A 57671-nucleotide genomic window follows, 5' to 3' on the forward strand; every position below is an offset into this window, starting at 1 on the left:
ATAGCAGCGTAACTTAAACCAAACGGCCTCCGGCAAACCCGGGGCGGTTCACCAGTGCAGAAGTTCCCCGAGGCGGGTCTGCGGCCAATCGGCGATGCAGGCAAGGACGTCGGCGAGCCACGCCTGCGGGTCGATGTCGTTGAGCTTCGCCGTGGCGATCAGCGTCAACATGAAGGCGCAGCGGTCGGCGCCGCGATCGGAGCCGGCGAAGAGCCACGACTTGCGGCCGAGGGCCAGGCCGCGGATCGCCCGCTCCGCCGCGTTGTTGCTGAGGCAGATCCGGCCGTCGGTGGTGAAGCGGGCAAAGCTCTCCCAGCGCGTCAGCATGTAATCCATGGCCTTGGCGACCGGAGCATGGCGCGACAGGCGCGCCCGCTCGGTGCGCATCCAGTCCTCCAGGTCGGCGAGAACGGGCACGCTCCGCTCCTGCCGGGCGGCAAGACGCTCCTCGGCCGAGCGGCCGTTCACCTCACGCTCGATGTCGAACAGGAGTAATCCTGCGGTGCCTGACCAGCCGCATCGTAGCGGACGAATCATACGCACATTTTTCGTCTACCAGCCATACCTTAATCGTACATAATGTACTTGACAGCTATCGTACATAAGGTACGCTCTCTCATATGTCGATCCCGTGGGAGCCTCCTAGTGTCCGAATTTGTTGTCGCCAATCGTAAGCCGATGATCCGATCACCTCTTATGTCGATCTCCTCTCGGCCTAGAGTGGCTGCGGTCTTCGCAGCGATCCAGCCTCCGCAGCACAATGAGCCACGAGGGGGAGGCCTTAATGTCCCCCTCGATCGCATTGGCGGCAGCGTTGGGCGCCGAGGCCAAGACCGTCCGGTGGCGCATCGCCGAGGCCGGTTCGGTCTCGTCACCCTCTGTCTCTTCGCCTTCGGCATGGCCGCCGGCGTCATGATCGGCATGGGCCTCGGCGCCCTTGCCACGACGGTGGGAGGCTGAGGCGATGATCCAGTTCCGCACCCTCACCCCCGCCGAGCGCGCCGCGATGATCGAGGCGCATTGCCAGGCCATTGCCGGCCTGCCGACCCGCCCGCTCGCCGCCGAGAAGATGTTCCCGGATACGGCGGTGAGCGCCCGGGCCATGGCTGCCCGGATGATCGAGATCGCCGCCCTCAGCGGCCATTGCACCGACGCCGACCTGATCGAGGCCGGCTACACGCCCGACGATCTCGCCCGCGACGGCCAGGCCGCCCGCCAGTTGGCCTACGGCCTCAGCGAAAAGCAGCTTTCCTGATCATCGAGGCCCCGGCCTGTCATCCATCGTCGCCCGCCCCTTGCGGCCGGGCGCAATCCTCACGGAGACGCCGCATGAAGCTCCTTCGCGAAATCCCCGCCCTCATCGCCTGGCTCGAAGGCGGCGAGCTGTCCGAAAAGATGCGCGACGAGCTGCGCGACACCGTCAACGCCCTCAACAAGGCTGCCGGGCCGAAGGGCAAGAGGCGAGGAAGAAAGCCCCGCCCGTGAAGACCTTTCTCGTCGCCGCCGTCTTCACGGTCGAGACGCCCGAGGCCGACCAGGCCGCCGCCCAGCGCGTCGCCGACTGGCTGCACGACGCCGCCAGAGCCGCACGCCTCGGCACCGAGGCGCTGCAGGTCTCTTGCTACGACACCCCGGCCCGCCCGGATCATTCCGTTACGGAGCTGGTGCCCGCCTTCCCGAGTTCAGCAGAGGAACGAAGCTGATGGGCGCCAAGCCGCTTTCCGCCACGCAGCGGCAGGTGACGGCGATCCTGAAGGGCGCCGCCGCCGCCGGCGTGCATGTCGAGATCATCGCGGAGAACGGTCGCGTCCGCTTCGTGCCGTCCGACGAGCCGCCGAAGGGCTCTCGCGAGGTTGACAAGAGCGAGCAAGGCTATCTCTGATGCAGGAGATGCCCCGCCCCCGCCCGCCCTTCGTCCAGAAAGAGACCACCCGCCACGGGAAGACGGTATGGTATTTCCGCAAGGGCGACGGCCGCAGGACGCGGCTGAAGGGCGACTTCGGATCGGCCGAATGGTGGGCCTCCTACAACGCCGCCCTGACCGGCGCCCCCGCCGCCGATGCGGCGCCGACGGTGGCGAAGGGCACGCTGCAATGGCTCGTCGATCGCTACCAGCAGAGCGCGCCCTTCATGACCCTCGCCCCGTCGACGCAAGCGATGCGCAGGAACGTGCTGAACGCCGTCTGCAGGACCGGCGGCAAGATGAAGATCGCCGGCATCGACCGGCAGACCATCGCCGCGGGCCGGGATCGCCGCGCCGCGACGCCCTTCGCCGCTATCACCTTTCTGAAGACGATGTCGCAGCTGTTCGACTGGGCGATCGATGCCGGCTACATGACGGAGAATCCGGCCAAGGGCGTGAAACGTCCGAACGCCCGCACCGAGGGATTCACCCCCTGGAGCGACGAGCACATCCTCGCCTTTTGCCGGCACTATCCGACGGGCACGCGCGAGCGCCTGGCGATGGACCTGATGCTGTTCACCGGCCTCGCCCGCGCCGACGCCATCAAGATCGGCCGCCAGCACCTCCGCGACGGCGTCATCGAGTATCGACGCACCAAGACATCCGCCCCGGTCTACATCGCCATCCTGCCGCCCCTGCAGGCCTCGATCGACGCCTCGCCGACCGGCGACATGGCGTTCCTGGTCACCAGCCGCGGCCAGCCCTGGGGCAGCGCGGCGAGCTTCGGCAACACCTTCTCGGATTGGTGCCGCGAGGCCGGCCTCCCCGTCCGGGCCCACGGCCTGCGCAAGCGCATCGCCACCATCATGGCCGAAGGCGGCGCCAGCAACCGCCTCCTCGACGCCTTCTTCGGCTGGTCCTCGCCCGCCATGGCGTCCCACTACACCCGCCGCGCCGACGCCCGCACCATGGCCCTGAAGGCCGCGGAAGGACTGAACGTGAACAGCCTTTCCCCGCACCCTGAATTCGGTGCGGGGCTGAGCGCCAAAAACTCAGCAAAATCAAGGCACGAAAAGTAGAATGGTGACCCCGGCAGGATTCGAACCTGCGACCATCGGCTTAGAAGGCCGGTGCTCTATCCACTGAGCTACGGGGCCGGAACTGGCCTCAATGGGTCCAGGGCTGGCGGCGGTCGTATTTGAAGTTGTCGGAATAGGCGACGCGGACGCGCTTGGGCGTCTGTTCCTCTTCCACCCGGTAGAGGATGTCGTTGCGCTCGGCGTAGTCGATCGCCTGCTCCTTCGTCTCGAAGGTCAGGCGGACCTGCGAGCGCATGTCGCGCGAGGAGGTGTAGCCCATCAGCGGCTCGACTGCCTTCGGCGCCTCGGGCTCGAATTCCAGAATCCAGTGATGCGTCTTGGCCTTGCCGGACTGCATGGCGGTACGAGATGGCCGAAAGATGCGTGCAACCATGTGCGCCCTCGCTTCGTCGCTGTCACTCGCGATCGGAACCCGGATGGTCGGAGCGGCAGGATTCGAACCTGCGACCCTCTGGTCCCAAACCAGATGCGCTACCAGGCTGCGCTACGCTCCGCACACGGGTGACCCGTCTCGCCCCAGCGGTCTGCCGGGCTTTGCCGGTCAAGTCAAGCGGCATCGACGGAGCCGGCGCCGATCCGGGGCGACGGGTTCGATGCCGGCCGCCGCCAGACTGGAAGACGGCGCGCGAGACCGACGGCGATCATCCCGCGGGGGACCATCGGGCGGCTCGCCGGATCGCTCTCCGGCAGCCTCCGGCCAGCGTGCGCAGAGGCGGCCGGACGCGGATCATTCAGGAACAACGACCGGGAGGCGCCTCAGCCACGCGCAAGCCGCGCCGGAGCCTGCAAAGGAACCAGGCGGACGCGGTCGCCTCCGTCCGCCTCACTGCGCCGGGATGATCTCGCTCTCGAGCCGGTCGCCGATCGCCACGTCGTAGCGGGCCGCCGCCCCGCCGTTCAACTCGAGGACGTAGCGGACGGGCTGGCCGGAGGGGATGACGTCGAGCGACAGGGGCTGGGCGTTGGTCTTGATCGTCACCACCTTGCCGGCGTCGTCGATGAACAGCATATCGAGCGGAATCAGCGTGTTCTTCATCCACATGGCGACGATGCGGGTCTCGTCGAAGCGAAACAGCATGCCCTGGTCCGCCGGCATCTCCGGCCGGTTCATCAGGCCGACCTCGCGATCCTTCGGCGTCAGCGCCAGCTCGACCATGACGGGATGCTCGCCGCTCTTCGTATGCAAGACGGCCCGCGACAAATCGCCGGCAGCCATGGCGAAATAGCCGGCGGCCAGAACCGCCGCGACGGCGACCCCGAGGCCGGCGAGAAGCTTCCTGGTATTCATGCGACCTCGTCACGCGCCGTGCGCGCTCCCCGGTTGGCGATGGTCCCCGGCAGCGTCGCCGACCGGGGAAGATGACCGGAAGATGCAACGTTTTGCCGCCGCGCACCAGCCGCCGGCGCGCCCGAACCCCGTTTCGACGGGCTCCGGCCTGGAGCATTCCTTCTGCCTCCTCTCGGACGCATGGGGCTCCGGCAGCGCCTCGCAGACCGCACCCGGCCGCGCATGCCGCCCCCTCGGCCGTGCGTCAGTGGACCGCCGGGCCGACACCGTCGGGCGTCTGGATCTCCGCCGCCATCAGCCCCTTGTCCCCGGCCCCGAAGCGCACGAGAACCTCCTGGCCAGGCCGGAGCTCGGAGAGGCCGTGACGGCGCAGGGTCTCCATGTGGACGAAGATGTCGGGCGTGCCGTCGCCGCAGGTGAGGAAGCCGTAGCCCCGCGTCCGGTTGAACCATTTGACCACCGCGCGCACGAGGTCGCTGCTCGGGACGACGCTGACATGGGTTCGCGACGGCGGGAGCTGGGCGGGATGGACGGCGGTCGACTGGTCCATGGACAGGATCCGAAAGGCCTGCAGGCCCCGCTCGCCCCGCTGCACCTCGCAGACGAGCCTCGCGCCCTCCGGTGCGGAAGAATAGCCGTCCCGCCGCAAGCAGGTCACGTGGAGGAGAATGTCCGGCCCTTGATCGTCCGGAACGATGAAGCCGAACCCTTTGGAGGCATCGAACCACTTGATGTGCCCGGACACGACGCTGAGATCGACCTCGCCGCTCGTTGCCTGGTCACTGACGGTACGGATCCGTGTCGATAGTCTATCCGGCATTCGGGGGTTCCGCCTTTTACGCCAACCGAATCACGAGACTGAAACTTAGCATTAACTGTCCCATGCCCCGCAAGAGGCAGTAGAGGAAATTGCCATGTTTCGACACAAAATCACCAAATCGCCGGACATGGCCGAAAATTCCGGCACCCGTGCAAGTAAATGCGAAGCCAAGGTGACGGGAGGGCATGACTTGGCGGATGCGGTTGCCATTCCGATACCGTGCCGGAACCAGCCCAACGCGAACGCGCCCGGCCATCCGCTTGCCCGCAGCACGGCAGAGCGGCCGATGCCGGTGCCACAGCTATCTCGAAGGCGCCCTGCCCGCGCCTCGGCATGATGAAACCCCGACCGCCGCCGCCGCACCGAAGGCCTGGCCCGAGGGCTTGGCGACAAGCCCGCCGGCCCTAGACTTCCGGCCGTCCGATCGGCGCTCCCGCGGCGCCGGACGGAAGACGGATTGCGCCCGGCCCGGATGGTCCCGTCCCTTGGGCCGGTCTGGGGAGAACCGGCCGGGTGCCGACAGGCAACCGACAGACCCGACCTCTGAGGATCGGCCCCCACGATGGTCGGCCAAGAGAAGACGGGGCGATGGGCCGGACGATCCGGCCGGCGATGGGACGGCGATACAACGGCGAGGGCAAATGCCCGGCGGGAAAGATCTGCTGGCGCTGCTCGAGGAAATCGATCAAACGGCAGTCGCGGCGGCTCAGATCGTGCCCGCCGTGGACACGTCACTTCAGGAGACGATGATGCGCTACCTCCACACCATGGTCCGGATCACCGACATCGACCAGTCGCTGGACTTCTACTGCACCAAGTTCGGCCTCGTCGAAACGCGGCGCATCGACAGCGAGAACGGCCGCTACACGCTGATCTTCCTCGCCGCGCCCGCCGACATGCCGGAAGCCGCCGAGACCAAGGCGCCGCTCCTCGAGCTCACCTACAACTGGGACCCGGAGGAATATTCCGGCGGCCGCAATTTCGGCCACCTCGCCTTCGAGGTCGACGACATCTACGAGACCTGCCAGCGGCTGATGGATGCCGGCGTGACGATCAACCGCCCGCCGCGCGACGGCCGCATGGCGTTCGTCAAGTCGCCGGACGACATCTCCTTCGAACTTCTGCAGAAAGGCGATGCGAAGGAGCCGGCGGAACCTTGGAGCTCGATGCAGAACACCGGCTCCTGGTGAATCGACTCGCCCCGGCTGCCGAAAGGTTGTAAACGTCCTTTCGCCACATTGTGGACATACAAACTAATGACGCGTCGTTCAGCTTGATGACGACAGGGGTTTCCCTTGCGGCTCTCGATGGGGATCGAGGCGGCGACGCGACAGGTTGCAAACGGGGAACCGGGATCGGGCGCAAGGCCCGCCCGGGCAAACGAACGGCGCGTTCGACGCCGGGAAACGACGGGCAGCGAGCCCGTCGCGGAGAGGGGAAAACCTTGACGACCCAATCCTTGACGACCCAATCATCGGTCGCCACGGGCCACGCGCTCGTCAGGGCCGTTTTTGCGAGCGCGATGCTCGTGGCTGCACCGCTGCTCAGCTCCTGCGTCTCGGCGGTCGACGATACGTCCGCCTTCGGTTTCGCCAGCGCCACGCCGAAGCCGGAAGCCGCCGGGGAAGGCGCCGCCAGCGGCACTGACTCCGGCTCGGGCTCGGGCTCGGGCGACACGCAGACGGCGATCGCTGCCGCGGCGGCGGACACCCCCGCCGCAGCCGATGCCGAGGCACAGGTGGCGGCCGCGGCAGAGAGCCCGGCGGCTGCGGCGACCGCCGCTGCCGGCGAGAGCGGCGGCGCAGAGACGGCGCCGACGCTGCGCGAGCAGATGACCACGGCCCGCCCGGTCGCCGCCTATGCGGGCGGCACTGTCACCGAAGGGAACGCCGGCGACGGCGCCCGCAGCGGATCCGGCGGCGAGGAGAAGTCGCTCTTCGCCTCGCTGTTCGCGAAGGAAAAGGCGAAGACGCCGATCGGCAACGTCGACAAGACCAAGAGCCGCCGCATCGTCCTGAGGCGGGACGCGCCGGCCGAGACCTCCGGCGGCCTCGCCGATCTTCCCGGCGTCGATCCGTCCTCGCTGTTCGAGATCGGCCAGCGGGCTTCGGCCGACGAGGCCGATGCGATCGACGACGTGATGTCGTCCTACCGCGTCGCCTCCCTCGGCGGCTTCGCCCGGATGGCTCCGAACGGGCTCAGCGTCGCGCGGGACGACGTGCAGACCTCGTGCTTCCCCGGCGCCCTGGTGTCCCAGATCCGCGCCATCGAGCGGCGGTTCGGCGCCAAGGCCGTGATCACCTCCGGCTATCGCAGTCCGAGCCACAACGCCCGCGTCAAGGGCGCGAAGCGGTCGCAGCACATGGGCTGCAAGGCCGCCGACCTCGTGGTGCCGGGCGCCGATTCGCTGAAGGTCGCCGCCTTCGTGCGGGCCCTGCCCGGCCGCGGCGGCGTCGGCACCTACTGTCACACCGACGCGATCCACATCGACCTCGGGCCGAAGCGCGACTGGAACTGGCGCTGCCGGCGCCGTTGAGACAGGCCCTGCATCTGCCTGTTCGCACATGGTCTTCGCCGGTCCAGGCCGGCCCACGCCGTCGCCGTTCCCCGGCGGCCGCACCTCGATCCGATCGCCTTTCCGGCATTCACGGAAAAATCGCGACGGCGCCTTGCGATCCAAAAGAATCATCCGTATACAGCGCCTCGCTGCGCCCATCGTCTATCGGTTAGGACGCCACCCTTTCACGGTGGAGAGAGGGGTTCGATTCCCCTTGGGCGTACCATTTCCTTCAAATGGCATGCCGGCCCTCTTGTAGATCGACCACCTACCGCCATGCTGCTCGTCTTGCTGATCAGGCCGCTGCATAACATGCAGGTGCAACATGGCGGTGGCGATCTCGGTTGATCCGACAGAACGCAATGGCGTCTGGCAGTCCGTCCGGCGCGCGTGCCTGCAGATCTGCCCGGCAGCTACCCGTTCGCACGGGTTGGGAAGTCCCGTCGCACATCGCTCGAGCGATAGGCTCGCGAGGCGGCGCTCTTCGCCTGTCGGGAGTTCCGTCGGTTGCCATGGCGTCGTGCCACCACCCATTGACCATGCGGTTGGATCGGACGATGCTTCGATGGAGACGTCGCGGGACTGTTGGTGATGGATAGATGCGGCTGGTGAATAGCAGCCCCGCCAGGCATGTCCCCTCGATTGCCAGGCGGAGGGTGCTTGAGGGACTTGCCACGGCAGCGCTGGCATCGGCGTTGCCCCGCCCGACGATCGCGGCGACGCGCCCGGGACTGGCTTTCGGTCTGACACCGGTCTTTCGCAATTCCGACCTCGATCTCCTCGACCGGCTTCGCGCCTATCTCGAGGCGGCGACGGGTCTGCCGGTCGAACTGGTGAGCCGCAGGACCTATCAGGAGATCACCGCGCTGGTCGTGTCCGGCCAGGTCGATGCGGCCTGGATCTGCGGCTATCCCTTCGTCCAGTACCAAGCCGACCTGTCGCTCGTGGCCGTGCCCCTCTGGCGCGGGCAACCGCGCTACCGGTCCTATCTGATCGTCGACAGGAACCGCCCCGGCGACGACTGGCGGATGCTGCGCGGCGACGTCCATGCCCTGTCGGATCCGGATTCCAACTCGGGCTATCTCGTGACGGCCGCGCTTCTGGCCGGCGCCGGCGAGCGCATCGGCAGCTTCTTTCGCAGCAGCTTCTACACCTATGGCCATCGCAACGTGGTGCGCGCGGTGGCCTCGGGCCTTGCCGGATCGGGCAGCGTCGACGGCTATGTCTGGGAGGTGATGCAGGAACTGGAGCCGGAACTCACCGGCCAGACGCGGGTGCTGCGGGCCTCGGAATGGCTCGGCTTTCCGCCGATCGCCAGCGCGAAAGCCGCGGCAGGAAGCCCGGCGACGGTCCTGTTGCGGGACGCGCTCCTCGCCATGGGCTCCGATCCCTCGGGACGACAGGTGCTGTCGATGCTGAGGCTGGACGGCTTCGCGGCTGCGGAAGCGGGCCTCTATGACGGCATTGCCGGCATGGTCGAACAGCTTCGGCGGGCGAGCTGATGGCCCGGTTCGCCGCGTCCTCCTGGCCACTCACCGTGAAGGTCCCGACGCTCGTCGCGTTGCTGATGGTGGCGGTCAGCATCCTCGTCTCGCAGCAGGTGCTCGGACGCCTCCAGGCGACGCAGGAAAAGCATCTGCGCGAGCTGGGAAACGCCTATCTCGACGGCCTCTCCTCGTCGCTGATCCCGGCTCTGCTGCGCCACGACGTCTGGGAGACCTTCGACACGATCGACCGTGCGAAGGGCATGTATCGCGGGCTCGCTCCCGACGGCACCATCGTCCTCGACGCGCAAGCGCGTGTCCTGGCGGCCTCCGATCCGCGCGCCGTACCGACGGGAATAGCCTTGCCGGCGGATGTGGCCGCCCGCTTCCCTGCCGGTGGCGGCTTTCTGGCGAACGAGGACGGTTCGCGAGCCTATCTCAGCCGCGATCTCGTCTATCAGGATCGCACCGTCGGGAGCGTCTATGCGAGCTTCGATACCGCGCATCTGGCGGCGGAGCGCCGCGAGGTGCTGCTGGCGCTGATCGCATCCAATGCCGTCATCACCCTCGTCCTCGCCATACTGGGCTATCTGGTGGTCACGCGCATGGTCCGGCCGATGCGCATTCTCGGCGACCACCTGCAGAGAAGCGCCGTTTCGGACATGTCGCCGGTTGCCCCCGAACTGCTCGCCGCGCGCGGCGAGACGGGACGACTGCTGAGGTCCTACGGCCGGCTCGTCGACGCGGTCCGCGAGCGCGAGGAACTGGCCCGCCGGCTCGCCGAGGAGCAGCGTCTGGCAAGCCTCGGCCGGCTGGCTTCGGGCATGGCGCACGAGATCAACAATCCGCTCGGCGGCCTGTTCAACAGTCTCGACACGCTGAAGCGGCACGGCGACAAGCCGCTGGTCCGCAAGGCGACCATCGCGCTTCTGGAGCGCGGGCTCGGCGGCATCCGCGACGTGGTGAAGACGGCCCTCGTCAGCTACCGGGCCGGCGGGGAATGTCGAGCGCTGCTGCCTGCCGATCTCGACGACCTGCGGCTGTTGATGCGCTCCGAAACGCAGCGCCGCGCGATCACCCTCGGGTGGACGAGCGAATTGGCCGCCAGTGTCCCGGTCGATGCGACGAAGATCCGGCAGGCCCTCCTGAACCTGCTTCTGAACGCCTGCGCGGCATCGCCGAACGGATCCGTCGTTCTGTTCGCCGCCCGTCGGGCAGGCACCGTGCTGGTGGCATCGATCGACGACAGCGGAGACGGCCTGCCGCCGGAGGCTGCGCAGTTCCTGACGTCGCCCGACGAGCCGCGCTCGCCTCGTGAGCCGCAGGCGGGGCTGGGGCTGTGGCTGGTGCGGCGGCTCGTGGCCGAGATGCGCGGCGAGATAGCGATCGAGACCAGCACCCTGGGGGGAACGCGGATCGTGCTCCGCGTCCCCCTGCAGCAGCAGGAGGCCTTGCCCCATGTTGCTTGAACGTCGCCGCATCGCCGTCGTCGAGGACGATCCGATCATGGGCGAGTCGCTTCTCCAACGCCTGACACTGGAGGGCGGCACGGTCAAATGGTGGCGCGACGGCGCCCGTGCCGCCCGGGAAGTGGCCGGTTTCAGGCCGGACATCGTCGTCTGCGACCTGCGCCTGCCGCACATCACCGGCGAGGAGGTCTTTCGCCAGACGAGCGACAAGACGGCGGCGCCGTTCCTGTTCATCACCGGCTATGGCGACGTCGACCAGGCGGTGCGGCTGATGCGGGCGGGGGCCGGCGACTACCTGACGAAGCCCTTCGCGATGGACGTGTTCCTCAGCCGGCTCGACGGCCTGCTCCGCCCCATCGAGACGCCTTCGAGCGGCATTCTGGGACCGTCGCCGGGGATGCAGGCGATCGAAACCCTGCTATTGCGCCTCACCGATCGGCCGGCTCCGGTGCTCCTCACCGGTGAAACGGGTGTCGGCAAGGAGGTCTGCGCCCATTTCCTGCATGCCCAATCCGCCAATGGCGATGCGCCCTTCGTGGCGGTGAACTGCGCGGCCATCCCGGACGATCTTCTGGAAAGCGAGATCTTCGGCCATGAGCGCGGGGCGTTCTCCGGGGCGCTTGCCAGACATCTCGGCTATGCCGAGCGAGCCGGCGCGGGAACGCTCTTCCTGGACGAGATCGGCGAGATGCCGTTGAAGCTGCAGGGCAAGCTGCTGCGGCTCCTGGAAAACCGCGAGATCGACCGGGTCGGCGGGACGGCCCCGGTGCCGTTCCGCGCCCGCGTGGTGACGGCGACCAACCAGTCGCTGCCGAAGGCCGTGGCCGAGGGCCGGTTCCGCGAAGACCTCCTCTACCGCATCAACGTCGTTTCCATCGAGGTGCCGCCCCTGCGCGACCGGCTGGAGGACATTGGCTGGCTGATGCAGCGTTTCTTCGACGCCATGACACGGAATGGCACGTCGCTGCGCGGCATCAGCTCGCTCGCCGAAGAGGCCGCGATCGCGCATTCCTGGCCGGGGAATGTCAGGGAATTGCGCAATCGGATGGAGCGCGCCGTCGCCCTCGCCGATGGCGAGTTGATCGCGACCGTCGATCTGTTTCCGGAGCATCAGGCAGCGGTCGCCGAACCAGCCGCTTTCGTCGCATCGCTGGCAACGGCGAGGGACGCCGCCGAGCGCCGCGAGATCCTGAGGGCCCTCGACGCGACCCGTGGCCAGATCGGCGATGCGGCCAGACTTTTGTCCGTCTCCCGGACGACCCTTTGGGAGAAGATGCGCCGGTTCGGCCTCGGCTCGTGACAATCCGACGACCGGGCCGGTGCCGTTCGGATTTCCGGACGCACGGCACTGCAGCATGTTCGTGATTCCGGACGGATTCCACTTGGCCAACGGGATCATCTGCCAAGTTTAGGTTGCCTCTAAACTGGCACGCGGCATGCAGAGACCTCCCTCGAGATCAGGGAGGATTTCATGCAACGATGTGACAAGAAGGTCGATATCGGCCGCCGCCAGTTCCTGCGGGGCAGTGCCGCCGCTGCGGCGGGTGTCGCCGCGAGCGCAGCAATGCCGGCGCAGGCCCAGACCGCGGCCCCCGCGCAACTCGCCCGGGTGTCGTATCCGTCGAACCGTCTCGGCAATGTCAGCGAGCTGACCGCCGATGGCCCGCTCTATGTCGCCTATCCCGACGACGATGCGCCGGGCGTGCTCTTGAAGCTCGGCAAGGCCGTGCCCGGCGGGGTCGGGCCGGACGGCGACATCGTCGGCTTCACAACGACCTGCCCGCATCAGGGCTTCCCGCTCTCCTACACGTCCGCTTCCCGCACCCTCAACTGCCCCGGCCACTACTCGGTCTTCGATCCCGAACAGGGCGGCATGCAGGTCTGGGGACAGGCGACCCAGAACCTGCCGCAATACGTGCTGCGCGTCGACGACAAGGGCGACATCTACGCCGAGGGCGTCGACGAGCTGCTCTACGGTCGTCTGTCGAACGTTCTCTAGAGGGAGGGTCACATGGCTTACAAGAGACAGATCGACCGCCTGCCGATCATCCCTGCCGATGCCAAGGTGCAGACCGTGGTCTGCCACTATTGCATCGTTGGCTGCGGCTACAAAGCCTATAGCTGGGACATCAACCGCCAGGGCGGCGTCGGCGCGGCGGACAACGCCTTTGGCGAGGATCTCTCGGTCCAGCAGCCGCCGCAGACGGCGGCTTGGTATTCGCCCTCGATGTACAATGTCGTCAAGCAGGATGGCCGCGACGTCCATCTGGTGGTCAAGCCCGACCATGAGTGCGTCGTCAATTCCGGCCTCGCCTCGCCGCGCGGCGCCCGCATCGCCGAGATGAGCTACAGCCGCGCCCGCCAGACGCAGTTGCAGCGCCTCACCGACCCGCTGGTCTGGCGCTATGGGCAATTGCAGCCGACGAGCTGGGACGACGCGCTCGACCTCGTCGCCCGCGTCACCGCGCGGGTCGTCAAGAACCGCGGCGAGGACGCGCTCGTCGTCTCGGCTGCCGACCATGGCGGCGCCGGCGGCGGTTACGAGTTCACCTGGGGGACGGGCAAGCTCTATTTCGAGGCGATGAAAGTGCGCAACATCCGCATCCACAATCGCCCGGCCTACAATTCCGAGGTCCATGCGACCCGCGACATGGGCGTCGGCGAGCTCAACAACTGCTATCAGGACGCCGAACTCGCCGACACGATCTTCGTCGTCGGGGCCAATCCGCTCGAGGCGCAGACCAACTACTTCCTCAACCACTGGATCCCGAACCTGCGCGGCACCTCCGCCGGTCTCAAGGACAGCGAACTGCCGGGCGAAGAGCATCCCCAGGCGCGCATCGTCTTCGTCGACCCGCGACGCACCGTCAGCGTCAATGCCTGCGAGGTCGAGGCCGGGGCGGACAACGTCCTGCATCTTCCGGTGAAGCCGGGCACCGACATGGTGCTGCTCAATGCGATGTTCACCCACATCGCCGACCAGGGCTGGGTGGACCGGGACTTCATCGACAACCATACCGCCGTGGCGGGGACGCAGACCGGCAGCGACCAGTCCCAGATGCTGCCGCGCAAACCCTCCACCAAGGGCCAGCCGGCGCCGCTCACCACCTTCGCCGACGCAGTGGAACGCAACCGCACCAGCCTCGAGCAGGCCGCGGAGATCACCGGGCTTTCCGTGGAGAACATCCGCAAGGCGGCCGAATGGATCGCCCAGCCCAAGGGCGACGGATCACGTCGGCGCACGATGTTCGCCTATGAGAAGGGGCTGATCTGGGGCAACGACAACTACCGCACCAATGGCGCGCTGGTGAACCTCGCGCTGGCGACCGGCAATGTCGGCCGGCCCGGCGGCGGCGTCGTTCGCCTCGGCGGCCACCAGGAAGGCTATGTCCGCCCGAGCGACGGCTTCATCGGCCGGCCGGCGCCCTATGTCGACCAGGTTCTGATCAACGGCGAAGGCGCGGTTCACCACATCTGGGGTTGCGACAACTACAAGACGACGCTCAACGCCATGCAGTTCAAGCGCACCTACAAGGAGCGCAGCGACAAGGTGAAGGACGCGATCAACTCGGTCCCCTATGGCGACCGCGAAGGGCTGGTGAACGCCATCGTCGCGGCCATCGACGACGGCGGACTGTTCGTGGTGGACGTCGACATCGTACCGACCAGCATCGGCGAGGCGGCGCATGTCATCCTGCCGGCCGCCACTGCCGGCGAGATCAACCTGACCTCGATGAACGGCGAGCGGCGCATGCGCATCACCGAGCGCTACATCGACCCTCCGGGCCAGGCCATGGGCGACGCGATCATCGCCGCCCGGATCGCCAACAACATGGAGCGGGTGCTGCGCGAGATGGGCGATGCGGCCTATGCCGACAAGTTCCAGGGCTTCGACTGGCAGACCGAGGAGGACGTCTTCGAGGACGGCTACCGCAAGAACGCGGCCGGCGGCGAACATGTCACCTACGAAAGGCTGCGGGCCATGGGCACCAACGGCTTCCAGGAGCCGGCGACCGGCTTCGAGGACGGCAAGATCGTCGGCACCAAGCGGCTCTACGCGGACGGCAAGTTCGGCACGGAGGACGGCCGCGCGCTGTTCCTCGTCGCCGAATGGACCGGATTGCAGGCCGAGGGCAAGGAGGCGCAGCGCGAGCGCTATCCCTATCTGATCAACAACGGCCGGGCCAATCTGGTCTGGCAGTCGGCCTATCTCGACAAGGACAACGAGCTGGTCATGGATCGCTGGCCCTACCCCTTCATCGAGATGCATCCCGACGACATGGCGAAGCTGTCCGTCGGCGAGGGTGATCTGGTCGAGATCTGGAACGATGTCGGATCGACCCAGGCGATGGTCTATCCGACGCCGTCGGCCCGTCCCGGCGAAACCTTCATGCTGTTCGGCTATCCGAGCGGCGTGCAGGGCAATGTCGTCAATGCCGGCGTCAACGAACTGGTCATCCCGAACTACAAGAACACCTGGGCCGACATCCGCAAGCTGGCGGACAAGCCGGCTGCGGTCGACCACCTCTCCTTCAAGTCGAAGGAATATCGGGTCTGACGAAAAACAGAAAACGGGCGGCGCAGGCCGCCCTTTTTCCGCGACGGCACCGCAATCGGATGGCGAGAGTGGTGCGAACTGACGACGCCGATCCCTCTTCGGATGCCAGGCGGCTGCTGACCCCCAGGGATGCGGCCGCCAGGGTGCTGGCGACGCTGGTGCCGATCGCCGGCGCCGAGGTGGTCGTCCTCGCTCGGGCCCGTGGCCGCATCCTGCGCGGTGCGATCGCGGCGCCGCGCAGCCTGCCGCCCTTCGACCATTCGGCGGTCGATGGCTATGCGCTCGCCCTGCGGGCCGTAGCCGACGGCCAAGCCGGCTAGAGCGGGATGAGATCAGCTTCGATCGACATCCCGCTCCATCTTATTGTTGCCGCATGATCTTCCCCGAAAACCGGTTCCCACTTTTCGGGATCATGCTCTAGTGGATGCGACGCGGTGGTGATGCTGGAGCATGCCGATGTCGTGGAGGGCGTCGTCATGCCTCGCCGAAGCTGCCGGGCGGGCGACAACATCCGGCTCGAGGGCGAGAAGGACATCCCGGCCGGCGCGGCACGCTGTGGGTCTTCGTGCCGTGCCGTTGCCTGTCGTCACACCTCCTGCAGCACCGCCCCGCAAGGCCGCGTCCCCTCCCCGACATCGGCTCCCGACAATGCGCCGCGGCGGGCGACGCAGGGCCGGCCTCCGGTTCGTATCAGCAATGCGGCCGTTCGGTGCGGCTCGGCGCGGCGGAGACCGGACGATCTCCCCCGACGAAGATGTGCCTGCGCCCCGTCTCGGATGAACCGCCTACGGCTCGTCGCCCGCCTCCTCCCTGTCGATCCGCCGCCGGCCCGACAGCGGCAGCGCGATCGTGCAGCGGACGCCGTCGTCCGTCAGTTCGTAGGTGGTGCGGGCACCGAGAGCATAGGGCAGCGCCTTCTCGATCAGTTCCTGGCCATAGCCCTTTTGAACCGGCCTGCCCTCGTCCGGAGGCGCAGGCTTGCGGCCGGTCTCGGTCCAGTCGATGACCACATGCGGCGCATCCTCGACGCTGTCCTCGTGCCAGCGGATCGCCAGATGCCCGTCGTCATTGGACAGCGCGCCATATTTGCGGGCGTTCGTCGCCAGCTCGTGCAGGCCGAGAGCAAGGGTCTGGACGGCGGTGTTGCGCAACGAGATCCGCGGCCCGTCGACGGTGACCCGCTTCTGCAGTTCCGCCGCGCCGAGCGCGTCGAGCTCGGCAGTGACGAGGGAGCGGATGGTGATCGGCTCCTCGCCGGAACGCGACAGCAGCCCCTGGACCCGCGACAGGGCCGCCAGGCGGTCGTTCAGCTTGTCCCGGAACATTTCCAGGGTGCCGCTGCCCTTGATGGTCTGGCCGACGATGGAGCGCACGAGGGCGAGGAGGTTGCGCGTGCGATGCTGCAGCTCGGCGACCATGACCCGCTGGCGCTCGGCCCATTCCCGCCGCTCCGTCGTCTCCTCGACGACGCCGATCATCCGCACAGGCTGGCCGTCGACACCGTAGTGGAAGCGGCCGCGCGCAAAGCACCAGCGGGTGGATCCGTCCGGGTGGATGACGCGGTATTCGTGCTCGAAGACATGGCGCTCCTCGCGTGAGGCCTCCAGCGCCCTCTCCAGCTCTTCCCGGTCCTCGGGATGGACGCGGCGCAGCCACGCCTCATCGCCCGGTTGGACCTCGCCGACGGCATAGCCGAGGACGCGGTACTGGTTGTCCGACCATGTCGTCTCACCGGTCTCCAGATTGCTGTCCCACGTGCCGAGACCGCCCACCTCCAGGGCCAGCCGCAGGCGCTCCTCGCTGCCGCGCAGCGCCTCCGCGGCTTCCTTGCCTGCCGTCACGTCGCTCGCCGCGCCGAACCATTCCTCGATCGCGCCATCCTTGCCGAGCATCGGCACGGCCCGCGACTGCGTCCAGCCGATGGTGCCATCGACGCGCCTGACACGATGCTCGAGGTCGAAGGGCTTCTTCTCCCGGATCGCCTCGTCGATCACCGACTGCACCCGTGGCCGATCCTCGGGCAGGATGTAGTTCTCCTGCCAGCGGGCATCTGCATCGTGCGTATCGGACAGGAAGCCGCCGCCGGTGAGCTGGCGCATCTGCTCCCATCCGGGGCTCATCCGATAGAGCACCTGCGAACTCGCCTGGACCAGCGCCCGGAAACTGCGTTCGGAATCCCGCAAGCCCATCTCCGCCTCGACCCAGTCGGTGATCTCGACGAAGGTCAGCACGGTGCCGCTGATGCGGTCCTCGATCGTCCGGTAGGGCCGCAGCCGCATCATGTACCAGCGGCCGTCCGTGCTGCCGATCTCGCTTTCCACCGGCGTGAGGTCGCGCAACACCCGCTCGACGTCGGCCTCGATATTCTCGTAGGTCAGGCGGTGCGTGAAGTCGGTGATGGCGCGGCCGATGTCGCTCTCGGTGATGTTGAAGAGGTCGACCACCGGCGGCGTGAACATCCGGATCCGCAGCTTGGCGTCGAGGAACAGGGTGCCGATCTCGGTCGCCGCGGTCAGGTTCTTGAGGTCGCTGTGAGCCGCCGAGATGCTCTCGAGCTTGCCCTTGAGCTCGGCATTGACGGTCTGCAGCTCCTCGTTCATCGACTGCAGTTCCTCCTTCGAGGTCTCGAGTTCCTCGGCGGTCGAGCGGTACTCCTCGTTGATCGACTGCAGTTCCTCGTTCGCTGCCCGCAGGTCCTGGATCGAGACTTCCTGCTCGTTGCGGCTGGCGACCAGCGCTTCCCGGGCGCTCTTCAAATCGGCCTGCAGCCGCCGTGTCTCGGCTGGTACAGCCTCCGACCCGGAATCCGGCTCCTCGGCCGGCCCGCCGTCGAGGAAGAAGACCATCGCCTGCGCCGCCGGCTGGCCTTCCGCGGCGACCGGCGTCACATGCATCGAGACCCGGCGCCCTTCGCCGTCGAAAGAGACGGTCACCGGGTGGGTGAGGCTCGGCAGCTTCAGGTCGAAGGCGCGGTCGAGGGCCAGCTTCAGGTCGAGACGCAGCTCGGGACGCGCGACCGCCGAGAGGCGCGCGTTGAAGGGCCCGGCCGAGTGCTGGATGAAGCGCCCGGCCGTCGGTGACAGGTGAACGATGTTGTGACCTTCGTCGACGATGACGCTCGGTGGCGCGGCCTGTTCGAGCGCTGCCAGGTGGGACGCGGAGGAAGCGTCCTCGCGCCGGTCGCGTTGCGATGGCTCCTCGGCGCGCGAGCGGAAGGAGCCCGGCTGCGAGGGCAGTTGCGGCAGCAGCGGCAACCTGTGGGCGGCCCGCGGGCGGCTGCGGTAGAGCCGCGCCTCGCGGTCGACGGGAGTGAACATGTCCGTCGCCGCGTCCACCGTCTCGGCCGATCCGAGAAACAGGTAGCGGCCCGACTTCAGCCCGAAGTGGAACAGCGAGCAGAGCTGCTGCTGCAACGAGCGCTCCAGATAGATCAGGAGATTGCGGCAGACGATCAGGTCGAGCCGCATGAAGGGCGGGTCCTTCAAGACGCTGTGCGAGGCGAACAGAACGGTGTCGCGCACCTCCCTGTGCACCCGGTAGTGCGTGCCCTCGTCGATGAAGAAGCGCTTCAGGCGCTCCTCGTGGACGTCTGCCTCGATCGAGCGCGGGTAGCGGCCCTCCCGCGCCGTCGCCAGCGCTCCTTCGTCAAGATCGGTGGCGACGATCTGGATCGGCACGTGCAGGCGGCGCCTCGCCGCCTCCTCCATGAGCAGGATGGCGATGCTGAACGCCTCCTCGCCGGTCGCGCAGCCGACCGACCAGACCCGCAGTCCGTCCTCGGGTACATCCTCGAACAGCCGCGCCATCGCCTGTTGCCGCAACACTTCGAAAGCCGGTGGGTCGCGGAAGAACCGGGTGACCGAGATCAACAGATCGGCAAAAAGCTGCTGCGCCTCTTCGGGCGTCTCGCGCAGGTGGGCGGCATATGCGTCGAGGCTGTCGACCCGGCAGACATGCATGCGGCGCAGGACCCGCCGCAGGACGGTGGCGCGCTTGTAGCTGCCGAAGTCGTGGCCGGTGTGGGCCCGCAGGTGGCCGACGACGCGCCTCAGGTCGTTGGCGGCACCGTCGAGATTCAGCGAGCGCACCGCCTCCTTGCTGCGGGCAACCTCGCCGATCCGCTCCACCAGCCGCGCGATCGGAGCGACGAAGTCGGCGACTCCGGTGGCGATGGCGTTGTGCGGCATCGAGGGGAACTCGGCCTCGGCGGGCTCCTGGACGAAGACGACGCCGCCCGCCTCCTTGATCGCGCGCACGCCCGTCGTCCCATCCGACCCGGCCCCGGTCAGGATCACCGCCATGCCGTCCCCGCGCGCCGCGGCGATCGAGCGAAAGAACATGTCGATCGGCGCCCGGCGCCCGCGCGGCACGCTGAACGGCCGTGCGGTGACGTTGTCGCCCTCGATCGCCAGCTCGCGGTCGGGCGGGATGACGTACACGCAATCGGGCCGCAGCGCCGGCCCATCCTCCACCTGGTGCACCGGCATGGTGGTGCAGATCGAGAGGATCTCGCTCATGGCGCTCGGCTGGTCGGGCGCCAAGTGCAGGATGACCACATAGGCAAGGCCGAGATCCGTCGGCAGTTGGCGGAACAGGCTGCGCAGCGCGGCGACCCCGCCGGCCGATGCGCCGATCGCGCAGACCGGCGTCAGCTGGTCCGCGCGCCCCGGCGGCGATGTGTCGACGTCAGCCAAGGGGGAAACTCCTCGGAATAATATCTGGCGCCAGCGGCCCTCGCGCACTGTCGAGGGCACCGGCGGCACACGGGATCTGTGGCCGAGAGGCTCTGCCGGCCCCGGATGCGCATCGCAAGGCGGCGGCGACCCTATCCGTCCTGCGGGGCGGGCAAACACACCCCGCCTGGCGGCGGCGTGCGCCTCGGCCCGGCGGGACCCGACCGCAGCAGCTCAGTTCATCAGGATCCCTCCTTCGATGCGGCCATCGATTCCACGAGTTCCCCGGCGAGTTCGTCCGGATCGAACGGCTTCTGCCAACGCGGTCGGTCCCGATAGGCTTCGGGGATCGCCGTCGGATCGTAGCCCGTTGCGAACACGTAGGGAATCGCTCGCCGCGACAGTTCGTCGGCGACGGAATAGATCGCTTCCCCATGCAGGTTGATGTCGAGCACCGCCAGGTCGACCACCTCGGTCTCCCGCAGCCGCTCCATGGCTTCCTCCTTCGTGCCGACCGGCCCGATCACGCGGGCGCCCAGCTTTTCCAGAGCGTCAGTGATGTCCTTGGCGATGTAGTATTCGTCCTCGACGACGAGCACCCTCTTGCCAAGCAGTCCCTTCTCCCCGCCGTCCACGTATCACCCCTCCATACGACGACAAGCGCCCACTACTCTCCGATACAACCGAAAAATGGCGGCGCCGTTTGAAATTCTTCCGGTCGTCTCAACATTACATTTCAACATGGTGCAATTTCTCAGGACATGGAAGCGAATGCGACGTGAAAAACTCTCGCCTGGTCCGTAAACTCGGGCACTTCACCCGGCTTTCGCAAGATGACAAGGAAGTGCTCGAGGCTCTCTGCCGCTCCCGTCCTCGCCGCTTCGGCCCGCGCGACACGATCATCGGCGAGGGTGAGCGCCCCCAGACGGTCAGCCTGTTTCTGGACGGCTGGGCTTGCCGGCACAAGGGTCTGGAGGACGGCCGACGCCAGATCATATCGCTGTTTCTTCCGGGTGATCTCTGCGACATCAACATCTTCATCCTGAAGCAGATGGACCATTCGATCTCGGCCGTCACGCCGGTCACGGTGGCGGAGGTCACCCGCGAGATGTTCGAAGCGATCGTCGAAGGCCATCCGAGGATTGCCCAGGCCCTGTGGTGGGAGAGCCTCGTCAGCGCGGCGATCCAGCGGGAGTGGACGACAAGCCTCGGCCAGCGGGACGCCAAGGAGCGCATCAGTCACCTCCTGTGCGAACTCTATGTGCGCCTCGATTGCGTCGGGCTGGTCGAGCGGTGCAGCTGCCAGCTCCCGCTCTCGCAAGCTGAGATCGGCGAGATGACCGGGCTGACGGCCGTCAGCGTCAACCGCGTGCTGCAGGATCTCCGGCATGCCGGCCTGATCGATCTGAAGAGCAGGGTCCTCACCATCCACGATCTCCCGGCGCTCGAACGGATCGCACTGTTCAACGCGAACTACCTGCATCTCGAAGGCGAAGGCAAGCATCTGGCGGCCAATCAATAGACGCGCACGCAAGTCTTTGCCTCAATTGTCGAACAATCCAACGGCCGTTCCGTTGCCGCTCGAGCAAGGAGAAACTGCGAGTTTGACGACTTGGAACGACGACGAGCGGCGGGCCAGACGCGACCGGGAGAATGACATGCCGGGCATCAGCCCAGATTTCGATTGGTCGAGCACGCCGCTCGGGCCGATCGAGTCCTGGCCGGGAGCGCTAGTCGAGGCCGTGCGACAGCAGCTTGACAGCAGGAGCGGGACCGACCGCCCCGCGAGCGTCCGCGCGCGCCATGACGCCCTGTGCAGGGCGATCGAGCAGGGTTTCTGCGTCATCCAGATGATCGTCGACGAACAGGGCGAACCGGTCGACTACCGCTTCCTGGAAATCAACGAGGCATTCGGCCGCCAGGCGGGCGTTGCCGACATCGTCGGGCGGACGAGGCGCTCGCTCGGCTCGGAACCGGCAGCCATCCAGTTCGAGACCCTCGCCCGTGTCGCCCGAACCGGCGTGCCCGAACCTGTGGACTGCCCTCTGGCTGAGACCCGGCCACATCTGGAGGCACGAGCCTTCCGGATCGAAGGACCCAGGGACGATACGCTCGGGATCCTGTCCAGAGACATCACCCATCAGAGGCGCGCCGACGATGAACTGACGGAAAGCGCCGAGAGTCTGCGCCTGATCGTGGAGAACGCGCGCAACTACGCGATCTTCACCACCGACCCGCGAGGGCTGGTGACCGCGTGGTATGCCAGCGCCGCGGCGATCTTCGGCTACAGCGCCGACGAGATCCTCGGACGCGATTCGCAGATTCTCTTCACCCCGGACGATCAGGAGGCGGGCGAGCCAGGAGCGGATTTGGTGCGAGCCGGGGAAGAGGGTCGTGCCCTCAACGTGCGCTGGCACGTGCGCGCCGACGGCAGCCGGGTCTTCATCGAAGGGATGGTTGCTCCCCTTCGGGGTGCCGGCGGCGAGCTGCGGGGCTTTCTGAAGATCGGCCAAGACGTGACCGAGCGGGAACGGGGACAGGCGGAACTGCGCGAGAGCCGTCGCCGGCTCAGCACTCTCATGGAGGGCATCCCGCAGCTGGTCTGGCGCGGCAAGGACGACGGCGAATGGACCTGGGCGAGCCCGCAATGGGTCGATTTCACGGGCCTGTCCGTCGAGGCGAGCCGCGGCCGCGGCTGGCTGGAGGCCGTCCACCCGGCCGACCGCGGGGCTGCCATCGCCGCCTGGAGCGTGGCTCGCGATCAGCTCGGCTTCCGTGCCGACTACCGCATCCGTGAGGCTGCGACCGGCCGCTATCGCTGGTTCAAGACCCGCGCCACGCCTTCGATGGAGGAGGACGGAACGACGCTGGAGTGGCTCGGAACCTCCACCGACGTCGACGATCTCCGTCGCCTGCGCGAACACGAACGGCTGCTCCTCGCCGAACTCCAGCACCGCGTCCGCAACACCCTGTCGGTGATCCGTTCGATCGCCCGCCGAACCGCCGAGACGAGCGAGAGCGTCGAGGACTACGCCATGCATCTCGACGGGCGGATCGACGCCTTTGCGCGGGTGCAGACGGCGGTGACACGGGATCCTTCCATCGGCGTCTCGCTGCTCAACCTCGTCGCCGAGGAACTCGTCGCCGCCACCGCCCGCGAAGGCGAGAACGTCACGATCGCAGGCCCGGGCGTGCGCCTGCCGGCGAAGGAAGCCGAAACCTTCGGCCTGGCGGTGCACGAACTGACGACCAACGCGATCAAGTTCGGCGCGCTGTCGCAGCCCGAAGGGCACATCGACATTCGCTGGGAGGTCAGCGATCTCGAGGAAGCCGATGCTTGCGTCCTGCGCTTCATCTGGAAGGAGAGCGGCGTCGACCTCGATCCGGACTCGCCCCGGCGCCGGGGCTTCGGCACCGAGCTTCTGGAACGGACGCTGAGCTATCAGCTGCGGGCCCGCGCCGAGCAGGTCTTCGAGCCGGACGGCGTGCGCTGCACCATCATCATGCCGCTGCCGGGAGCGGGCGAGATCAACGGCTGAAGCGCCGGGGCAGCCCCCCGCGGCGAGAGGTCCGGCAGGGGTCCGGAGCCATCGCCCCTACACTTGCAAGCCGCCCGGCGATGTCACTTGCGCTTCTTTGCGGCCGCGAGCGCCGCGCCGAGCGCGCCCTGGGAAGGCGGCTCCGCCTTTCGCGGCGGCACAACCTCCCGCCCCTTCGCCGCATGGGCAGGCCCCGCCGGCCGCTCCGCCGCCGGGGCGGGCATCTCGCTGCGCATCGTCAGCGAGATCCGCTTGCGCTTCACGTCGACATCGACGACCCGCACCCGTACCACCTGCCCGGTCTTCACCACCTCGGCGGGATCCTTCACGAAGCGATCGGCGAGTTGCGAGACGTGGACGAGCCCGTCCTGGTGGACGCCGACATCGACGAAGGCGCCGAAAGCCGCGACGTTGGTGACCGTTCCCTCCAGCGACATGCCGGGCTTCAGGTCGGAGATCTCGTTCACCCCTTCGGCGAAGGCCGCCGTGCGGAACGCCGGACGCGGATCGCGGCCCGGCTTTTCCAGCTCGCCGATGATGTCGCGAACCGTCGGCAGGCCGAAGCCCTCGCCGACGAAGCGCTGAGGGTCGAGCGACTTCAGCGCCGAGGGATCGCGCATCACCGACGAAACGTCGGTGCCGAGCGCGGCGACGATGCGGCGCGCCACCGGATAGGCCTCGGGATGGACGGCCGACCCGTCGAGGGGTTCCGGCCCGCCGGCGATGCGAAGGAATCCGGCGCATTGCTCGAAGGCCTTCGGGCCGAGGCGCGGCACGTCGAGCAGCCTGCGGCGAACGGCGAACGGCCCTTCGCGGTCGCGGTGCGCGACGATCGCCTCGGCCAGGGACGGCCCGAGCCCCGCGACGCGCGAGAGCAGCGCGGCGGAGGCGGTGTTCAGATCGACGCCGACGGCATTCACCGCGTCCTCGACGACCGTGTCGAGGGCCTTCGACAGCCGTGACTGGTCGACATCGTGCTGATATTGGCCGACGCCGATCGCCTTGGGGTCGACCTTGATCAGTTCGGAGAGCGGATCCTGCAGGCGCCGCGCGATCGACACCGCGCCGCGGATCGACACGTCGACATCCGGCATCTCCTTCGACGCCAGTTCCGAGGCGGAATAGACGGAGGCGCCCGCCTCGCTGACCACCGTCTTGATCGGCTTGCGGCCAGGCAGTCCCTTGATGACGTCCGCCACCAGTTGCTCGGTCTCGCGGCTGGCGGTGCCGTTGCCGATGGCGATCAACTCGATGCCGTGCCTGGCGACGAGCTCGGCGAGCCTGGCGGAGGCGCCGGCGACGTCGTTGCGCGGCTGGAAGGGGTAGATCGTCGCGCTGTCCACGTGCCGGCCGGTCGCGTCGATGACAGCGACCTTGACGCCGGTGCGGATGCCGGGATCGAGACCCATGGTCGCCTTGGCGCCCGCCGGCGCGGCGAGAAGGAGATCCTTCAGGTTGCGCGCGAAGACGCGGATCGCCTCGCCGTCCGCGCCCTCCTTCATCATCGACATCATCTGTGCGGTCAGGTTCGGCCGGATCTTCACCCGCCAGGCCCAGCGCACCACCCCGAGCAGCCACTCGTCGGCGGCGCGTCCGCCGGCCGTCGGAATGGCGTTGTGGCGGGCGACCATCGCCTCGACCGGCTTGATGCTGGAGGGATCGTCGGCATCGACCTCGATGTCGACGGTGACGACGCCTTCGTTCTGGGCGCGCAGCAGCGCCAGGACGCGGTGGCTGGGCGCGCTCGCCCACTTTTCCGTATGATCGAAGTAATCGGCGAACTTGGCGCCTTCGTCTTCCTTGCCCTTCACCACGCGTGCGCGAAGCTGCGCCCTGGCGACCAGATGGTTGCGGATCTCGCCGACCAGCGCCGGGTTCTCGGCCATGGTCTCGCCGAGGATGTCGCGCGCGCCCTCGAGCGCCGCCTTGACGTCCGGCACGTCGGCCGTGACGAAGGAAGCGGCCAGCCGCGCCGGATCGACGGAACGATCCGCCAGGATACGCTCGGCGAGCGGTCCGAGGCCCTTTTCGCGCGCGGCATCGGCCCGGTTGCGACGCTTGGGCCGGTAGGGAAGATAGACGTCCTCCAGCTCGACCCGGCTGGCAGCGTTCATCACCGCAGCGGTCAGCGCCTCGTCCAGCTTGCCCTGCTCGCGAATGGATTTCAGCACCGCCTGCCGCCGCGCCTCGAGCTCCCGCAGATAGGTCAGCCGCGTCTCGAGGGTGCGCAGCTGGACGTCGTCGAGCCCGCCGGTCGCCTCCTTGCGGTAGCGGGCGATGAAGGGAACCGTCGCCCCGCCGTCGAGAAGCCCGACCGCCGCCGCGACCTGTTCTATGCGCGCGCCGATCTCGCGGGCGATGGTCGTCTCGAGCGATGGTCGCGTTCCGGTCATGGTGATCCTCTCGTGGAAAGCCGCAAGGCTTCTGATCGAACGCCCGAGGCCGGACGCCGGTTCTTACGGCTACCATTCGTGCCTTTCGAAGGCACCATCAATCCGCCGCCGGTGGCGAATGGGATCGGTCGAGAGTGGCCATCCGAGGGGCGGCGGTTCGACGGCCAGCGTGCGGGACGCAACAGTCCTTCGCCGCCACGACCGCTCGATGGTCTTCCGGCAGCCGGGCGCGAAGGGGCACGGCAAGCGTATAGCGAAACTAACACACGCTTCAGATATCCGGCATTTTGCTTCGGATCAGCCCCTCTTACCATCCGAGCCATCACAACGTTCGCGAGAATGACGATGGTCGAGGAAGCAAGCCAATCGTTCCGTCCCTCTCGGTCGGAGCCTTTTCCCGAAACTCCCAATTGCATCGCGTCCGGACGCGTCTGCCCGCATTCGGCGAGCTGCCGGACGGTGCAGCGCTGGCGCGAGACGACACAGGCCGCGCGGCCGGCCGCACCGGCGATGGCGGAGGCATGTTGACGATGACGGTTCCCTGTCTGCCCACCGACATCGCGTCGAGCACGATGCCCTCGCCGGCTCGCCTCGTCATCTTCGATTGCGACGGCGTGCTGGTCGACAGCGAGCCCCTGACGATGACGGCGCTCGCCGCGCTTCTGCGGGAATCGGGCGTCGACATTTCCTCCCGAAGCCTGCTGGAGCGCTTTCGCGGTCGCCGGATCGCCGATTGCCTTTCGGAACTGGCAGAGCAGCACCGCCTTTGCCTGCCGGAGGATTTCGAGCCGAGACTGCGCGAAAGCGCTGCGCGGCTCTATCGCCAGGAACTTGCAGCCGTTCCCCATGTGCGGGACGTCGTCCAGCATCTCGTCGAGCCTCACTGCGTCGTCACCAGCGCGCCACGGGCGAAGGTCGCGCTGATGCTCGCCATCACCGGGCTTTCGCAGGCCTTCGGCCGGAACATCTTCTCGGCTTACGGTTACGGAATCTGGAAACCGGATCCAGGCCTGTTCCTGGCCGCAGCGGAGGCGTTCGCGGTCAAGCCCCAACATTGCCTCGTGATCGAGGACAGCGACGTCGGCGTCGCCGCGGCAACGGCCGCAGGCATGGCCGTTCTCCGGTTCGACCCGTCGGCCGATCGAACGCGAGCACCCGCCACACCGAGGGTCGGCGCCGTCATCATCCTTCCCGACATGCGCGAACTTCCCGACCGCCTGTCGCGCTGGCGGCGCCACCTCAACGCCGATGCGCCCGGCCGTATCGACCCCGCCCTGGTTTGAAAGGAGCGACCAGCATGTCCATCGCCATCACTGCATCTCCGTTCGAACGGCTTCAGGCTGCCTGCCCTGACGCCGAGATATGGTGGGATGCCCCGCCGCAGATCTTCGACGCCGTGGCCCGGGAGATCCTAGCCAAGGCGCCCGATTCCGGAAGCCGCATGCGCTGGCAGAAGCAGCTCGAGCGCCTCTTCGATCCCGCCAATCCCGAAAGCAGCCTGGTTCGGGGCGTCACGACCAATCCGTCGATCATCTCCGAATGGATCCGTACCAATCCCGGCTTCTGGCGCGGGATCATTCAGCAGACCCACGCCGGCCAGATCCTGCCGAGCGTCGAGACCACGACCCAGCTCGTCTATCAGAAGGCGATCGCCATGGTGGCGGAAACCATGATGCCCCTTTGGCAGGCCAGCGCCGGCCGTCATGGTTGGGTCTCGGGGCAAACCGATCCGCGATTGATGTTCGACGTCCCGGCCATGGAGAACCAGGCCCGGCGCATTGCCGAACTCGGTCCCAACGTCATGCTGAAGATCCCCGGCACCCGCGAGGGTTACGAGGTCATCAAGCGCCTGACGGCCGAAGGCATTTCGACCAATTCGACCCTGTCCTTCACCGTCCCGCAGTTCGTGGCATGCATGGACGCCGTCGAGGAAGGGCTCGCCCTTGCCCATATGCGCGGGGTCGATCTCACCCGGTGGCGCAGCGTCATCACCCATATGATCGGCCGCTTCGGCGCAATGAACGACCTGCACGAGGAGGCCGCCGATCGCGGCATCGTCCTCAGCCAGGGGGACATCCGCTTCGCCGAAGTCGAGATCGCGAAGAAGGCCTGCCGGCTTCTTCGCGAGCGCCGCCATCCCTCCAAGATGCTCCTGTCTTCGCTGCTCTGTGACACCGCGGCGACGGAATCGGACGTCGCCTCCGAGGCGTCGTCGATGTCGGTGCATCTGGAACACACCGCAGGCGCGCCGATCGCCTACACCTGCAAGCCGAGCTTCGTGAGCGACGTGATCCGGCGGCAGCAGGAGTTCCCCCGCCTCGATCCGGGCGCCTGGCAGCGCTCCATCCCCGCGGCCGCCGCCGAAAGGCTCTCCCACCTGCCGACCTTCCGCCATGCCCTGAGCGAGAAGGGCATCGCGCCCGAACGCTTCTCCTCCACGGGCGCCTTTCTCGGCACCTTCAAGGAGGTCAACGACAACATCCGCAAGCTGATCCGGTTCGTCGAACTGCAGCTCGAGGCGCGAGACGTGCCGGCACGCCTCCCCGAAACCTCCATCGAGAAGGTCGCCTGACATGTCGAACCGCATCGAGACACCGACGCCCGGCAAGGTCATCGCCCTTTGGACGCATCCACGCGCCATGTCCACGGCACTGGAGCGTTACTTCATCGAACGCGCGGACTTTCAGGTTTTCCACGAGGCGTTCTCCTACGTCTACATGCAACGCGGAGCCTTGCCCCACGCCCGCCTCGAGTCCGGACATCCGCGCGACTATCGCGGCGTTCGCGAACTGATCGAGAACGCCCGCCGATCCGGATCGGTCTTTCACAAGGACATGTGCTACCACGTGCCGGGCGACCTGCTCGAAGATGCCGCCTTCCTGCGCGATCGCGTGCATGTCTTTCTGGTGAGGAACCCCGAGGACGCGATCCTCTCGCTCGCGACCGTTCATCCTCATGTCGGGTTCGACACGCTCGGCTATGCCGAGATGCCTCTTCTCTACAGCCGCGTGCGCGAGGCTTGTGACCGCGCGCCGTTCGTCATCGACGCCGCCGACCTCACCGAAAACCCCGAGGCCACGATCCGGGCCCTCTGCGGCTACGCAGAGATCGATTTCGACCCTGCGGCCCTGTCCTGGCAACCGGGGATGCGAAGTGAATGGCAGAGCTGGGAAGCCTGGCACACGGCGGTTGCCGAGACTGAGGCGATCGGGCGCCCGGCACGCAACTACTCCGTCTCCTACGACACCCACCCCCATCTCCTGCGCATGCGCGGCTATTGCGAGCCGTTCTACCGCTTCATGGCGAAACAGCGGTTCACCGCCGAACAGGGGATGGGACAATGACCATTCGCAGCGTTTTCATTACCGGGATCGCCAGCGGCGTCGGCGCCAAGATCGCGGCACGCGGTCTCGCAGCGGGCATGAACGTCTATGGCTGCGACATCGACGCAGAGGCGGTCGAGACCGTCTCGCTCCGTCACGAAGGCCAATCCCTCACGGTCTTTCGGTGCGATATTGCCGACACGCCATCGCTGTTCGCCTGCTTCGACGAGGCTTTATCGCTGTCCGGCGGAATCGACGCGCTCGTCAACAACGCCGGGCTCTATCTCGGCCAGCCCATCGCCGCCTATGACGACGCGACGATCGAGCGGGTGATCGCCGTGAACCTGACGGCGCCGATGAAACTCTCCCGCCGCTTCGCCGAAGCCAAGCAGAGAGCCGGCGGAGCGGGCGCCATCGTCAACATTGCCTCGGTTGCCGGCGAGGTCGGCAGTTCCGACGCAGTCTACGGCTCGGTGAAGGCCGCCGTGATCGGTCTGACCAAGTCGAACGCCATGAACTTCGCCCCGGCGATCCGCGTCAATGCCGTCTCGCCGGGCCTGATCGTCGATACCGCAATCGCCCGGGCGATCCCGGACTACCGTTACGCCGAATACAAGCGCCAGGAGATGCTGGACGGCGATCTGACGACCGACAGCGTCGCCGATGTCGTGGCCTTTCTCCTCTCGCCCGCAAGCCGGTCGATGACCGGCGCGATCCTGCGCTCCGACAATGGGTGTTATCCGCGATGACCAAGCAAACGACAGCACAGACACGCTATGGCGGTGCCCTCGGCGCCCCCCGCCCTGCGTCCGAGGCACCGAAGATCATGCTCGTGGGTGTCGGCGATCTGACGACCCATGTCGTCAATCAACTTCTGGCCGGACCGATGACCAGCCGCCTGGTACTGGCCGGGCGCGATCCGGGCGCCCTGCTGCGCCAGGCCAATCTCGCCCGCTTCACCGCAGCCAATCTCGGCGCCCTTTCGACGATCGACGTCGAGCGCGTGGATCTGACCGAGATCGACCGTACGGCCGAGACGCTCGAACGGGTCAGGCCCGACATCATCTTCATGGGAGCGTCCCTCCAGTCCTGGCGGCGGATCACGGAACTTCCGAAGCCGGTCTTCACGGCTCTCGACGAGGCGCAGTTCGGACCCTGGCTGCCGATGCATCTCAGCCTGAACTACGATCTGGCGCGGGCGGTCAGGGCCTCCGGCATCACGGCGCGGGTCGTGAACGCGGCGTTTCCGGACGCGGTGAACCCGATACTCGCCAAAGCAGGCCTTGCGCCCATGGCAGGCATCGGCAACGTCGCCAACATCGTCCCTGCCCTCACCTTCGGCGTCGCCCATCTGACCGGCCGCCCGCCACAGACGGTGCGGATCCGGCTGGTCGCCCAGCACTATTTCAGCCACCTTGTGCCTCGCACCGGACACCCTGGGAACGGCGCCTATCATCTCGATGTCACCGATCCGCGCGACGACACGCCGATCGCGGTCGATCATGCCGCCTTGTTCGCGCTTCTCAGCGGACCCCTGAAGCGTCTCGGCGGCGTCGCCGGACAACTGCTGACGGCGGCGTCGGCCAGCCGCGTCATCGCCGGACTTTGCGAGGCGGAGCCGGTGGCGGCGCATGTTCCCGGGCCGAACGGCCTGCCGGGCGGCTATCCCGCCCTGGTCAGCCGCGCGGGCATCCGCCTCGACCTGCCCGCAGGGCTCTCAGAACAGGACGCGATCGCCATCAACGAACGCTGCCAGGCCGCCGACGGCATCGAGCGCATCGACGCGGATGGCACGGCCTGGTTCACCGAGCGGGAAATGGCTGTGATGCGCCGCATGCTGGGATACGAACTGCGCTCGATGGCCCTGGCCGACTGCGCCGATCAAGCCCGTGAACTTGCCGCCGCCTACGCCGCCTTCAAGGCCGAGCTGTTCAGCTCGAAGCTGGAGGAAGCCGCATGAGCGCTATCGACGCAACCTGTCCGCCGTCCGAGACGACTGTTCCGGGGGTCGAACGGCAATATGGCAAGAGCTTCGTGGAGCGTTGGGACGAACTGATCGACTGGCGGGTGCGCAGCCATGGCGAAGGCTCCTTCTTTCGTGATCGCCTGGCCGAGACGGGGGCCCGGCGTGTGCTCGACACGGCGACCGGCACCGGGTTCCATGCGATCAACTTCGCGCGGGCTGGCTACGATGTCACCGCCACCGACCTCGTTCCTGCGATGGTGGCAAAAGCGCGCGAGAATGCAGCCAGGCATGGTGTCGTCATCGCGGCGTTCGCCTGCGACTGGCGAGATCTCGCCGAACGCCTTGATCCGCCGTTCGATGCCCTCGTGTGCCTCGGCTCGTCGTTTCCGCATCTCCTTCAAGAAGCAGAGCGGGCCCGGGCCCTCGAGACGTTTCGCTCGCTGCTGCGTCCCGGAGGCCTCTTGATCCTCGATCACCGGAACTTCGACGCCATCCGGGCCGGACACTACGCCAACACCGCGCGCCTCTATTACGGCGGAGGCGGAGTGTCGGTGTCTGCCGCCATCGAGGCAGGCCTTTGCACCTTCACCTACGACTTTCACGATGGTGCCCGCTTCCAGCTTCGCGTCGCCGACATCCCGACCGAAGCAATGCGCCGGGAAATCGCCGCCGCCGGCTTTGGCCCGATCGAGACCTATGGCGATTTCAGAACCGTTTTCGACCCGATGGACGTCGGGTTTCTCATCCATGTCGCGCGAGCTCAGTGAGGAGCCCATCATGACCGATCTGACGTTACCGGGACCGCCCCGCACGGCCCGCCTGATCCCCATCGTCGTGACCTTGTGCCTGACGTCCTTCGTGGCCGCGACCTACGGTTTCGGCATGTATCTGTTTGCCGCGCTCTTGCCGGACATCCGCCAGACGCTCGGTTTCGACTACGGCGTGGCCGGCATCATCACTGGCAGCGCCCAGGCGGGCTTCATGCTGTTCGCGCTTCTCGGCGCATTTCTCGCCCATCGCATCGGCGGCGCCGCCGTGGCGCTTCTGTCCGCCGCATTGTGCGCTGCCTGTCTCTTGGCCGTCCCCGTCTTTGCCAATGTGGTGATCGTCGCCGCGCTTCTGACGGTTCTCGGGGGCACTGCGGCCTCGGCCTACGTGCCGATCGTCGAGCTGGTGGCGCAAAGCGTGCCCTACAGCCACCGCGGCAAGGCGCTGGGGCTGATCTCCAGCGGCACCAGCTACGGTGTCTTCATCAACGGCCTTCTGGTTCCCGTTTTCCTGTCGACCGGTAACTGGCAGGGGGTCTACGTCACCGTGGGCCTGATCACCTGCGGTTTCGTCGCGATCGCGCTCGTGGCCTTCCAACGCGCCGGTCTCCTCGCCGCGAAGACACCGGCAGTCGAACCGAGCCAGGGACCGAAGGAGAGCCAAGGCTTCCTGAAGAGCTTCGCCTCGGCCGAACCATGGGTCCTGATGATCTGGGCGATCACCTTCCTCAATGGCTTCACCACACTTCCCTTCCAGAGTTTCCTCAGCCCGTATCTGCGCGACGAATTGGGAATCGGCGTGGAACTCAGCAGTCAGGTCTGGACCCTGATCGGCTTCATCGGGATGTTTTCGGGTTTCTTCCTGGGAGCGCTCGCCGACAGGATCGGGATCCGGTGGACCCTGGCCATGACCTACGCGTTGGTGATTCTGGCGTGCGGGCTGTTGCTGCTGGTGCCCAGCCAATGGACCATCCTGACCGCCGGGGTCGCCTTCGCGCTCGCCTTCTATCCGATCTTCGGCCTCGTTCCAGGCTATATCGCCAAGACGCCGAGCCGGCTCTCGGGAACCCAGATCTTCTCCGTGGCCAATGTCACGCTCGGAATCGGCGGGATACTCGGCAATCTTGCGGGCGGCACGAGCCAGACCATCACGCAGACCTTCGTGCCGGTCTATGTCGCGATCGCCGCGATGTCCCTGATCTCGATCGTCCTGGCGATCGGCCTTCCCCAGGAGCGCGAAGAGGTCCGGGCGGCGTGAACCGAAAGGCGGCTTCGCACGCCGGCGAAGCCGCATCGCCATTGCCCGCTTGAAGGTTTGCCATCCGAAACGCCATCGCAGAACCCGTCGGCCAAGCCACGCAATCCATCGTTCACGATCGGACGAGACAATTGCGGGCGGGAATGCGGTTCCCATTCCGACGGGATGGTGCTAGTGATCTGCAACCTTCAGTTACACCCTGAAGGATCCAGTCACCAGGATCGGCGAGCTTGGGCGATGCGGCTGCCTCCCATGAACGCGCTGAAGGCCTTTGAAGCGGTCTCGCGTCGGTTGAGTATCACCAAGGCCTCGCAGGAGCTGAATGTCAGTCCCGGGGCCATAAGCCAGCAGATCAAGCTCCTGGAGGATCACTTTCAGAAGCCGCTCTTCATCCGCGGACCGCGCGCGCTTTCGCTGACCCCGGAGGGCGCCGAATTCGCGTCGGTGGTGCAAAGCGCGCTGACACGGATCGCCCAGGCGAGCGAAAGCCTCCAGTCGAGCAAGACCTCCCGCTATCTGACGATCTCGGTGACGCCGTCTTTCGGGGTTCGCTGGCTGATCCCCAAGCTGGGCGACTTTCACGCCCGCTATCCGAAGATATCCGTCGCCGTCGACGCACAGTCCAGGCTGGTCGATTTCGCGGCCGACCAGATCGATGCCGCGATCCGCTATGGCGGGGGCCAGTATGACGGTCTTCAGGTGGACGAGCTGCATCAAGCCGAACTCGTCGTCGTCGCCAGTCCCGACTACATCCTTCGCAACGGCCGTTTCTTGGGGCCCGAAAGCCTCGATGATCATCGGCTGATCCACTACGCGCCCTCCAGCGAACGCCTGAGCCGGCTGCACCCGGGATGGTCGGACGTTCTCCGCATCGAGCAGAGCGCGCTGGAAGGGCGCAGCGTGTTCTATCCGGAAATGCACATGGTCGTCGCCGCTGCGATTTATGGCCATGGGCTCGCATTGACGGAGCGCATTCTGGTCGAACAGGATCTGGAAACCGGCGCTCTGGCCCTGGCCAGCGATCTGCGGTTCAAGAGCTGGGGCAACTATTACTTCGTCACGCCGCGACGCGCCTACAAGGAGCGCGAACTTGCGATTTTCAAGCGATGGCTGCGCCAGACCATGCCGCCCGAAGTCCTGGTGGTCGCCGTCGCACCACGAGAGGCTGTTTCGCCGAATTTGAGCTCCTGAGCGCCAGACGCCGCTGCAGATCCGCTGCGACCGGCCTGGGGCGCGGCATGCTGCCGGCGAGAAGGAGGTCGCCGAGCGGCGCCTTTCGAGCGCCGCCGCGCCAATGCCCCGGTCGCACTTCGCCGAAGCACGCGCCCGCTTCGCAGGACGATGCAAGCAACGACAGTGCAAGGGAGATGGTTTCGACGCCTCCCGAATTAGAAAAGCTCCATGAGGTTTCAGCATTTCGGCATGGGCTCGCTCGCCGCATCGACGTAAGTTCGAGGAACCTTCCCAACCGACCGGAGCGGCCATGCTTGATCACCCTTCCTCGCCGGTACCGCGCACAGCCGCCATCATGGCGGGAAGCCGAGGAATCGGCGGCGCCATCGCCGAAGCGATTGCCGAAAGCGGCACGATCGTCCACACCTTCTCGCGCTCCGGCCTGGCTCCGGTCATGCAACCCGGAGCGGTTCATTTCGCCGGCGACCTCTCCTCGGCGGCGGATATCGAGGCCTTTGCCGCGCGGGTCTCGGCGGTTTCGCCGCAGCTCGACATTCTCGTCAACAATAGCGGGCACGCTCCTTCCGGCGCCTTCGACGAGTTGGACGATGCCGACTGGCAGGCGGGCTTCGAACTCCTCTTCATGTCGGTCGTGCGTTCCTCGCACTGCTTCCTGCCGATGCTTCGCCGCGGCGCGCCCGGCTCGGTGATCGTCAACGTCTCGACCTTCGCCGCCTTGCAGCCGGATCTCGACTTTCCCATCTCGTCGGTCCTGCGACTTGCCCTCACCAATTACGCCAAGGCCTTTGCCACGGTGCATGCGGGCGAAGGCATGCGCATGGTCAACGTTCTCCCCGGTTTCGTCGACAGTTATCCGATGAAGCCAGGGCGCCTGGCACGCATCCCTTCGGGCCGCTACGCGCAGGTGAAGGAATTCGGCCGAGCGGTCGCAGCGCTCACCATGCCGCAGATGAATTACCTCAACGGCACGGACATCCTGATCGACGGTGGGCTGGTGGCCGCCGGCGGCCGCCCCCTGGTGCGGGCGTCACTGGCCGCGACGGCCTGACGAGCATCGAGGCGTTCGCTCCGAGCACGGAACGGCCGCAATCGCCCGCTTCCCCCGGCGCACATGACGACGCAAGTGCAACGCCTCCAACACACGGACGGCGAGCCGGATCGCCGTGTCCGTCCGCGCCGCAGGAACCGGCAGAGGCATGACGCCGCTGCCGCCACGCCCCCGGCTCTGCATCGGAAGTCCTTTTTTCAACCTATCGGATGATTTCCATGGCCCTACAGGACAGCTTTCCGGCGCCGAAGCCGGCTATTCGCAATCTTCCCTATGTCGTTCTGGGCCTGTCGGTTCTGGCGCTCTCCTGCGGCTCGATCATGATCAAGGCAGCCGACGCGCCAGCCAGCGTGATCGCGCTCTGGCGCGTGGCGGTGGCAGCGCTGGTCGTCGTGCCGTTCGTTCTCGCGACCCGGCAACGCGAACTGGCCACCTTGTCCCGCAGTGCCGTCCTGCGCTGCGTCGTTGCGGGCGTCTTTCTGGCGGTGCACTTTCTCCTGTGGACGGCGAGCCTGAAGCTCACGACCGTCGCCAACAGCGTCATGCTCGCCAATACGAGTCCGATCTGGATCATGATCATCGGCTTGACTGCTGGCGGGCAGAAGCTCACGCGCGTCTCGGGCTTCAGCCTGCTCGCCTGCATGGGCGGAGCCGTGCTGGTGTCCTGGCAGGGTCTCGCGCTTGGAGGCGAGACACTCATGGGCGACGGGCTTGCGCTTCTGGCGGGCATTGCGCTGTCGGGATATCTTCTTCTGGCCGCACGCGCGGTTTCGGAGATGTCGACACCCGTCTACATGACCCTGACCTATCCGAGCGCAGCCGTCATACTGGCCGCGATCGCACTTCTCAACGGCGATCCTCTCTCGGGTTTCGATCCCCAGACCGTGTTGCTTCTGTGCCTTCTCGGCCTGGTGTCGCAGCTGATCGGCCACGGCGGCCCGAGTTGGGCCCTGAAATCGCTCACCCCCGGCTTCGTCAGCCAAGTGCTCCTCGCCGATCTCATCCTCAGCCCGATCATGGCGATGGTTCTGTTCAGCGAGTACCTCACGGTTACCACGGTCCTCGGCTGTGCGACGATCCTCATCGGCCTCCTGGTCGGAGCATCGGAAGCGGCACTCAAGACCGAAACGCGCTGAGGGCCCTCCACTCCGCCACCGCGACGAGCCGCCCCAGTTCACGACCGACGGCGACATCCTCCCTGCTGCCGTCGGTCGCAGCGTGCCGTCGCCCCCTGCTCCCCTTCGATCGCCTCATGCCTCCACCAGAGGCCGGACGCTTCCGTCGCCCTTCTCCTCCAGCGGGTGACAGGCAGCCCGGCACCTGCCGTCCGCCAGCTGATGTCATCCCCGATGGCTGCAATGGTCGACTCTTCTTTAAAGTATAATCTAATCCTAATATTTAGAAGTTCTAACGGATCAATCAGAATATCGGGTTTTTCGAATTGGTTTCCTTCGACTATCTACAATACCGTTGTTATCAATATCTGGTATTGATCCCATGAAAAACCTCGCCATCATCTCATCAGAGCTGGAAACCGCTCCAGCGATCTCCATGCCGCCGGTCGTGAGTGTTCGTGATCTGGACCGCGACGACCGCCGCCGCCTGCTCAAACGCACGCCGCTGCGAACCGGGACGAAATTCGGCTTTGCCCTGTCGGCGATTGCGGCCGCACTCGTCGCCGTCTTTCATCGCGAGACGTTGTTCGGCACGGGCATGGGCGGGATCTTGCCGCTGGCGGGCCTTATGGTCATCCTCGGTCTCCTCTACGCGCATTTCACGGAACTGCAGCACGAACTCCTGCATGGTCACGGTTTTCGCTCCGATGCGATCAACCGCGCGCTGGGCTTTGTCTGCGGACTGTTCACGCTGAGCTCCTACTCGCACTATCGCTATCACCATCTCGCCCATCACCGGTTTCTCGGGACCGATCGCAACAGCGAGTTCTTCACCTATCCCAAGCGCGGACTCGATGGGGTCGGCAAGCTTGTGCTGGCGGCGCTCGACCCTTCGCGCTTTGGGACGGTCGCCCGTCGTATCGGCCGCGCCCTGGTCGGCAAGCCCATCGAGGACGTTGCCGATCCGCTGGTTGCAAGGCAGGTGGCACAGGAATACGCCGCCTACGGGCTGATCCTCGCTGCCAGTGCGGTCTACGGCGTCGCGACCGGCGATCCCTTCGTGCTCATCGCCTGGATCATCCCCTTGGTTCTCGTCGCCGAGCCGACGCATTTTCTCATCGAACTGCCCGAACATTTCGGGCTCGACGCCCACGGGATGCGGGACGTTCGCCTGAACACCCGCTCGATCGAAGCCTCGCCGCTTCTTCGCTGGCTTACCAATGGCAACAATCTGCACACGGCTCACCACCTCATGGCAGGTGTGCCGATGGAACGCTGCCCCGAGCTGCACCGGCTGACGCGCGAAAGCTACGGCGCGGTGGAGCCGTCCTATCTTGCCTTCTACCGCAAGGTCGTGGCCGGCGAGATCAAACCCTTCGACAACGCCCGCGGCACGTTGAACTGACGTCCACGACCTCCTCCCGGCCCATGCCCGTCTCCCGCCGACCCCGGGTCCGGGTCCGGGCGAGGCTCCGACGCGGAACGTCTCCTTCCCCTTGTTCCTATCCTTCGTGGAGAACGACAATGCTCAAGCGCGAGACCCTCATCGTATCCGAGGCCGACATCGCCGCCATCATCGCATCGCTCGGCATCGACCAGCTGATGGACGACACGATCGCCGCCCTCCAATCGGCCTTTTTCGAGTTCGGAAACGGCGCGATCGAAATCCGCCAGCGCACCGGCTTCGTCTATGACGACCCCGAACCCGGCCTCGTCGAATTCATGCCCTCCATGCGCACGCGCCAGAGCGTCGCCATGAAGGTCGTCGGCTACCACCCGGGCAACCCGGTCAATCGGCAGCTGCCAACCATACTCGCGACGAACAGCCTCTATGACACCACCAACGGCCATTTGCGGGCGCTGGTGGACGGCACCTTCGCCACGGCGCTGCGCACGGGTGCGGCGTCGGCGGTGGCAAGCCGGATCCTCGCCACGCCGGAAAGCCGGGTGCTCGGGATCATCGGCAGTGGTGCCCAGGCCGTCACCCAGGCCCATGCCCTCTCAAGGTGTTTCGCCTTCACGCACGTCCTCGTTCACGACATCAACCGCGACCACGCCGAGAGCTTTGCCGCGCGAACTCCGTTTCTTCGCGTGCCCGATGGCATCGTGCCGAAAGCCGAGGTCTTCGCCAGGTCGGACATTCTCGTTCTGGCCACATCCAATTCCGTCGGGGCGCCGCCGGTGCTTGTCCAGGGCGTGCATCAGCCGCATCTGCATATCAATGCGGTCGGCTCCGACATCCCGGGCAAGACCGAGCTGTCGCCAACCATCCTCAGGACCGCCTTCGTCGCTCCGGACTATCGCGTGCAGGCCCTGGTCGAGGGGGAATGCCAGCAACTGTCCCCCGATATGATCGGGCCCGAGCTGCACGAACTCGTCAAGGTGCCGGAACGCTTCCGCGACGAACAGCGACGCTTCACCGTCTTCGACTCGACCGGCAATCCGCTCGAGGACCTCGTCGTGACGGAGACTCTGGTCAAACATGCCGAACGCCTCGGGATCGGCCGCCGCATCGTGATCGAGGCAGGCGCCTACGATCCGCTCGATCCCTACCGGTTCGACGACGTCGCGGCCAAGGCCCGCGCCGGCTGAGGCACGGCCGGAAGGCACCGCGCCTCGAGGAGGCATCCGACGGACGATCGAAGGTCCTGGCGATCGGAAAGAGACACCGCCGCCAGGACGGTCTGAACCGAACCAGGAGCGAACCGCCGATGGCATCTCCATCCTCGACCGGGTCCCAGGACCTGCCCTCCTTCTTCGAAGGCGACGGACAGGACGCGACCGTGCCAACACGCCTGCGCCGCCATCTTCCCAACATCCGCTTCGAGCAGGACGCGCTCGGCTACTGGACCTGGATCAACCCTGATCTCGTTCGGCTCCGGTCGCGGCCCCGAAGCCGCGAAGCGTTCTCGAGCCTGACCGATAGTGGACGGGACGCGATGCGTGCCGCGAAGGCCGCGCGGATGCGAGCCCGGATGGCATCGAGAAGCGAAACGGCCAACGCTTGAGCTTGCACGGTGAGGCGTCCTGGCTCGATGCCTCGCCTCGTATCCTCGCCCATGCCGGGCGTAGCCGCTACCACCGCTGCGACGCCATCGGCACCGTCATGGCCGACGTCCCGCCCGCCGAAGGCAAGACCCGCTTCGCCGTTTCCGGCGACGGTCGACCCGACCTCATCCCGCTCCAACCCGTGGCGCTTCTTCCAGTGACCTTGGGAATTCCAGAGACCGTGGGAAGCGGAACGGCTTCTCAAGGGGCCGCTTCCCGGAAATCGGCCGCCATGGCTCGATCCACAACCGTTCTGACGCGGGCTTCCCGCGTCGTAACGGTCGGAGCTGTTGTCGGGGAAACTGGAAGCGCTTCGGGAAGCTCTCGGAAAAGCCAGCATCTTCAGCTGGCTGGCTGGTCGGAGTGGCAGGATTTGAACCTGCGACCCCCTCGTCCCGAACGAGGTGCGCTACCAGGCTGCGCTACACTCCGTGACCTGCGGCGCGGTATATAACGGGCGTGTCGCAAGACCGCAAGCACGCATCGGCGATTCTCGAAGATTCCTTCCGGGCCGCGTCAAACCGCGGTTTTCGTGCCCTCGGCGGCCTCGGCGGCCTTGCGGCAGGAGGCGCAGAGGCCGGAAATCTCGATCGTCGTCGCCTTGGTGAGGAAGCTCTCCGCCTCCGCCCAGGCGGCGAAGCGGTCCTCGATCTTCGAATCGGAGAACTCCCAGACCCGGGCGCAGTTCTCGCAGATGGCAAAGGCCACCACGGCCGCCCCGTCATGCTCGTGCGGATGCGAACAGGCGACGAAGGCCTTGAGGCTGTCGAGCCGATGGACGAGGCCGGTCTCGACCAGCTTGTCGAGGGCGCGGTAGACCTGCAGGGGCGCGCGGACCCCCTCGCCCCGCAACCGGTCGAGGATCGCGTAGGCGCTCAGCGGCTCGTCGCACGCGGTCAGGGTTTCCAGCACCAGCGCCTGGTTGCGCGTCAGGGCCCGTGTCGTGCTCATGGCGTGTCTTCCCGGATGCGAGACGATGAGAGGCGGCCGACGAGATCGGGCAACGGCAGCAGAGCCGCCAGGAACAGCGCCAGCGCCGCGACGACGATGGACGGCCCCGAGGGCGTATTGGTGGCGAGGGACAGATAGAGGCCGCCGGTGGAGGCCGCCGCCCCGATCAGCCCGGCGAGCAGGGCCATCACCTCCGGCGAGGTGGCGAAGCGCCGGGCCGTCGCCGCCGGGATGATCAGGAGCGCGGTGATCAGCAGGATGCCGACGATCTTCATGGCGATGGCGATGACGAAGGCCATGACCAGCATGAAGGCGATGCGGGCGCGCTCGGGCCGCTGGCCCTCGGCCGCCGCGATCTCGGCGTTGACCGTGCCGGCGAGCAGCGGGCGCCACAGGAGGGTGAGCGACACGCCCACCAGCACCGCGCCACCCCAGATCACCGCAAGGTCGGACTTGGTGACGGCGAGGATGTCGCCGAAGAGATAGCCGAGGAGATCGACCCTGACCCAGGGCATGAAGGCCAGCGAAACAAGACCGATGGCGAGCGTCGAATGGGAGAGGATGCCCAGCAGCGAATCGGTCGACAGCCCGCCGCGCCGCTGCAAGAGGACGAGCACCATCGAGATCAGCGCCGAGATGAGGAAGACCGAAAAGAGCAGCGACCACTCCAGCGCCAGCGACAGCGCGATGCCGAGCAGCGCCGAATGGGCCATGGTGTCGCCGAAATAGGCCATCCGCCGCCACACCACGAAGCAGCCGAGCGGACCTGCGACGAGGGCGATGCCGAGACCGGCGAGCAATGCCCGCACGAAGAAGTCGTCAAGCATGGTCATGCTCCGTCGCGCGCCGCGGAGCCGGAGCGCCCTCCTCCGAATGCGGAGCGGCCGGCCCGTTCAGGGCGGTGTTTCCGTCACCGTGACCGTGACCGTGCCCGTGCCCGTGCCCGCGATCGTGGCCATGCCCGCGGCCGTCCCCGCCGCCGCAGGCGACGCCGTCATGGTCGTGGTCGCCATAGGCGATCTGGCCGTCCGGCAGATGGGTGTGGTCGTGGTCGTGGCGGTAGAGCGCGAGGGCTTCCGCCGCGCGGGCACCGAACAGCTGGCGATAGGCCGGCGAAGCGGCGACCGAACTCGGGCTGCCGGCGCAGCAGACATGGCCATTGAGGCAGACCACCCGGTCGGTCTTCGCCATCACCACGTGGAGGTCGTGGGAAATCAGCAGGACCGCGCAGCCCTCGCTCTCGCGCAGGTCCGAGATCAGCTCGTAGAGCGCGATCTCGCCGGAAAAGTCGACGCCCTGCACCGGCTCGTCGAGGACGAGGAGGTTGGGCCGGCGCAGCATCGCCCGGGCGAGCAGCGCCCGCTGGAACTCGCCGCCGGACAGGTCGTGGACCTGCGCCTTGCGCAGATGCCGGATTCCCACCCGCTCCAGCGCCTCGTCGACGGCGGGCGCCCCGGCCCGCGTCGTCAGCGTCATCATGCGGGAAACCGTCATCGGCAGCGAGCGGTCGACGGCGAGCTTCTGCGGCACGTAGCCGACGACGAGATCCCGGCTCCGCTCGACCGAACCTTGATCGGCCGAAACGATGCCGATCGCCGTCTTCGCCGTCGTCGTCTTGCCGGAGCCGTTCGGGCCGATCAGCGTGATGATCTCGCCGGGGCGGATCGTCAGGTCGACGCCCTCGATCAGCCAGCGCCGCGACCGGAAGACGCCGACGCCGCGCATCGTCACCAGTGCGCCGCCCGTCGAACTCGTCATTGCATTCGCCATGTTCAATATTTTCCCGTCGAAGGCTTGCTATCGCACACGCAATAGCATACCGCAAATCATGTTATGATATAACATTGGAGTTGGTGGAATGCCAGAAGCTGCGAAACTGCGCGCCCTGCCCCGCAAGCCGCGCCCGGCGACGGCGGCCAAGGTCGGAGCCGGCATCGCCCGCCGCGCGCCGACGGGATCAAGGTCGCATGAACCGGCGGAAACGACGCGGGAAGCCGCACCATCGGGCAGCGGGTTCGTCGCCGCCCTTGCCGTCGTCGGCGGGCTGATCGCGGCGATCGCCGCGACATCCTCGGCGGCGAGCGCGGCTGACGCGCCGAAGGTCGTGACCTCGATCAGGCCGGTCGAATCCCTCGTCTCCGCCGTCATGCAGGGGGTCGGCGAGCCCTACCTGATCGTCAAGGGCGCCGCGTCCCCCCATACCGCGGCGCTGAAGCCGTCTGACGCGACGGCCCTGTCGCAGGCCCAGGCGATCTTCTGGATCGGGCCGCAGCTCGAGAACTTCCTGGTCAAGCCGATCGATTCGCTCGGAGCCGACGCCAAGGTCGTCGCGCTCTGGGACGCGGCTGGCGTCGAGAAGCTCGAGACACGCGAAGGGGCAATGTTCGAGCCGGAAGACGAGCACGAAGGGCACGCGGAACACGGCGCTCATGCGGAGAATGAAGGCCCCGAGGCTCACGAGGATCATGCAGCCGACGCGCATGACGATCATGAAGGCGACGGCCACGCCCCTGCACACGGCGCGTTCAACGAGCATGTCTGGCTCGATCCGGAGAATGCGATCGCGATGACCAGGGCGATCGCCGCGACCCTCGAGAGCGTCGATCCGGCCAACGCCGAGACGTATCGCGAGAACGCCGCCGCCTATTCGGCCCGGCTGGAGAAGCTGGAGGAGGACGTCAGGGCGCAGCTGAGCACCGGCGAACGCAAGCCGTTCGTGGTCTTCCACGACGCCTACCAGTATTTCGAAGACCGCTTCGACGTTGCCGCGGCGGGCTCGATCACCGTCAGCCCCGATCGCGCCCCCGGCGCGGCAAGGCTCCGCGAGATCAAGGACAAGCTGGAGAGCCTCGGCGCGTCCTGCGTCTTCACCGAACCGGAGTTCGAGCCGAGCGTCGTCGCGACGGTGACCGAGGGCACCTCCGCGAAGACCGGCGTCCTCGACCCGCTCGGTGCCGACCTGCCCGAGGGGCCGGACCTTTATCCGACGCTCATCAAGAACATCGCCAAGGGCTTGAAGGATTGTTTCACGAGCTGATGATGCGCGAGATTGATCTCGCATCGCCAGCCGGACCGACAATTCTGGCCCCGGCTTTGGAGAGATTGTTGCGCTGCAGAAAGATTTCTGCGGCGCAATGTTTTCGGGCGTAGACGGCAAGAGCAGCTGGCTTTAGCCCAAAGTATTATAGCTTGAAATGCCCGGCTCGTAGACGATAGGCATGAAATCGCGGCTGGCTGCCGTCGGGAGGAGATCGATCGGCAGCCAGACCTATCCGGTTTTCAACTCGGGAGGAGAAGGAATGCCCATCGACACGACGGCCTGGAGCCGCCGCCGAATCCTGAAGACCAGTGCGGCACTCGGAGCCGGGCTGGCCATGCCGCACTTCTTCGTGCGCAACGCCTGGTCGCAGGATCAGGTGTTCTGCAACAATCCGACCGGCGGCAATGTCGTCCTCGGCTTCAACGTTCCCCAGTCCGGCCCCTATGCCGACGAAGGCGCCGACGAGCTGCGCGCGTTCCAGCTGGCCGTTCAGCACCTCAACGGCGAAGGCGACGGCGGCCTCGTCAACACGCTGAAGCCGTCCAGCCTCAAGGGCAACGGCATCCTCGGCAAGAAGGTGACCTACGTCACCGGCGACACCCAGACCAAGTCGGACGCCGCCAGGGCGTCGGCCAAGCGGATGATCGAATCCGACAAGGTGCTGATGATCTCCGGCGGCTCGTCCTCCGGCGTCGCGGTGGCGGTGCAGTCGCTGTGCCAGGACATGGGCGTGATGTTCATGGCCGGCCTCACCCACTCCAACGACACCACCGGCAAGGACAAGCGGCGCTACGGCTTCCGCCACTTCTTCAACGCCTACATGTCCGGCCAGGCGCTGGGTCCGGTGCTGGCCGAGGAATACGGCACCGACCGCAAGGCCTATCACCTGACGGCCGACTACACCTGGGGCTGGACCCAGGAAGAATCCATCAAGAACGCCACCGAGGGTCTCGGCTGGGAGACGGTGCAGACCGTCCGCACCCCGCTCGGCGCCGGCGACTTCTCGCAGTATCTGACGCCGGTACTGAATTCCGGCGCCGATGTGCTGATCCTGAACCACTACGGCGGCGACATGGTCAATTCGCTGCGCCAGGCGGTCACCCAGTTCGACATGAAGTCGAAGGAGGTCGGCGGCAAGCAGTTCGAGATCGTCGTGCCGCTGTTCTCCGAATTGATGGCGCAGGGCGCCGGCGACGCGGTGAAGGGCATTCTCGGCACCGCCAACTGGGACTGGAAGCTCGACAACGAGGCGACCAAGGTGCTCGCCAAGTCGTTCGGCGAGGCCTATGGCTCGCCGCCCTCGCAGGCCGCCCACACCTGCTATGTCCAGACGCTGCTCTATGCCAATGCCGTCGAGCAGGCCGGCACCTTCTATCCGCCGGAAGTCATCAAGGCGCTGGAAGGCTTCGAGTTCGACGGCATGGGGAATGGCCCGACGCTCTACCGGGCGGAGGACCACCAGTGCTTCAAGGACGTGCTCGTGGTGCGCGGCAAGCAGAACCCGACCAACCAGTTCGACCTCATGGAGATCGTCAAGATCGTGCCGCGTGACCAGGTCACCTACGATCCGACGATCTTCGGTGGCGATCTCGGCCCTGCAGAGGTCAAGGGATGCGCCGCCTGACAGGCAGCTGAGACAAGCTGCGGGCGGGTGGCGGAGACGCCGCCCGCCTGCTCGATCGCGTGACGGCCCGGGCTTCGGCCGGGATCGGCGCATCGGCGGGTTCGCGCCACCGGCGCTTCGGCAGGTTCGATGGCCGCTCCCTCCCCGCCGATCGGCGCGGCCAGGGCAGTGCCCGACCGCTGGCGGAGAAGCCGACTGCCGGCAGAGAAGCGGCAGTCGCGCCCCGCCCGCCCGAACATCGCGCCCGAACATCGCAAAGTCACTGAGACGCTGGCTGGAAGGCTCCATGGACGCCATCATACTTCAGATCCTGAACGGGCTCGACAAGGGCGGCGCATACGCGCTCATCGCCCTTGGCCTGACCCTGATCTTCGGCACCCTCGGTGTCGTCAATTTCGCCCATGGCGCCCTGTTCATGCTCGGCGCGTTCTGCTCGGTCACCTTCGCGAAGCTCCTGACGATCTCGGAGCGGGTGCGTGACGAGAGCGTCACCTTCTTCGCCGCCTACAAGGAAATTCCCTATCTGGAAGTCTGGTACGGCGACACCGGCCGGGCGATCGTCGACTGGGCGGTGCCGCTGTCGATCCTGCTCGCCGTGCCGGTGATGCTGCTCGTCGGCTTCGCCATGGAGCGCGGGCTGATCCGCTTCTTCTACAAGCGCAGCCACGCCGAACAGATCCTCGTCACCTTCGGCCTGGCGATCGTCCTCCAGGAGATCGTCAAGTACTTCTTCGGCGCCAATCCGATCCCGCTCACCGCGCCTCCGGCGCTGGCCGGCAGCGCCGACATCGGCGCGTTCTTCGGCCTGCCCAATATCAGCTATCCGATGTGGCGCATCGTCTATTTCCTGTTCTCCCTCGCCGTCATCGCCGCCGTCTTCGCCTTCCTGCAGCTGACGACGTTCGGCATGGTGGTGCGCGCCGGCATGGCCGACCGCGAGACGGTCGGGCTCCTCGGCATCAACATCGGCCGCAAGTTCACCATCGTCTTCGGCATCGCCTCCGTCGTGGCGGGTCTGGCCGGCGTCATGTACACCCCGATCCTGGCACCGAACTACCATCTCGGCATGGACTTCCTGGTGCTGTCCTTCGTCGTCGTCGTGGTCGGCGGCATGGGCTCGCTGGTCGGTGCGGTGGTCGCGGGCTTCCTCCTCGGAATCCTGCAGTCCTTCGCCTCGATGACCGAGGTCAAGGACATCGTCCCCGGGATCGACCAGATCATCATCTATCTCGTCGCCGTGGTGGTCCTTCTGGTGCGCCCCCGTGGACTGATGGGTCGCCGCGGCGTGATGGAGTCCTGACCGATGAGCGAGAGCATCCTCACTTCCGACAAGGGCATGGGCCGCAGCCCGGCCGAGAGCCACAGCCCGAAGGGCGACGGCATGCGCGGCTTCATGAGTTCGAGCCGCAGCGACTACCTGCTGATCGCCGTCTTCGCGCTGGCGGTCCTGACGATGCCGATCTGGCTGGCCCCGATCGGCGCCGGCTACCCGGACATCCTGCAGAAATTCGCGATCTTCGGCATCTTCGCACTCGGCTTCAACATCCTCTTCGGCTTCTCCGGCTACCTGTCCTTCGGCCATGCCGCCTTCCTCGGCACCGGCTCCTATGCCGCCGTCTGGATGTTCAAGCTCCTGTCCATGAACGCGGTGATCGCGATCGTCTTCGCCATCATCGTCGCAGGCGTCTTCGCGCTCGCCATCGGCTATGTCAGCCTCCGGCGCTCGGGCATCTACTTCTCGATCCTGACCCTCGCCTTCGCGCAGATGTCCTACAACCTCGCCTATTCGGTGCTGACGCCGATCACCAACGGCGAGACCGGGCTGCAGGTGTCCCGCTCCGACCCGCGCTACATCGACCAGCTCTTCGGCGTCGACGGCACCGGCCTCAGGACGCCCGACTTCTTCGGCATCGAGCTGCAGGGCTGGCCGGGCTTCTATTTCTGCGCCATCCTGCTGATCCTCGCCTTCTTCCTGACCCTGCGGATCCGTAACTCGACCTTCGGCCTGACGCTCTTTGCCATCAAGTCGAACCAGAACCGGATGAACTACACCGGCTTTGCCACCCGCCCCTATCTCCTCGCCGCCTTCGTGATCTCGGGGATGTATGCCGGCCTCGCCGGCGGCCTCCTCGCCGTCACCGATCCTCTGGCCGGCGCCGACCGCATGCAGTGGACGGCATCGGGCGAGGTCGTCCTGATGACCATCCTCGGCGGCGTCGGCACGCTGCTCGGCCCGGTCATCGGCGCGGCGGTGATGAAGTATCTCGAGCAGATCTTCTCCTCCTTCAACGAAGGGGTGCTGCACCGGGCCTTCGACTTCCTGCCCGCCGGCCTGCAGGACTTCATGGTGACGATCATCGCGCCCTTCGTCGGCGACGGCTGGCACCTGACCCTCGGCCTTCTGTTCATGCTCGTGGTCATCTTCCTGCCGGGCGGGATCATGGAAGGCTTCCGCCGTGTCAGCGGCCGCTTCCGGCGCGATCGTGGCGCCGGCACCGCCCCCCATGCCGGCCACTGAGGACAAGGACTCCATGACCAGCGAAATTCTCTCGATCAGGGGCGTGTCGAAACGCTTCGGCGGCCTGCGCGCGCTCGACGACGTCAATCTCAACGTCCGCCAGGGCAGCGTCCACGCGATCATCGGGCCGAACGGCGCCGGCAAGTCGACGCTGCTCAACTGCCTCGTCGGCCGCATCATTCCGGACGAGGGATCGGTGACCTTCGACGGCGGCTCGCTGCTCGGCCACAAGCCGCACCAGATCAATCAGGCCGGCATCGCCCGGGTGTTCCAGACGCCGGAGGTCTTCGGCGAGCTGACGGTGGCCGAGAACGTCATGATCCCGGCCTTCGCCAAGCACGACGGCGCCTTCCGGATCAATGCCTGGGCACGGGCCCGCGAACGCGGGGCGGTGCGCGAGGAGGCCGAGCACATCCTCGACGACCTCAATCTCTGGGACCAGCGCGACCAGATCGTCAATTCCATGTCGCGCGGCGACAAGCGGCGGCTCGAACTCGCCATGTGCCTCGTCCAACATCCCAAGCTCCTGCTGCTCGACGAGCCGACGGCGGGCATGTCGCGCGCCGACACCAACAACACCGTCGACCTGTTGAAGAAGATCGCCGAGCGCGGCATCACCAAGGTGATCATCGAGCACGACATGCACGTGGTCTTCTCGCTCGCCGAGACGGTCTCCGTGATGGCCCAGGGCACGGTGATCGCCGAAGGCTCGCCGGAGGAGATCAAGGCCAGCGAAAAGGTCCAGGAAGCCTATCTCGGGGGAGCCCACCTATGAGCCAGACACTTCCCCGCCCCTCCGTTCCGGCCGCCGGCACGCCGCATGTCGCGGCCGAGGCGCGGCCGTTCTTCTCGGCGAAGGACATGCACGCCTATTACGGCGAGAGCTACATCGTCCAGGGCGTCTCCTTCGACGTCCGCCACGGCGAGATCCTGGCCCTTCTCGGACGCAACGGCGCCGGCAAGACCTCGACGCTGCGCACCATCGCCAGGGCCGGCTCGCCGGAGCTGAAGCGCGGCGAGATCTGGCTGGACGGCGAGGCGCTGCACGAGATGCAGTCGTATCAGGCGGCCCGGGCCGGCGTGCAGCTGGTTCCAGAAGACCGGCGGATCATCGCCGGGCTGACCGTCGAGGAAAACCTCAAGCTCGCCCAGATTGAGAAGCCCATCGGCTGGGATCTCGACCGCATCTACGGCCACTTCCCGCGCCTCGCCGAACGCCGGAAGCAGGAAGGCACCACCATGTCCGGCGGCGAGCAGCAGATGCTGGCCGTGGCGAGGGCCCTCGCCCGCGAGGTCAAGCTGCTGCTTCTCGACGAGCCCTACGAGGGTCTGGCTCCAGTCATCGTCAAGGAGATCGAGAAGATCCTCGAGGAGATCAAGGAGATCGGCATCACCACGATCCTGGTCGAGCAGAACGCGATCGCCGCCCTGCATCTCGCCGACCGGGCGCTGATTCTCGACATGGGCGAAGTGGTCTTCGACGGATCGGCCAAGGAGATCATCGACAACAAGGAACTGCGAATGCAGTATCTCGCCGTCTGAGAATATATCGCATCCCTGTTCTTCGAGCCTTTCGTCGACGATGATCGATATATTGCCCGTTTCTGCTGCATTCGGCCTTGCGTGACACCGCTTGTCGTGTTGCATGATGAAAAGATCATCCGCAAGCGAAATACCGAATCGAACATGCGCGCAGTCGACGACCCGGTTCGCCGAACCCGTGGCAGGCCGGTGGAGGACAACGTCCTCGAAGCGGCCTGGCTCTACTATGTCGAGGAGTGGAACCAGAGCGAGATCGCCGAGCGGCTGGCAGTCTCCAGGGCCACCGTGGTCAACTACCTGCAGCAGGCCCGCGAACAGGGCCACGTCGAACTGCGGGTGGACCCGGTGGTGTTCAACCGCCAGCGGCTTTCGAGCGCGCTGCGAGAGCGTTTCGGCCTCGCCTCGGCGCTGGTCGTTCCGGGCTCGACCTTCTCGATGACGTCCGTCGCGCGGGCCGCCGCCCGCTACTTCCCGGACCTTCTCGAGCCCGGCGACGTCCTCGGCATCTCGTGGGGCGAGACGATCTACCAGATGGCCGAGCAGATGCTGCCGCGCGCCATTCCCGACCTCACGGTGGTGCAGATGGTCGGCTCGATGCCGAGCCCCTACATCTTCACTTCCGAGAGCTGCTCGACCAACGTCGCCCTGAAACTCGCCGGCCGGGTGGTCAACCTCTATGCCCCGGCGGCCTTGTCGTCGCCCGAGGCCGCGGCCATCCTGCGGGGCGAGCCGCTCATCCGCCGGCACTTCGCGCTGCTGGACACGATGCGCAAGGCGATCTTCGCGGTGGGCTCGATGGGCGCCGACAGCCATGTCGTCAGATCCGGCATCGCCACCCCCGAAGAGGTGGCGCGCTATGGCGAGATGGGCGCGGTGGGGGTTCTCTGCGGCCGCTTCATCGATCGGCAAGGCCGGCATGTCGAGGGTCCGATCGATGCGCGGATGATCGGCATCACCCCGGACAGGCTGGCCGGCCTTGCCGCCGGCATCCTCGTCGCATCGGGCCTCGACCGGATCCAGGCGATGCGCGGCGCGATGCTCGCCGGCTATGCCGACCATCTCGTCACCGACGAGCCGACGGCGCAGGCCCTCATCGACCTCGGCGATTGACGACTGCCCTCAAGGCAGATCCCTTGCGCGCCGTCGCGCGGCCTTCACGCACGCAGACGCGCATGCTCCGGGAACAGGCCGGCGAGCCCCACCTCGCTCGCCTCGCAGACGCCGCGCTCGGTGATCAGCCCGGTGACGAGCCGGGCCGGCGTCACGTCGAAGGCGTAATTGGCGACCGGCGTCGTCTCCGGCGCGATGCGCACCCGCTCGATCACGCCGCGATCACTCATCCCGGCGACATGGGAGACTTCCTCGCCGCCGCGCTCCTCGATCGGGATCTCGGCGATCCCGTCCCGCACCGTCCAGTCGATGGTCGAGGACGGCAGCGCGGCATAGAAGGGCACGCCGTTGTCCCGGGCCGCCAGCGCCTTCAGATAGGTGCCGATCTTGTTGCAGACGTCGCCCCGCGCAGTGGTCCGGTCGGTGCCGACGATGCAGATGTCGACCATGCCGTGCTGCATCAGGTGGCCGCCGACATTGTCGACGACGAGGGTGTGGGGGACGCCGTGATTGCCGAGTTCCCAGGCGGTCAGCCCGGCGCCCTGATTGCGCGGCCGCGTCTCGTCGACATAGACGTGGACCGGAATGCCGCTGTCGTGGGCAAGGTAGATCGGCGCGGTCGCCGTGCCCCAGTCGACAGTGGCGAGCCAGCCGGCGTTGCAATGGGTGAGGACGTTGACCGGCTCGCCGGGCCGCTTGCGCCGGGCGATCGCCTCGATCAGCGCGAGGCCGGCCTCGCCGATCCGGCGATTGGTGGCGACGTCGTCGTCGCAGATCTCGCCCGCAAAGGCCCAGGCCGCGGCGGCGCGGTCGCCGGGCGTGAGCTTGCCGATCCTGCCGCGGACGGCATCCAGCGCCCAGCGCAGGTTGATCGCCGTCGGCCGCGTGGCATGGAGGGTGTCGTAGGCCCGCGCCAGAGCGTCGTCCGAAGCGTCCGCGGCAAGCGCCAGCGCCATGCCGTAGGCCGCCGTCGCGCCGATCAGCGGCGCGCCGCGCACCCACATCCCGGCGATCGCCCGGGCCGCCTCGTCGAGGTTCGTCAGATGGACGATCTCCAGCGCGTGGGGCAGCCGGGTCTGGTCGATGATCGCGACGGCGTCCCCCTCCGCCCAGATGGACCGGAAGTCGCGGTCGCCGATCTTCATGTCAGGTTCCTCTCGCGGCGGATCGAACGGGCGATGCAGCTCAATCCATAGATGTCGCCGAAGGTGGTGCGGTTGACGAGCAGTTCGCGCCCCATCAGCAGCGCCCTCGCCTCGCAGCCCGCCCGCTTGCCGGGATCGGCGATCGCCTCCATGTCCTCGACATGGGCGAGACCGACCAGCCGCCGAACCATCTTGGCACCGGCAAAGCCCACCGCATCGTCGAACACCGTCTTGAGGAAGCGATGCAGCCCCACCGTCGAGCCGGTCTTGTCACCGAGATCCTCGAACACCGCGCGGGAATAGAGAATGCCGCTGCGCTCCTCGCGCCAGAGGCGGGCGAAGCTTTCGGCAAAGACCGACCAGAGGCTCTCGGCCGTCTCGAGCAGCCATTCGCCGCCGTCGATCCGCCCGTCCGGATCGTCGCCGTAGCCCTCCTGGGCAAAGTAGGCGAGGTAGAGATTGGCGATCAGCGATCCGATATCGAACCCCATGGGTCCGTAGAAGGCGAATTCGGGATCGATGACGCGGGTGTCGGTCGGCGTCACCATGACCGAGCCGGTGTGGAGATCGCCGTGCAGCAGCGCCTCGCTCTTGGTGGTGAAGCGGTAGAGCATCTCCTGCGCGCCGATCTTCGCGGCCCGGTCGGTGCGAAGCGCCAGCGCCGGCCCGTCGAGCTGCGGACGCGTCCAGCGATTCAGCGGCGCGTCGAAATAGGGCTCGGTGAAGACGAGCTTCTCGGTGATGGCGCACATCGACACATTGCCGGCGAACAAGGCCATGTCGGCCTTCTTCCTCGCGGTCGGCAGATGGAAGTCGGAGCTGCGGAACAGGGTCTCGGCGAGAAACACGCCGAGATGCTCGGCCAGATGCTTGAACCTTCGGCCGGCGATCAGCTCCTTGCGCAGGATCACGTGGGGGCTCAGATACTCCATGACGATCAGGGCGTTGACAGGATCGAAGCGGAACAGCTGGGGCAGCCGCTTCGGCTGGACCGCCGCCTGCCTTTCGAGGGCATTCCATTCGAAGAAGGCACGATCGAGCGGCAGGGGCCAGCTGTCGCCCACCAGCCTGACATAGGGCAGCGCCTGCTTGACCACGACGGCGCCGCCCGGCCCCTCGACGACGAAGACGAGGTTGAGGTTGCCGTCCCCGACCTCCCGGGCGCTCAGCTGCTCGACCCTCGACGTTCCGAGCCTTGCAGCGATCTCCTTCACCCCGATGACATAAGTCTTGACGCTCTCCACGTCGAAGGCTCGATAACTATGCCCTCCGACCAAGGTGCCCTCGCTCGCCCTCATGCCCTTGAAGCCTCCCGCTTCCTTGCAGAACCATTCCGCTCCATGAGCACATCCTGCCCGTGCCCCGTCTATAGGGCTTACGTCGCATCGTGGGATTGTCAATCGCTCGACGCGGCGTGAACCGGCGCCGACCGCCGCGCGGAAGGAAGCAAGAGACCGTCCGGCGGCGAGAGCTTGCGCGATGTGGCGGAGGGCGGCTGCAGAACTCCGGCGGTGCGGCGGGCGAGATCTGCCGCACACCCTGCCCGGAGGGGCCGCGGGCAACGGCTTGAATGGCAGTCGAGGGACACACCTCTCGGCAGACTATTCCGACGGCACCTGGCAGCAACCGACGAACGGCTGGCAGACTGACGGAAAAGTCGCTGGCGCTCGGCTCGTGCGGATGCTTCACTCGTTTCGGTTGAGGAAGCAACGTCGTCTTCGATGGGCCGGTGCTGGTGTGGCAGCGTGACCCGCCGGTTCGGCAAGGCCGCAAGAGCGGGTGACGGCCTCAGGGCCGCTGCGGCCGTCCGGCCACCGGCACACGGGGATCCGGCCGAGCCGTGCGGCCTGCATGTGAGGCGTGTGCAGCGGGGGCTGCCAGTGGGGGAGTGTCGCCGTGAAGAACCTTCTGTTCATCGCCGTCGATGATCTGAAAGACTGGACCAACGCCCTGCAAGGCTATTCGGGACCCGTCCATACGCCGAACCTCGACAGGCTGGCGGACACCGGCACGGTCTTCACCAACGCCTTCGCGCAGGTCGCCATCTGCAATCCCTCCCGGGTCTCCATCCTGACGGGCAAGCCGCCGATGGAAACCAATGTCTTCGACAACCAGACGGACTGGGAAGCGGCCGTGGATCCCGCCGAAACCCTGTTCGGCGTCATGCACGCCGCCGGCTACGAGACGATCGGGATCGGCAAGCTCTGGCATACCGGGGCGACGCAGGCAGCCAACGAGGTGATGTTCGACGACTACCAGTACATGGGCAACGACGCCCTGGACGTCACGACCGACGGACGCCCGATAGGGCCATATACCGGCCCCGACCAGTTGCGGGACGAGGTCCGCGCCGACTACGTCGCGAGGTTCCTGACGGAGTATCGGCCCGAAGACAGACCGCTCATGCTGTCGGTCGGGTTTTCCAAGCCCCATGTCGACTGGATCGTCCCGCAGGAATATTTCGACCTCTATCCGCTGGATGACATCGTCCTGGACGGTATCGCTCCGAACGATACGGACGACATCGCGGCGTATATCCTCGACACACTCGGCGACCATGTGCCCTGGACCCCCGAGGATGCGACGGACATTCCCACGGTCAAGCTCCTCATCCAGGCCTATCTGGCCAGCATCAGCTTCGTCGACGCTCAGATCGGCAAGGTGCTCGACGCGCTCGACGGGTCGGCGCTCGCGGACAACACCACGGTCATGCTGTGGAGCGACCACGGACATCATCTCGGCGACAAGGACCTCTGGCAGAAGTTCACCCTGTGGGACGAGGCCGGCCGCGCGCCCCTCATCATTCGCGACCCCGACATCGGCACGCCGGGAACCCGCGTCGACGACGTGGTCGAGATGATGGATATCTTCCCGACCGTCCTCGACCTCATGGGCGTCGACGACAGCGGCCTCGAATTACGGGGGGATAGCCTCGTTCCCTCCATGCAGGGAACTCCACGCCAGGGCGAGAACGTCGCCTATACCTGGGTCTACGGCAACGTCTCCATCCGAACCGACGACTTCCGGTTCTCGTTGTACGAAGACGGTTCCAAAGAACTCTACGACGTGCGCAGCGATCCCGAACTCCTGACCAATCTCGAAGGCAAGGCCGAGTGGGCTGCCGTCGAAGCTGAGCTCAGGGCAAAGCTCGTGGCCGAGTTCAATCTGCGCGGCTACGGGGACGATGCGGAGCGCATCGCAGGGACGGCCGGCAACGACGTCTTTACCGACATCACCGGCAAGGGCGTCTTCGCGGGCGGCAGTGGTGACGATGTCTATTTCATCGTCGAAGGCAAGCAGATCGTCGAGCCGAACAATGGCGGGACGGATTTCATCTCCACCAGCATGACGAACTATACCATCCCGACGAATGTCGAAAACCTGGTCGCCCAGACCAATCATGGATGGATCGACGGAAACAACTCCGACAACGTCATATCCACCAACGCGATCACCATCAGGAGCTTTGGCGGCGACGACCATATCTATGCTGGCTGGAGGGATCAGTTCATCGCCTCGGGCAATGGCGACGACTATGTCCGGTCGACCCACGGCAACGACACCGTTTTTGCCGGCTTCGGCGACGACACGGTCGAAGCGGGCCTTCACCACGACATCGTCCATGGCGAGGCAGGCAACGACCTCCTGCGCGGAGACTGGGGAGACGACGTCCTCCATGGCGGCGCGGGGAACGATGTCCTCGAAGGCCAGCAGAACGACGACACTCTCTATGGCGACGCCGGCAGCGATACGCTGAGAGGGGGGATGAGCAATGACGTCCTGCATGGCGGCGATGGCGCCGACCGGCTGTTCGGCGATGAACATGACGACGTCCTCTTCGGCGAAGACGGCAACGACGCCCTGTCGGGCGGTCACGGCAACGACACCCTGTCCGGCGGATCCGGTAGCGATTCCCTGTCCGGTGGCATCGGGAACGATGTCATCAATGCCGGCGACGGCAACGACCAGGCCGCCGGCGACCAGGGCGACGACAGGATCTGGGGCCTTGCCGGAAACGACACCCTGCGCGGCGGCAGCGGCGACGACGGGATCTATGGCGGCAACGACCACGACCGGTTGTTCGGCGACGCGGGCGACGACGTCATCGGCGGCGGCTGGGGCGACGATCTCGTCTACGCCGGCGAGGGCAACGACCGGGTCGCCGGCGACCAGGGCGACGACCAGCTCTGGGGCCTCGCCGGAAACGACACCCTGCGCGGCGGCAGCGGCGACGACGGGATCTATGGCGGCAACGACCACGACCGGCTGTTCGGCGACGCGGGCGACGACGTCATCGGCGGCGGCTGGGGCGACGATGTCGTCTACGCCGGCGACGGCAACGACCGGGTCGCCGGCGACCAGGGCGACGACAGGATCTGGGGCCTTGCCGGAAACGACACCCTGCGCGGCGGCAGCGGCGACGATGGGATCTATGGCGGCAACGACCACGACCGGCTGTTCGGCGACGCGGGCGACGACGTCATCGGCGGCGGCTGGGGCGACGATGTCGTCTACGCCGGCGACGGCAACGACAGCGTTGGCGACGACCAGCTCTGGGGCCTCGCTGGAAACGACATCATCCAGGGCGGCAGCGGCGACGACGGGATCTATGGCGGTAACGACCACGACCGGTTGTTCGGCGACGCGGGCGACGACGTCATCGGCGGCGGCTGGGGCGACGATCTCGTCTACGCCGGCGACGGCAACGACCGGGTCGCCGGCGACCAGGGCGACGACCAGCTCTGGGGCCTCGCTGGAAACGACACCATCCAGGGCGGCAGCGGCGACGACGGGATCTATGGCGGCAACGACGACGACCGGCTGTTCGGCGACGCGGGCGACGACGTCATCGGCGGCGGCTGGGGCGACGATCTCATCGGCGGCGGCGACGGCAACGACGAACTGCGGGGCGATCAGGGGCACGACAGAATCTGGACCGGCGCGGGCGACGACGTGGCGTTCGGGGATGTCGGCAACGATCACCTTCATGGCGGCGCCGGCGACGACATCCTGTCGGGCGGCGACGGCGACGACGTCTTGACCGGCGACTGGGGCGACGACATCCTCACCGGCAACGCCGGACGCGATACGATCGATGGCGGGAGTGGCTACGACATCCTCTCTGGCGGCAGCGGTGGCGACATCTTCGTCTTCAGGGACGGCTCCGGGATCGATGTCGTCGTGGATTTCCAGCGAGGCATCGACGACATCGATCTGGCAGGCCTTGGGGGGATCGCCGACTATCAGGATCTCGCCGCCCATCACATGACGCAGGAGGGACGCGATCTGGTGATCCGGTCGGGCGCGAATTCGCTGACTCTCGCCGACGTCGACATCAGAGACATCGGCGCCTCGGATTTCGTCTTCTAGACGCGCGCATTTGCCGATCTGCGGCAAGACTTTCCTAATGCGATCAGCGTATTGCCTGGTTGGAAGGGACCATCGTCTTTTGCAATCGGGAGACCGGCCAGTTGAGACCCGGACAATTTGGCTCCATCGCGCTTTGCGCGGCGTCCATCATCTTGGCGACGACGCCGTCGGCACGGACAGAGGGCGGCGGTCATCACTCGCCGGCGCCGGAGACGGCGGTGGCGGGCCCGCTCTGCACCGGCTTCGGCCCGCAGTCGCCGCGCGACATCGGCGGCAACGAAGGCGTCAACCAGCGCCAGTTCGGCCGCGCTCCGGCTGCCGAGAAGCTCAATCTCTGCAACATCCACACCCATACCAATGCCGAGCACAAGGCCCCGGGCTTCCAGATCTTCGCCGGCAGCGGCGAACATGGCGGCTACAAGTGCAACGACACCGACGACCTCACGGCGGAAGAGCTCGATGACCCGGCGCATGGCTATGGCCCGTTCAAGGGGGTGAAGCCCGGCGACACGATCGAGGTGCACTGGGTGTTCTCCTCCTGCGACGTTGCACCGGGCGAAGGTCTCGGCGCATGCCTCAGCGAGAGCTGTTCGAACCCGGCGCTGCGCGTCGAAGCCCAGACGTTCCTGCTGGTGAACGACCCCGCCGCGCTCGACTTCGAGGACTATGCCTATGCCGGCAACGACGGGCGCGGACCGCATCAGCCACTGGCCCTGCCGGAGGGCACCGGGACGCCGGTCGTCTACGCAGGCTCGACCACCGGTCCGAAATACAACCAGTCCATCTGTTCGCCGCTGCAGGTGACCTGGAGCGTCCGGCCGCAATGCGCCAGGCTCGACATTTCATCGCTCTATCGCTGGGCCGAAAA

At 66.7% G+C, this 57671-nt stretch carries 48 protein-coding genes, 4 tRNA genes and 1 pseudogene (1 of these 53 running past the window's edge); 38 read left to right on the forward strand and 15 right to left on the reverse strand.

Going from position 1 to position 57671, the window contains the following annotated elements:
- Nucleotides 1-48 precede the first annotated feature (48 nt).
- A pseudogene (locus tag ATO4_RS20975) lies at nucleotides 49-489 on the reverse strand (transposase); the annotation flags it as partial.
- 475 nt (nucleotides 490-964) lie between these two features.
- Here ATO4_RS20975 and ATO4_RS20980 point away from each other — a divergent pair.
- From ATO4_RS20980 to ATO4_RS20995, 5 genes are all read left to right on the forward strand, one after another.
- Nucleotides 965-1255: a hypothetical protein gene (locus ATO4_RS20980; RefSeq protein WP_083593732.1), complete on the forward strand. Its 291-nt coding sequence runs from the start codon at nucleotides 965-967 to the stop codon at nucleotides 1253-1255.
- 74 nt (nucleotides 1256-1329) lie between these two features.
- A complete protein-coding gene (locus ATO4_RS27875; RefSeq protein WP_176223095.1) occupies nucleotides 1330-1485 on the forward strand; it encodes a hypothetical protein in 156 nt (51 codons plus the stop codon).
- On the forward strand, nucleotides 1482-1703 hold the full coding sequence (locus tag ATO4_RS20985) for a hypothetical protein (protein ID WP_083593733.1): 222 nt from the start codon (nucleotides 1482-1484) through the stop codon (nucleotides 1701-1703). Before ATO4_RS27875 ends, ATO4_RS20985 begins: the two co-directional genes overlap by 4 nt.
- Nucleotides 1703-1882 (forward strand): hypothetical protein, encoded by a 180-nt coding sequence (locus tag ATO4_RS20990; protein WP_083593734.1) that lies wholly within the window; start codon nucleotides 1703-1705, stop codon nucleotides 1880-1882. The genes ATO4_RS20985 and ATO4_RS20990 overlap by 1 nt, the downstream gene beginning before the upstream one ends.
- Nucleotides 1882-2982, forward strand: coding sequence for a tyrosine-type recombinase/integrase (locus ATO4_RS20995; RefSeq protein ID WP_083593735.1), 1101 nt, complete (start codon nucleotides 1882-1884; stop codon nucleotides 2980-2982). The genes ATO4_RS20990 and ATO4_RS20995 overlap by 1 nt, the downstream gene beginning before the upstream one ends.
- 2 nt (nucleotides 2983-2984) lie before the next feature.
- Here the strand turns inward: ATO4_RS20995 and ATO4_RS21000 are convergent.
- From ATO4_RS21000 to ATO4_RS21020, 5 genes are all read right to left on the reverse strand, one after another.
- Nucleotides 2985-3060 (reverse strand) — tRNA-Arg (locus tag ATO4_RS21000).
- 10 nt (nucleotides 3061-3070) lie between these two features.
- A complete protein-coding gene (locus ATO4_RS21005; RefSeq protein WP_083593736.1) occupies nucleotides 3071-3376 on the reverse strand; it encodes an ETC complex I subunit in 306 nt (101 codons plus the stop codon).
- A gap of 44 nt (nucleotides 3377-3420) precedes the next feature.
- Nucleotides 3421-3497, reverse strand: a tRNA-Pro gene (locus ATO4_RS21010).
- Between the two features lie 329 nt (nucleotides 3498-3826).
- Complete coding sequence (locus ATO4_RS21015; RefSeq protein ID WP_083593737.1) at nucleotides 3827-4291, reverse strand: DUF192 domain-containing protein; 465 nt, start codon at nucleotides 4289-4291, stop codon at nucleotides 3827-3829.
- Nucleotides 4292-4535: 244 nt separating this feature from the next.
- The gene (locus ATO4_RS21020) at nucleotides 4536-5111 is read right to left on the reverse strand and encodes a cold-shock protein (protein ID WP_083593738.1); all 576 of its coding nucleotides are present in this window, start codon (nucleotides 5109-5111) and stop codon (nucleotides 4536-4538) included.
- A 749-nt stretch (nucleotides 5112-5860) separates the two neighbouring features.
- Between ATO4_RS21020 and ATO4_RS21025 the strand changes: the two genes are divergently transcribed.
- From ATO4_RS21025 to ATO4_RS21065, 9 genes are all read left to right on the forward strand, one after another.
- Nucleotides 5861-6301, forward strand: coding sequence for a VOC family protein (locus ATO4_RS21025; RefSeq protein WP_083593777.1), 441 nt, complete (start codon nucleotides 5861-5863; stop codon nucleotides 6299-6301).
- A gap of 269 nt (nucleotides 6302-6570) precedes the next feature.
- Entirely contained in the window at nucleotides 6571-7647 is a 1077-nt protein-coding gene (locus ATO4_RS21030) for a D-Ala-D-Ala carboxypeptidase family metallohydrolase (protein ID WP_245308870.1), read from the forward strand.
- Nucleotides 7648-7819: 172 nt separating this feature from the next.
- Nucleotides 7820-7894: transfer RNA gene (locus ATO4_RS21035), tRNA-Glu, on the forward strand.
- Between the two features lie 430 nt (nucleotides 7895-8324).
- Complete coding sequence (locus tag ATO4_RS21040) at nucleotides 8325-9170, forward strand: PhnD/SsuA/transferrin family substrate-binding protein (RefSeq protein WP_280940515.1); 846 nt, start codon at nucleotides 8325-8327, stop codon at nucleotides 9168-9170.
- Nucleotides 9170-10621 carry a HAMP domain-containing sensor histidine kinase gene (locus tag ATO4_RS21045; protein ID WP_083593741.1) on the forward strand — a complete coding sequence of 484 codons (1452 nt, stop codon included), beginning with the start codon at nucleotides 9170-9172 and terminating at the stop codon, nucleotides 10619-10621. The genes ATO4_RS21040 and ATO4_RS21045 overlap by 1 nt, the downstream gene beginning before the upstream one ends.
- Nucleotides 10611-11921: a sigma-54 dependent transcriptional regulator gene (locus tag ATO4_RS21050; protein WP_083593742.1), complete on the forward strand. Its 1311-nt coding sequence runs from the start codon at nucleotides 10611-10613 to the stop codon at nucleotides 11919-11921. The genes ATO4_RS21045 and ATO4_RS21050 overlap by 11 nt, the downstream gene beginning before the upstream one ends.
- A gap of 171 nt (nucleotides 11922-12092) precedes the next feature.
- Entirely contained in the window at nucleotides 12093-12620 is a 528-nt protein-coding gene (locus tag ATO4_RS21055; RefSeq protein WP_083593743.1) for an arsenate reductase (azurin) small subunit, read from the forward strand.
- A gap of 12 nt (nucleotides 12621-12632) precedes the next feature.
- Nucleotides 12633-15179, forward strand: coding sequence for an arsenate reductase (azurin) large subunit (locus tag ATO4_RS21060; protein ID WP_083593744.1), 2547 nt, complete (start codon nucleotides 12633-12635; stop codon nucleotides 15177-15179).
- 71 nt (nucleotides 15180-15250) lie between these two features.
- Entirely contained in the window at nucleotides 15251-15499 is a 249-nt protein-coding gene (locus ATO4_RS21065; protein WP_176223096.1) for a hypothetical protein, read from the forward strand.
- 465 nt (nucleotides 15500-15964) lie between these two features.
- Here the strand turns inward: ATO4_RS21065 and ATO4_RS21070 are convergent, their stop codons facing one another.
- Nucleotides 15965-19873 (reverse strand): chemotaxis protein CheB, encoded by a 3909-nt coding sequence (locus ATO4_RS21070; RefSeq protein WP_083593746.1) that lies wholly within the window; start codon nucleotides 19871-19873, stop codon nucleotides 15965-15967.
- Between the two features lie 221 nt (nucleotides 19874-20094).
- On the reverse strand, nucleotides 20095-20487 hold the full coding sequence (locus ATO4_RS21075; RefSeq protein ID WP_083593747.1) for a response regulator: 393 nt from the start codon (nucleotides 20485-20487) through the stop codon (nucleotides 20095-20097).
- A gap of 143 nt (nucleotides 20488-20630) precedes the next feature.
- Between ATO4_RS21075 and ATO4_RS21080 the strand changes: the two genes are divergently transcribed.
- Nucleotides 20631-21374 carry a Crp/Fnr family transcriptional regulator gene (locus ATO4_RS21080; RefSeq protein WP_083593748.1) on the forward strand — a complete coding sequence of 248 codons (744 nt, stop codon included), beginning with the start codon at nucleotides 20631-20633 and terminating at the stop codon, nucleotides 21372-21374.
- 220 nt (nucleotides 21375-21594) lie between these two features.
- A complete protein-coding gene (locus ATO4_RS21085; RefSeq protein ID WP_176223097.1) occupies nucleotides 21595-23391 on the forward strand; it encodes a PAS domain S-box protein in 1797 nt (598 codons plus the stop codon).
- A gap of 83 nt (nucleotides 23392-23474) precedes the next feature.
- Here ATO4_RS21085 and ATO4_RS21090 read toward each other — a convergent pair whose 3' ends face one another.
- Nucleotides 23475-25784 carry a Tex family protein gene (locus tag ATO4_RS21090; protein ID WP_083593750.1) on the reverse strand — a complete coding sequence of 770 codons (2310 nt, stop codon included), beginning with the start codon at nucleotides 25782-25784 and terminating at the stop codon, nucleotides 23475-23477.
- 521 nt (nucleotides 25785-26305) lie between these two features.
- Between ATO4_RS21090 and ATO4_RS21095 the strand changes: the two genes are divergently transcribed.
- From ATO4_RS21095 to ATO4_RS27385, 13 genes are all read left to right on the forward strand, one after another.
- Entirely contained in the window at nucleotides 26306-27067 is a 762-nt protein-coding gene (locus ATO4_RS21095; protein WP_139802599.1) for an HAD-IA family hydrolase, read from the forward strand.
- A gap of 14 nt (nucleotides 27068-27081) precedes the next feature.
- Nucleotides 27082-28356, forward strand: a complete 1275-nt coding sequence (locus ATO4_RS21100) for a transaldolase family protein (RefSeq protein ID WP_083593752.1) — start codon at nucleotides 27082-27084, stop codon at nucleotides 28354-28356.
- Nucleotide 28357: 1 nt separating this feature from the next.
- Entirely contained in the window at nucleotides 28358-29128 is a 771-nt protein-coding gene (locus tag ATO4_RS21105) for a hypothetical protein (protein ID WP_083593753.1), read from the forward strand.
- Nucleotides 29125-29856 carry an SDR family oxidoreductase gene (locus ATO4_RS21110; protein WP_083593754.1) on the forward strand — a complete coding sequence of 244 codons (732 nt, stop codon included), beginning with the start codon at nucleotides 29125-29127 and terminating at the stop codon, nucleotides 29854-29856. Before ATO4_RS21105 ends, ATO4_RS21110 begins: the two co-directional genes overlap by 4 nt.
- Complete coding sequence (locus ATO4_RS21115) at nucleotides 29853-31067, forward strand: hypothetical protein (RefSeq protein WP_139802600.1); 1215 nt, start codon at nucleotides 29853-29855, stop codon at nucleotides 31065-31067. The genes ATO4_RS21110 and ATO4_RS21115 overlap by 4 nt, the downstream gene beginning before the upstream one ends.
- Nucleotides 31064-31840: a class I SAM-dependent methyltransferase gene (locus ATO4_RS28525; protein WP_083593756.1), complete on the forward strand. Its 777-nt coding sequence runs from the start codon at nucleotides 31064-31066 to the stop codon at nucleotides 31838-31840. Before ATO4_RS21115 ends, ATO4_RS28525 begins: the two co-directional genes overlap by 4 nt.
- A gap of 10 nt (nucleotides 31841-31850) precedes the next feature.
- Complete coding sequence (locus ATO4_RS21125; RefSeq protein WP_280940516.1) at nucleotides 31851-33098, forward strand: MFS transporter; 1248 nt, start codon at nucleotides 31851-31853, stop codon at nucleotides 33096-33098.
- A 252-nt stretch (nucleotides 33099-33350) separates the two neighbouring features.
- The gene (locus tag ATO4_RS21130) at nucleotides 33351-34289 is read left to right on the forward strand and encodes a LysR substrate-binding domain-containing protein (protein ID WP_176223098.1); all 939 of its coding nucleotides are present in this window, start codon (nucleotides 33351-33353) and stop codon (nucleotides 34287-34289) included.
- A gap of 292 nt (nucleotides 34290-34581) precedes the next feature.
- On the forward strand, nucleotides 34582-35340 hold the full coding sequence (locus ATO4_RS21135; protein ID WP_083593759.1) for an SDR family oxidoreductase: 759 nt from the start codon (nucleotides 34582-34584) through the stop codon (nucleotides 35338-35340).
- Between the two features lie 218 nt (nucleotides 35341-35558).
- A complete protein-coding gene (locus tag ATO4_RS21140) occupies nucleotides 35559-36476 on the forward strand; it encodes a DMT family transporter (RefSeq protein ID WP_176223099.1) in 918 nt (305 codons plus the stop codon).
- 361 nt (nucleotides 36477-36837) lie between these two features.
- On the forward strand, nucleotides 36838-37860 hold the full coding sequence (locus tag ATO4_RS21145; protein ID WP_083593761.1) for a fatty acid desaturase: 1023 nt from the start codon (nucleotides 36838-36840) through the stop codon (nucleotides 37858-37860).
- A gap of 119 nt (nucleotides 37861-37979) precedes the next feature.
- Entirely contained in the window at nucleotides 37980-39047 is a 1068-nt protein-coding gene (locus tag ATO4_RS21150; RefSeq protein ID WP_139802601.1) for an ornithine cyclodeaminase family protein, read from the forward strand.
- A gap of 191 nt (nucleotides 39048-39238) precedes the next feature.
- Nucleotides 39239-39463: a hypothetical protein gene (locus tag ATO4_RS27385; protein ID WP_139802602.1), complete on the forward strand. Its 225-nt coding sequence runs from the start codon at nucleotides 39239-39241 to the stop codon at nucleotides 39461-39463.
- Between the two features lie 395 nt (nucleotides 39464-39858).
- Here the strand turns inward: ATO4_RS27385 and ATO4_RS21155 are convergent.
- The 4 genes from ATO4_RS21155 to ATO4_RS21170 all read right to left on the reverse strand — a co-directional run bounded on the left by ATO4_RS21155 (nucleotide 39859) and on the right by ATO4_RS21170 (nucleotide 42212).
- Nucleotides 39859-39935: transfer RNA gene (locus ATO4_RS21155), tRNA-Pro, on the reverse strand.
- Nucleotides 39936-40019: 84 nt separating this feature from the next.
- Nucleotides 40020-40454 carry a Fur family transcriptional regulator gene (locus ATO4_RS21160; protein WP_083593762.1) on the reverse strand — a complete coding sequence of 145 codons (435 nt, stop codon included), beginning with the start codon at nucleotides 40452-40454 and terminating at the stop codon, nucleotides 40020-40022.
- Nucleotides 40451-41281 carry a metal ABC transporter permease gene (locus ATO4_RS21165; protein ID WP_083593778.1) on the reverse strand — a complete coding sequence of 277 codons (831 nt, stop codon included), beginning with the start codon at nucleotides 41279-41281 and terminating at the stop codon, nucleotides 40451-40453. Before ATO4_RS21165 ends, ATO4_RS21160 begins: the two co-directional genes overlap by 4 nt.
- On the reverse strand, nucleotides 41274-42212 hold the full coding sequence (locus ATO4_RS21170; RefSeq protein ID WP_245308871.1) for a metal ABC transporter ATP-binding protein: 939 nt from the start codon (nucleotides 42210-42212) through the stop codon (nucleotides 41274-41276). The genes ATO4_RS21165 and ATO4_RS21170 overlap by 8 nt, the downstream gene beginning before the upstream one ends.
- A gap of 100 nt (nucleotides 42213-42312) precedes the next feature.
- Here ATO4_RS21170 and ATO4_RS21175 point away from each other — a divergent pair, with 100 nt between their 5' ends.
- The 7 genes from ATO4_RS21175 (at nucleotide 42313) to ATO4_RS21205 (ending at nucleotide 50288) form a co-directional block, all read left to right on the forward strand.
- On the forward strand, nucleotides 42313-43491 hold the full coding sequence (locus ATO4_RS21175; protein ID WP_083593764.1) for a zinc ABC transporter substrate-binding protein: 1179 nt from the start codon (nucleotides 42313-42315) through the stop codon (nucleotides 43489-43491).
- Between the two features lie 262 nt (nucleotides 43492-43753).
- Nucleotides 43754-45118, forward strand: coding sequence for a substrate-binding protein (locus tag ATO4_RS21180; RefSeq protein WP_083593779.1), 1365 nt, complete (start codon nucleotides 43754-43756; stop codon nucleotides 45116-45118).
- A 286-nt stretch (nucleotides 45119-45404) separates the two neighbouring features.
- The gene (locus tag ATO4_RS21185) at nucleotides 45405-46418 is read left to right on the forward strand and encodes a branched-chain amino acid ABC transporter permease (RefSeq protein ID WP_083593765.1); all 1014 of its coding nucleotides are present in this window, start codon (nucleotides 45405-45407) and stop codon (nucleotides 46416-46418) included.
- A gap of 81 nt (nucleotides 46419-46499) precedes the next feature.
- Nucleotides 46500-47636, forward strand: coding sequence for a branched-chain amino acid ABC transporter permease (locus ATO4_RS21190; RefSeq protein ID WP_210191116.1), 1137 nt, complete (start codon nucleotides 46500-46502; stop codon nucleotides 47634-47636).
- 13 nt (nucleotides 47637-47649) lie between these two features.
- Nucleotides 47650-48411 (forward strand): ABC transporter ATP-binding protein, encoded by a 762-nt coding sequence (locus tag ATO4_RS21195; protein ID WP_083593781.1) that lies wholly within the window; start codon nucleotides 47650-47652, stop codon nucleotides 48409-48411.
- Nucleotides 48408-49178: an ABC transporter ATP-binding protein gene (locus tag ATO4_RS21200; protein WP_083593766.1), complete on the forward strand. Its 771-nt coding sequence runs from the start codon at nucleotides 48408-48410 to the stop codon at nucleotides 49176-49178. Before ATO4_RS21195 ends, ATO4_RS21200 begins: the two co-directional genes overlap by 4 nt.
- A gap of 144 nt (nucleotides 49179-49322) precedes the next feature.
- On the forward strand, nucleotides 49323-50288 hold the full coding sequence (locus ATO4_RS21205; protein WP_083593782.1) for a sugar-binding transcriptional regulator: 966 nt from the start codon (nucleotides 49323-49325) through the stop codon (nucleotides 50286-50288).
- Between the two features lie 44 nt (nucleotides 50289-50332).
- Here ATO4_RS21205 and mtnA read toward each other — a convergent pair whose 3' ends face one another.
- Nucleotides 50333-51433: an S-methyl-5-thioribose-1-phosphate isomerase gene (mtnA, locus tag ATO4_RS21210; protein WP_083593767.1), complete on the reverse strand. Its 1101-nt coding sequence runs from the start codon at nucleotides 51431-51433 to the stop codon at nucleotides 50333-50335.
- Nucleotides 51430-52731 carry an S-methyl-5-thioribose kinase gene (gene mtnK, locus ATO4_RS21215; RefSeq protein ID WP_083593768.1) on the reverse strand — a complete coding sequence of 434 codons (1302 nt, stop codon included), beginning with the start codon at nucleotides 52729-52731 and terminating at the stop codon, nucleotides 51430-51432. The genes mtnA and mtnK overlap by 4 nt, the downstream gene beginning before the upstream one ends.
- A gap of 598 nt (nucleotides 52732-53329) precedes the next feature.
- Between mtnK and ATO4_RS21220 the strand changes: the two genes are divergently transcribed.
- The gene (locus ATO4_RS21220) at nucleotides 53330-56803 is read left to right on the forward strand and encodes a sulfatase-like hydrolase/transferase (RefSeq protein ID WP_176223101.1); all 3474 of its coding nucleotides are present in this window, start codon (nucleotides 53330-53332) and stop codon (nucleotides 56801-56803) included.
- Nucleotides 56804-57021: 218 nt separating this feature from the next.
- Nucleotides 57022-57671 carry the 5' portion of a delta-class carbonic anhydrase gene (locus tag ATO4_RS21225; RefSeq protein WP_210191114.1) on the forward strand. 127 nt of this gene lie beyond the right edge of the window, so the window shows 650 of its 777 coding nt (coding positions 1-650); the start codon lies at nucleotides 57022-57024; the stop codon falls past the right edge of the window.

The sequence above is a fragment of the Aurantimonas sp. 22II-16-19i genome (assembly GCF_002088275.1).
Taxonomy (GTDB): Bacteria; Pseudomonadota; Alphaproteobacteria; order Rhizobiales; family Rhizobiaceae; genus Jiella.

What these genes read in the sequence shown, in the direction of transcription:
- ATO4_RS20980 (WP_083593732.1), top strand. Translation starts at nt 965, where the DNA reads ATGATCCAGTTCCGCACCCTCACCCCCGCCGAGCGCGCCGCGATGATC.
- ATO4_RS27875 (WP_176223095.1), top strand. Translation starts at nt 1,330, where the DNA reads ATGAAGCTCCTTCGCGAAATCCCCGCCCTCATCGCCTGGCTCGAAGGC.
- ATO4_RS20990 (WP_083593734.1), top strand. Translation starts at nt 1,703, where the DNA reads ATGGGCGCCAAGCCGCTTTCCGCCACGCAGCGGCAGGTGACGGCGATC.
- ATO4_RS20995 (WP_083593735.1), top strand. Translation starts at nt 1,882, where the DNA reads ATGCAGGAGATGCCCCGCCCCCGCCCGCCCTTCGTCCAGAAAGAGACC.
- ATO4_RS21005 (WP_083593736.1), bottom strand. Translation starts at nt 3,376, where the DNA reads ATGGTTGCACGCATCTTTCGGCCATCTCGTACCGCCATGCAGTCCGGC.
- ATO4_RS21015 (WP_083593737.1), bottom strand. Translation starts at nt 4,291, where the DNA reads ATGAATACCAGGAAGCTTCTCGCCGGCCTCGGGGTCGCCGTCGCGGCG.
- ATO4_RS21020 (WP_083593738.1), bottom strand. Translation starts at nt 5,111, where the DNA reads ATGCCGGATAGACTATCGACACGGATCCGTACCGTCAGTGACCAGGCA.
- ATO4_RS21025 (WP_083593777.1), top strand. Translation starts at nt 5,861, where the DNA reads ATGCGCTACCTCCACACCATGGTCCGGATCACCGACATCGACCAGTCG.
- ATO4_RS21045 (WP_083593741.1), top strand. Translation starts at nt 9,170, where the DNA reads ATGGCCCGGTTCGCCGCGTCCTCCTGGCCACTCACCGTGAAGGTCCCG.
- ATO4_RS21050 (WP_083593742.1), top strand. Translation starts at nt 10,611, where the DNA reads ATGTTGCTTGAACGTCGCCGCATCGCCGTCGTCGAGGACGATCCGATC.
- ATO4_RS21055 (WP_083593743.1), top strand. Translation starts at nt 12,093, where the DNA reads ATGCAACGATGTGACAAGAAGGTCGATATCGGCCGCCGCCAGTTCCTG.
- ATO4_RS21060 (WP_083593744.1), top strand. Translation starts at nt 12,633, where the DNA reads ATGGCTTACAAGAGACAGATCGACCGCCTGCCGATCATCCCTGCCGAT.
- ATO4_RS21090 (WP_083593750.1), bottom strand. Translation starts at nt 25,784, where the DNA reads ATGACCGGAACGCGACCATCGCTCGAGACGACCATCGCCCGCGAGATC.
- ATO4_RS21095 (WP_139802599.1), top strand. Translation starts at nt 26,306, where the DNA reads ATGTTGACGATGACGGTTCCCTGTCTGCCCACCGACATCGCGTCGAGC.
- ATO4_RS21100 (WP_083593752.1), top strand. Translation starts at nt 27,082, where the DNA reads ATGTCCATCGCCATCACTGCATCTCCGTTCGAACGGCTTCAGGCTGCC.
- ATO4_RS21105 (WP_083593753.1), top strand. Translation starts at nt 28,358, where the DNA reads ATGTCGAACCGCATCGAGACACCGACGCCCGGCAAGGTCATCGCCCTT.
- ATO4_RS21110 (WP_083593754.1), top strand. Translation starts at nt 29,125, where the DNA reads ATGACCATTCGCAGCGTTTTCATTACCGGGATCGCCAGCGGCGTCGGC.
- ATO4_RS21115 (WP_139802600.1), top strand. Translation starts at nt 29,853, where the DNA reads ATGACCAAGCAAACGACAGCACAGACACGCTATGGCGGTGCCCTCGGC.
- ATO4_RS28525 (WP_083593756.1), top strand. Translation starts at nt 31,064, where the DNA reads ATGAGCGCTATCGACGCAACCTGTCCGCCGTCCGAGACGACTGTTCCG.
- ATO4_RS21125 (WP_280940516.1), top strand. Translation starts at nt 31,851, where the DNA reads ATGACCGATCTGACGTTACCGGGACCGCCCCGCACGGCCCGCCTGATC.
- ATO4_RS21130 (WP_176223098.1), top strand. Translation starts at nt 33,351, where the DNA reads ATGAACGCGCTGAAGGCCTTTGAAGCGGTCTCGCGTCGGTTGAGTATC.
- ATO4_RS21135 (WP_083593759.1), top strand. Translation starts at nt 34,582, where the DNA reads ATGCTTGATCACCCTTCCTCGCCGGTACCGCGCACAGCCGCCATCATG.
- ATO4_RS21140 (WP_176223099.1), top strand. Translation starts at nt 35,559, where the DNA reads ATGGCCCTACAGGACAGCTTTCCGGCGCCGAAGCCGGCTATTCGCAAT.
- ATO4_RS21145 (WP_083593761.1), top strand. Translation starts at nt 36,838, where the DNA reads ATGAAAAACCTCGCCATCATCTCATCAGAGCTGGAAACCGCTCCAGCG.
- ATO4_RS21150 (WP_139802601.1), top strand. Translation starts at nt 37,980, where the DNA reads ATGCTCAAGCGCGAGACCCTCATCGTATCCGAGGCCGACATCGCCGCC.
- ATO4_RS21160 (WP_083593762.1), bottom strand. Translation starts at nt 40,454, where the DNA reads ATGAGCACGACACGGGCCCTGACGCGCAACCAGGCGCTGGTGCTGGAA.
- ATO4_RS21165 (WP_083593778.1), bottom strand. Translation starts at nt 41,281, where the DNA reads ATGCTTGACGACTTCTTCGTGCGGGCATTGCTCGCCGGTCTCGGCATC.
- ATO4_RS21170 (WP_245308871.1), bottom strand. Translation starts at nt 42,212, where the DNA reads ATGACGAGTTCGACGGGCGGCGCACTGGTGACGATGCGCGGCGTCGGC.
- ATO4_RS21175 (WP_083593764.1), top strand. Translation starts at nt 42,313, where the DNA reads ATGCCAGAAGCTGCGAAACTGCGCGCCCTGCCCCGCAAGCCGCGCCCG.
- ATO4_RS21180 (WP_083593779.1), top strand. Translation starts at nt 43,754, where the DNA reads ATGCCCATCGACACGACGGCCTGGAGCCGCCGCCGAATCCTGAAGACC.
- ATO4_RS21185 (WP_083593765.1), top strand. Translation starts at nt 45,405, where the DNA reads ATGGACGCCATCATACTTCAGATCCTGAACGGGCTCGACAAGGGCGGC.
- ATO4_RS21190 (WP_210191116.1), top strand. Translation starts at nt 46,500, where the DNA reads ATGCGCGGCTTCATGAGTTCGAGCCGCAGCGACTACCTGCTGATCGCC.
- ATO4_RS21195 (WP_083593781.1), top strand. Translation starts at nt 47,650, where the DNA reads ATGACCAGCGAAATTCTCTCGATCAGGGGCGTGTCGAAACGCTTCGGC.
- ATO4_RS21200 (WP_083593766.1), top strand. Translation starts at nt 48,408, where the DNA reads ATGAGCCAGACACTTCCCCGCCCCTCCGTTCCGGCCGCCGGCACGCCG.
- ATO4_RS21205 (WP_083593782.1), top strand. Translation starts at nt 49,323, where the DNA reads ATGCGCGCAGTCGACGACCCGGTTCGCCGAACCCGTGGCAGGCCGGTG.
- mtnA (WP_083593767.1), bottom strand. Translation starts at nt 51,433, where the DNA reads ATGAAGATCGGCGACCGCGACTTCCGGTCCATCTGGGCGGAGGGGGAC.
- mtnK (WP_083593768.1), bottom strand. Translation starts at nt 52,731, where the DNA reads ATGAGGGCGAGCGAGGGCACCTTGGTCGGAGGGCATAGTTATCGAGCC.